Source organism: Micromonospora sp. DT231 (genome assembly GCF_049847025.1).
In the GTDB taxonomy this organism is placed as follows: Bacteria; Actinomycetota; Actinomycetes; order Mycobacteriales; family Micromonosporaceae; genus Micromonospora.
Genome location: NZ_JBNCNO010000001.1, coordinates 161,899 through 217,345 on the forward strand (window position 1 = coordinate 161,899; position 55,447 = coordinate 217,345).

Here is a 55,447-nt window from a genome sequence, read left to right on the forward strand (position 1 = left end):
ATTGTGGGGGGGGGGGGGGGGGGGGGGCTTGCCGGCGGGGGTAGCGGGGGGCCGGGGGGGGGGTGCGCGGCTGCGGCTCGGGGGGCACGACGCCGCGCCGAGCGCGGAACCACCGGTAGCGGGCTTCTGCGCTCTAGTCCAGATCCGTCCTTCGGCAAACTCCACCCGCGGCCGGCTTGACAGCATCCTCCGCGGTCCGAGTCAACTGGCACTCCATCGGCCGACCCACTCGACCTATGGGTTCTGGAGTGCCAACCCCGGCCGGGCACGCTCCGTCAACTGACCCGTCTGCCGCCTCGCCAGCTCGGCGTACCGGCCGCCCAGTGTCATCAGCTCCTCGTGGGTGCCGCGCTCGACGATCTCGCCCTGATGCAGCACGACGATCTGGTCGGCGTCGCTGACCGTGCTGATCCGGTGTGCGATCACGATCCGGGTGCAGCCGAGCGCCGAAAGTTCGGCGGCGATCGCTGCCTCGGTCAGAGTGTCCAGGTGGCTGGTCGCCTCGTCGAGCAGGAGCACGTTCGTCCTGGCCAGTAACGCCCGAGCGATCGCCAGCCGCTGTCGCTGGCCTCCGGAGAGCGCGCTGCCGCCCTCACCGACGCCGGTGCTCAGGCCCATCGGCATACGCTTCAGATCCGGCAGGAACTGCGCCTTGTGCAACGCCTCGTGTAGGTCGTCGTCGCTGACGTCAACCCGGCCGAGCGTCAGGTTGTCGCGGATGGAACCGCCGAATACGTATGGGAACTGGGTGACCACGCCGAAGCGCTGTCGTAGCGGCTCCAGGTCGTAGTCGTCGATGGGGCGACCGTCCACCAAGACCCCTCCCGCGCTCGCCCGCAGCAGTCCGGTGAGCAGCCGTACCAAGGTGGTCTTGCCGGAGCCGGTGGTCCCGACGACCGCCACCTTCGACCCCGCTGCGACCCGCAGGTCGATGTCCTTGAGCACCAGCGGAGCGCCGAGATCGTACCGGAAGTCGACCCCGCGCAGCTCGATGTCGCCGCGCAGCTCGACCGGCTGGTAGGCCTGCGGGTGGGTCGGTTCTGGATCCTCGTTCAGCACGTCGTAGATGCGCTCCAGGTGAGAGCCGATCGTCTGCAGGTACCGCAGCGCACCCATCACCTGCCCGACGGGAGCCAGCAGCAGACCGGCGACCACGTTAAGGCCGAGCATCGTGCCCAGCGACATTCGGCCGTCCACCACCTGGACGATGCCGAACAGGAGGAGCACCAGCGGCGCGGCGACCTGGAACATTCCCATCGCCGACTCGTTGACGAGGTCCAGTCTCCGGCGCTCGAACCCGGCCTGCACCGATACTGTGAACCGGTCGGACCACCGGCGCAGCGCCCAGGTGGACAGCCCGGAACTCTTCAGGAACTCCGCCCCGGCCAGCGCGTCGATAGCGCTGCTCTGCGCCTTGGCGTCGGCGGCCAACTCGCGCTGGGCACGCTCGTGGACCAGCCGGATGGTACTCAGCACGATGCCGAACTGGGCGACCGCCAGGACCGCCACCACCGCGGCGTACGCCGGGCTCAGCGCGACCAGCAGGGCGGTGTAGATGAAGACGAAGACGGTGTCGAGCAACAGCGTGGCCAGCTGCGAGGTCAGCATGTCCCGCACCGCCATGTTGCTGCTCAGCCGGCCCATCAGGTCGCCCGTGCCGCGGGTCTGGAAGTACGCGTACGGCAGCCGCATCAGGTGGCTCATGAAACGCTCACCCAGTGTGCCGTCGAGCCTACGTTGGAGCACCAGCAGCGCCAGCCCTCGAGAGAGGGAGGCGAGGGTGTGCGTCACGACGTAGGCGCCCACGCCGACGGCGAAGAGGGACAGAGTGTCCGCCTGCTGCCCGATCAGGACATCCACACCGTACTTCGTCGCCCACGCCGAGGCGAGCCCGAGCATCTGAACCACAGCCGAGAGCGCCACGGCCAACACCATGAGCAGCGGCGCCAGCCGGATCAGATCGCGCAAGAACCGCAGGGCGAGGTGGTCGCGGATCGGGCGTCGCCGCCGCCGCATCGACTCCTCCGGCATGAACTCCAGCACGGTGCCGGAGAACTCCGCGAAGAACTCCTCGTGCGTCAGCCGGCGTCGGCCGTGTCCGGGATCCACCATCCGGATCCGGCGCGGCCCGACCTTCTCCAGCACCGTGAAGTGGTCCTCGCCCCAGTGCGCGATGGCGGGCAGACGGACGCTTGCCAGCCCGGCCTGGTTCACCCGCAGTCCCCGTGCGTCCAGCCCGTACTCGCGGGCCACCTCAAGGATGCGGCGGGCGCTGGTGCCGTCGCGTCCCACCCCGAATTGGGCGCGCAGCTCCCGAACCTCGGTGGCGCGTCCCAGCCCGCCCAGCACCATTGCCAGGCAGCTCGGCCCGCACTCGGTGCTGCTCATCTGCACGATCACCGGTACGCGGGTCACGCTTCCTCCTCGGCGACGGCACGGGCGGCGGCGATGGCTAAACCGGGTAGGTGGCGGTCGCCGGACGCCGCGCCGACCGGCGGAGCCAGCAGCAGGACGTTCGGCGTGAGGTCGGGCCGAGCGGCCCGCAGCAGCCCGTAGCCGATGCCGGCGGTGCCCATCAGCAGGCCCGGAACGTGCATCCCCTGCGGTACGCCGCAGAGTTCCTCGCCGGCGAGCACCGTCTGGGCGACCGCGTGTGTCGCCCTGCGCGCCGTCGCGACGAGAGTGTCGTCGCCGGTGGCCAGGCCCGCGGTGAGCAGGGCTTCCGCCAGGCCGAGGTCACCGTGGCACAGGCAGTCGTTGCCGGTACCGGTGAGCAGCTCACCCGAGGTCAGGCTGCGCCGTACCGAGGCGACCGCCGCGTCGAGGTCGGCGCGCACCTCGGGGATGCGTACGGTGCCGAGCATGGCCGCGCGGGCCAGCGCGACGCCGGCCGCACCGTGACACCAGGCGTTCATGAACGTGCCCGACGGGGTGACATCGCGGTGATCGGGCCAGTTGCCCGCGGCGACGTCGTACTGGAGGTGCTCGTACCGCACGGCGCACTCGGCCGCGTCGAGGTAGCGCTGCTCGCCCGTCACCCGGGCGATTTCGGCGAGTGCGTAGGCGATCCCGGACACCCCGTGCGAGAAGCCGAGCAGCGGCGCTCGCGCGGGGATCGCCGACGGCCACGCCAACCCGGAGTCGTGGGCCGTGGCGCTGGCGAGCAGGTAGTGCCCCGCCGCCCGCAGCGCCACCAACGTCTGCTCGTCCGGATCGACCGAGTGCAGAGCGCGCAGCGCGAGCGCCGCCCCGGCGGTGCCCGCGACCACGTCGAGGTGACGGTCGCCGTCGAACCGCCGGAGCAGTTCCGGGACGAGCCGACGTGCCTGGTCGAACAGCGATCTCGTTCGCCACAGCGCGCCGAGTTGGGTCAGCGCGTGGACGTAGCCGCCCAATTCGCTGAAACCCCCGATTCCGAGCAGGTTACGGTCGGTCTCCGGCCACTCGAGCAGGGTGTCGACGTGTTCGCTGAGCATCGCGGCGATCGCCTCGGCCGCGGACCGGAACCGCGCCAGGCCGGTCTGCTCGCCGAGTTGGCCGAGGAACACCGCGATCCCGGACAGCCCGCTGTAGCTCTCGAACGCCGTGGGTACGACGCTCCAGTGCCGGTCGGTGACGAGCGTGAGGGTCAGCCACACCGGCCGGGCCGGATCGCCGAGCGCGGTCTCGAGGAGTCGGTCGCCCAGGCGGACAGCGGCACGCTCGGCGAGCGCGTGGTCGATCTCCTCGGCCGGCGTCGCGCGCGTCCGGTGTGCGATGCTCTCCTGACCGTCGCCGAGTTGCAGCGCGGCCAGCGACGCCGACACTGCCCAGCTCTGTTGGCGCAGGTCGGCGGCGGACAGCCCGGCGATCCGGTCCCGGACGAGGTCTAGTCCGCGGTTGGGGAAGAAGTCGCGTACGACGAGGCCGCGGTCGTCGTACAGGTCCCGGGAGTCGGGTCGGGTCCAGAAGAACGGGATATCCCGCCGGGCGAGCTGCCGGATCTCACTGGCGGCGATGGCTCGATCGGCGACCAGCTCGGGGTGGCGGCTGGCGAGGACCTCGAACAGGCACTCCCGGTCCAGGGCGTCGCCCAGCACCACCGGGTGCCAGGATTCGCCGAGGATGCGCCCGTACACCATGGTGGGAAGCGCGATGAACCGGATCTCGTCCGCGGCGAACGCGGCGACCGGCCCGCCGGGTGCGGCCAGCTCGTCACGGTGCGCGAGCAGCAGCTGGTAGCAGGCTTCGAAGCCGGACACCAGGTCGGTCTGGTGCCGGGCGGGGTCCGCCGCGGTACCGGCGACCATGGGAAGGTTGTGCCCGCCGGGCATCTCCACGCGGGCGCGGGTGCGCCGCATCTGGTCGGTGCCGGTGTCCTGCCACCGCGGCACCTTCATCGGGCTCAGTTCCCCTCGCCCGCCGGCCATCCCGGACAGCTCGGTGGTCACCACCGCGTCGCCGTCCTGCTGGATCAGTCGCTGCGGCAGCAGGCCGATCGACAGCACGGACTCCTCGATGCGGTGCATCGCCTCGGCGGGCAGCACCAGCGGCCGGGTGTCGGTGGTCGGCCGAGCCTGTTGAAAGATCGCTTCCAGGTCGACGATCACCGGGTGCTCGCCGGCGGCGATGACGTTCTCCAGGTGGATGTCCGAGGCTCGCAACAGGTACAGCAGGCTCAGGTAGGCGCCCTGGCGCCAGTAGAAGCGGCGCAGCCCCTGCTCGTCGGCGCAGCTCTCGGGGTGGACGAACTCGACCCAGCCGTACCCGGCCCGCTCCACGATGGCCAGCGGGCGCAGTGGGAAGGCCATCCCCTTGGCGTTGAGCCATTCGACCAGCGCGTAGAAGTGCGATTCGACGGCGAGCGGGCGCGGCTTGTAGACCACCTTGCCGCCGTCGGCGAAGGTGAGGATCGCGACGCTCCGCCCGCCGCGGTGCGTGTCGCCGGCACCGGTCTGCACCTCCACCACATCGTCGAGCGAGTTGGCGTTCAGGCCGAACTCCGTGCGCAGCGTCGGCAGATCGGCCAGCAGGTGCCGGGCCAGCTCACTGCGTACCGTCAGCCAGGTCTCCATCTCGTCGACGAGCTCCCGGGTGAGCGTCGGATACTCGGCGAGGATCCGCAGGGCGTACGCGGGCTGGCGAAGCTGTCGGACGAAGTCGCCGAACCGTGCCGCCGGCGTGTCACCGGCGAGTGTCCCCGCGCTTCGTGCACGACGCAGGTGGACCGCGAGCACCGGACTGATCATCGCCAGGTAGACCTCGTGGTTCGGCCGCAGCAACGGATGGTGCGGTGCGACTTCGCCCCGGTGGCCGAGGTCGCGGGCGAGCCGGCGCACCTTGTCGTGCAATCGCTGCTGATACCGATGTGACATCGGGTGTACCAGCGCGAGCAGGTCGGCGGTCGGTCCCAGGTCCGTCGGACCGGCGTCGAACGCGGGCAGGTCGGCGGGGTCGGTGGACCACGCCTGGGCAACGCTCGTCAGCCACGACGGCGGCTGCGGCACCCGCTCGCGCAGGCTGTCGGAGGACTCCCCGAGGAGCAGCCCCAACTCCTCCTCGCTGAGGCCCGCCTCGTGCCACCGGGCGAGGTTCGGCTCCAATCCGCCGGTGGCGGCTCGATCGGTCCGCCAAGCGTCGAGCCGGCGCACGCCCCGACGGCGGGCGGCCTCGGTGTCGGGCACTGGCACACGCCGCCGTTCCTCCAGGGACAAGGCACCCCACCAGGCTGGCCGGTCGAACACGTCGCTGCCGAGTTCGCCACGATCGCTCGTTGCGGTGTTGCGTAAGACCATCACGTCTCTCCGTTGCGGCTCGTCACGATGGATCGGGTTCCAGGTGGGCGGAGACGGCGGGCGTCTCCGCCCACCCGGTGACGCGATCGGGGTGCCGATCGCCGTCGCGGGATCAGCAGCAGCCGACGCTGAAGATGCCGCAGGTGCCACAGATGCTGTGCTTGAAGGTGGAGATCGTGACCGTGATGGTGAAGCACAGCGCGGTGCTACCACCGTTGATCTCCTGGTCGAGGTCGGTCAGGTCCAGCTGACCGATCGGGTCCTCAAGGAGTTCCGGTCGTTCCGTCATTTCTGTCACCTCCCCTCGTCAAATCGCGAACCGTCGCTGTTCTGGCCGAGCGGGATGAGCGTTTCAGGCGCTGGTTGTTTGCCGGTCGACGCTTGGTTCGCTGCCGATTCAGCCGCGGTAGAGAGGGTCGCCATCGGTCTTGACTGGCGAGCCGACGGCGTTCAGTGTGTGTCTGCCGCCATCGGACGGCACCGGTTCCTGGCCGAGCCGAATTCCCGATTTCCGTCGCCTGTTCTGACCGCGGGCTCTTTGCCGCCCGCCGCAATTGCCGCACCCGTCATCCGGGTTGGAGCGGCAGGCGTGGGGACACTTCTTCTAGCGATCGGAGTAATCATGGATACTGCCGCGAGGGCGTGGAAGGACCCGGTTTTCCGGGCCACTCTCGATGACAGCGAACTCGCCACGCTGCCGGCCCACCCGGTCGGCCGGGTCGAGCTGGGTGAGATGGTCATGGACGGGTCCCGGGGCGCTGGCTCCGAGTCCACCGCGACGATGGGCTGCTGCAACGGGGAGCCCTACACCTACCGCACCTGCCTCACCTGCTATCCGCTGTGGACCTGCCGCACCTGCTGGGGATGCTGATGGGCAACACGGTTGTGCGCGCATGGAAGGATCCCGCCTTCCGCACCACTCTCGACGACGCCGACATCGCACTCCTGCCGGAGAGCCCGGTGGGCGCCGTCGGTGGCCTGGACGCGGATCTGGCGGACATTTTCGGCGGCGACCGGGCGTTCACCTTCCACACCTGCTTCACCTGTCAGTGGGGCAGCCTCGGCTGCACCAACACCTGCTGGATCATGACGGCCGGATGCACGCCGGGAAGCTGCTGATAGCGGGCGGTAACCCGTTTTCCGGTACCGACGACTGACCGATTTCCATTCAGGCCGGGGTGGGCGTCTGGTGATGGTGCCCACCCCGGGCCGGAGGGCCGGGCCACGACAGCCGCGGCCGTCCCGGACGTGGATAGATGAGGGCGGAGACATGTTCGACGAGATTCTTCAGACGCCGAACTGGTGGCGTGGCCTGACCCGTTCGGAACGGGCCGGAGGCAGGCCGATAATCACGGAGGAGCAACACGACTACGGTCGCCGTCGGCGGGACGCCTGGCGTGGCGGCCGCATTCTGCGCGGCACCGACATCTCGCTCGACCGGTGGGAACGACTCGGGCTGGCCGAGGACAGGATCGTCGAGTTGCTGGCCGAACCGGGCGAGTCGCTCGCCGCCAGGATCCCCGACCGGCCGGCTTGGCTGGACGTGATCGCCGAGGCGTGGCGGCGGTTCGGGTCGGCGCGTCTCGACGACCTCGCCGGTGGCGCCCCGCCGACCGGATGCGATCACGACGACCACGACCACGGGCACGACCAGGCCGGGAATGTGGTGTTCCTGAATCTGATCGCGCCGTTGCTGGCGTGGAGTCAGGAGGAGCTGGGCAGCCGGGTGGCCCGGCTGATGGCCCGGCACGGCCACGATGACCGCCTACCGGCGGACCACTCGCTGCTGCAACCACCGCTCGATCGACTCCTGCAAATGATCATCTCTGTCATGATCCTTGAGGTGAACGTGGCCCGGGTTGAGGGTCGGCTGGGCGGGGCGACACCGGCAGAGCGGATGTCGTCGTTCATCGCGCAGATCCGTACGCCCGAGACGGCGCTCGGCGTCCTGGCCGAGTACCCGGTGCTCGCCCGGGAACTGGTCATGTGCCTGCGTACCACCGTCGAGGTCCGGGCCGGGTTCGCGGAACGGCTTCTCGCCGACCTGCCCGAGCTGCGGAAGACCTTCGGAGGCGACTGGCAGGGACTCGCCGACCTGGCCCAGGTGAGCTTCGGCGCCGGGGACACCCATCGTGGAGGGCAGACCGTCGCGATCCTCACCTTCACTGACGGCCGCAAGCTGGTGTACAAGCCACGCAGCCTCAGCGTGGAGGTCCACTTCAACCAGGTTCTCGACTGGCTCAACGCCCGCGGGCTCCGCCAACGGCTGCGGCCGCTGCTCGTCCTCGACCGGGACGGGTACGGCTGGGTGGAGCACGTCGACGTCGCGTCGTGCGAGAACGAGGAGCAGGTGGACCGCTTCTTCTGGCGGCAGGGCGCGTTCCTGGCGCTGTTCCACGCCCTCTGCGGCTCGGACCTGCACCTGGAGAACGTCATCGCGGCCGGGGAGGACCCCGTCCCCGTGGACCTGGAGGCGATCTTCCAGGTGCTGCCCCGGGTCACCGGGGCGCAACTGGCGCCGCTCACCTTCGGCGAGGCGCCCCGCGTGGTACGGGACTCGGTGCTCCGGGTCGGCCTCCTGCCCGAGCGGATCATCACCGCCGACGACGAGGGCATCTACGACGCGGAGGTGAGCGGCCTGGCTGGCTCCGGCGGGCAACTCTCACCCGCCCGCCTGCCCACCTTCGTCGCCGGCGGCACCGACGAGATGCGGGTCGTGCGGGACCGCCGGGAGATGCCGGAGACGCAGAACCGCGTACGGCTGGACGGTCGGCCCGTCAACGCCCTGGCCCACACCGACGCCCTCGCCGCCGGCTTCACCGACTGCTACCGGATCATCGCCGCCCACCGCGACGATCTGCTCGCCGACGACGGACCGATCGCCCGGTTCCGCGACGACGAGGTGCGGTTCATCCCCCGTCCCACGATGACGTACGGCCGGGTCCAGTCGGAATCCTGGCACCCGGACCTGCTACGCGACTCGCTCGACCGGGAGATCTTCCACGAGGTCCTCTCCTCCGCGTTCGTCGACCTGCCGGACCGCGACATGCTGTTCGCCAGCGAACATCGACAGCTCGCCGACCAGGACATCCCCGCGTTCCACACCACCCCGGGCTCGACCGACCTCTACGACGTACACGGGGTGGTGGCCCGGGACTTCCTGGAAACCAGCGGATTGGCTGCCGTGCGGGCACGGGTCGGCGCGATGTCCGAGGAGGATCTGTGGCGGCAGCTCTGGTGCATCCGCGCCTCCATGTCCGGGCTGACGGTGGGTACGCCCCAGGTCGAGCGGATCGACTCCAGGCCGCTGCCGGAGACGCCAATCGACGCCGCTCTCGCCGTGCGGGCCGCCCGGTCGATCGCGGACCTGCTGCTCGACGCCGCCTTGGCCGCCGACGGCGAGGCGCCGTCGTGGCTGTCGGTCAACTTCATCGGCGACCGGTACTGGAAGGTCGGCCACGCCGGCATCGACCTGTACAGCGGGGTCGCCGGAGTCGCTCTGTTCCTCGGCCAGCTCGGCGCGATCACCGGCGATGCCCGTTTCCGGCGGCCCGCCGAACAGCTCGCCGAACAGCTTGCCGAGGTGACCCGCCAACTCGTCGCCAGCCCGGACCGGGGAGCCGGGCTGCCGATCGGCGGCTTCAGCGAGCTGGGCGGCCTCGTCTACGTGCTGGGCCAGCTCGCCGAGGTGTTGCGGGCGCCCGCGTTCGTCGACACGGCCCGGCAGGCCGCGGCACTGTGCCAGGAGCGATTCGCCGAGGACAAGGTGCTCGACGTGATCAGCGGCACCGCCGGGGCAGCGCTGGCGATCCTCGCCCTGCACGACGCCCACCCCGACGAGCAGACCCTCGACGTGCTCAAGGCGGCCGGTAGGACGATCGCCGACCGCGCGATCGTCGTGCCCGGCGGGACAGGATGGCAGGTCGAGTACGAGAACGCGCCGGCGCTGCTCGGGTTCTCACACGGCGCCAGCGGCATCGGGTACGCATTGGCCCGGATCGCCCAGCTCACCGGCGACGACCAGCTCGCCGAGGTGTGCGGGGGGGCGTTGCGCTTCGAGCGGCACCACCTGTCGCCGGAACGACGGAACTGGCCCGACCTGCGGGTGATCAGTGGTCCGGGCGCCTTCATGAACGCCTGGTGCCACGGCGCCGCCGGGGTCGGACTGGCACGCGCGGCGATGCTGCGACTGCCCGTGCTGGCTCCCTGGCACGACCTGATCCGCGAGGACCTGCACATCGCGACCGGCAAGGTCCGCGACGACCTAGTCGTCGACGGGCGGTACACGGGCATCGGTAACGACTCAATCTGCCACGGGGACCTCGGGTTGGTCGAGACCCTGCTGGCGGCCAGTTCGGCACTCGACGAGCCCGAAGATGCGGTGCTCGGTCTGCGGTGTGCCCGGGCGATTGCCGAGCAGGTCCTCGCCGGTATGCCCCGGGCCGGGGTCCCGGAGCAGGTCAGCACGCCCGGGCTGCTGATGGGGCTCGCCGGCATCGGCTACGGCCTGCTCCGGGTGGCGATGCCGCACCGGGTGGCGAACGTCCTGCTGCTCGACGCCCCGGGGCATGGCGGCGATCCGAGCCGGCCGGCCGAGCAGGGGCACCACGTGGTGGTGGCCGCCTAAGCGTCGTGCCTCCCGTCTGGACGGGGCGATCCGGGACGCCGGAAGGCGGCACCGGATCGCCCCGTCCTGGCCTGCCGGTCAGCAATCGGTGTCAGCTCCTCGGTCCCGACCTCGGTAGGCGGGGGCGGAGTCGCGCGTATCGTCGTCGCATGACGACGGACGAAGATCGGGACCGTCTCGCTGAGCAGCTCGTCGGGCTACCGGTCTACGAGCTGGTCGACCTCATGCGGCGGGTCCTGCCGCATTACACCGACGAGCGGTACGGCTGCCAGGAAAGACTCATCCTGGCCACGTCGTATCGATGCGAGGAAGCGCCGGACACAGTCCTCAGCCTGGTCGCGTGGCCGGACCGCGATTACTACGACGGCGGACTTGGACCCGACCAGGGTTTGTGGGAGGGCGGCCCGTGCTCGACCTGCGAGATCGACGTGAGCTCGAACGCGAAGCGCGGGTACTGCCCGGCCTGCGACACCAGGTTGGGCATGACCTGACCTCACCCCTGGTCTGCGACACCGTGCGGGCCTGACCACGACAGCCGCCCACTAGGTTGACCATCGTGACAGCTCTCGGCGCTCTGTGGTCCTTTGTCATCGTCGTGGGCCTGCTCACCATGACTCCCGGGATGGACACCGCCCTCATCCTGCGCACCGCAGCCCTCGGAGAAACCCGCCGTGCCTGGGGGGTCGTTCTCGGCATCCAAACCGGCACCCTGGCCTGGGGTGCGCTCACCTCCGCCGGTGTCACCGCGTTGCTGACGGCGTCCCAGTTGGCCTACGACGTGCTGCGATGGGCTGGCGCCTGCTACCTGGTCTGGATGGGACTGAGCCTGCTGTGGGGTACCCGCCACCGTCGACCAGGCACAGCGAAGCCACCGATCGAGGAACCGGCGACGGCCGGCAACGACTTCTACCCGGGGTGGCGTCGCGGCGCACTGACAAATCTGCTGAACCCGAAGATGGGCGTGTTCTACGTCGCGCTCCTGCCACAGTTCATCCCCTCCGGCGCTTCCCCGTTTGCCTTCGGTGTGTTGCTGGCCTGCGTGCATATCCTTCTGGGTACCGCCTGGTCGGCCGTGCTGGTCGTCCTGGCACGTCGGCTGCGTACGGTGTTGCGCCGTCCTGCGGCTCGCCGGCTGTTGGACCGCGTCACCGGGACGGTGATCGCCGGATTCGGGATTCGGCTCGCAACCAGTAGTCACTGACCTCGCCGAACCCCTCCGGCCGCGGCGACGACTACGCTGCGAACGTGATCAAGGGACTGCTGCTGGACTTCTACGGCACGGTGGTCGAGGACGACGACGCGATCATGCGGGCGATCGCTGACCAGGTAGCCGCCGGCGCCTCCACATCAGTCTCCGGGGGCGACGTCCTGGATGCCTGGGCGCTGCGGTACGAGGCGGTCGCCGACGGCCCGCGGTTTCGGACCCTACGACTCTGCGCGATGCGCAGCCTGGCCACGGTCATGGCCGAGGTGGGCTGCGCCGGTGACGCGGCCACGCTGTGCGCGGCGCAGTTCAGGTACTGGCAGTCGCCGCCGTTGCGTCCGGGTACCCGGGAGTTCCTCTCCCGGGTCACGGTGCCCGTCTGCGTGGTGTCCGACGTCGATCGCGCCGACCTGGACGCGGCGATGGCATACCATGGACTGGCCTTCGCCGCTGTCGTGACCAGCGAGGACGTCCGCGCCTACAAACCGGACCGGGCCATGTTCGCCCGAGCGCTCGCCGCCCTGGACCTGGGTGCGCACGAGGTGCTGCACGTGGGCGACTCGACGAGCGCCGATGTGCGCGGGGCGCACGCGGCCGGCATCCGGGCGGCGTGGATCAACCATCGCGGGCATACCCTGCCGGACGATACGTCCGTCGAATACGAGATCACGGACCTGACCGGCCTTACCGACATCATCGGATAGTCACGGTCGGCGTGCCCCGGATCCCTCGCCGCTCACCGAGGCCGAGTAGGGCGAGTGGGTTGACGCGCGAACGGCGAGGGTCATCGCGCATCGTTCGGGATGGACGACAGACGGCGGCGGTCAGTACGCGATGCCGATCGCCTGGTTGATCGTCGCGGGGTCGCCTGTGGCGGCGAGCATGGCGTGGGCCACGTCGGCCCGCGAGATCGTGTAGCCGCGGGCGACGTTGCCACCGATGACGGTGCGATACCGGCCGGTCAGCGTCTTGTCCACGAGCTTCGGCGGCCGCACCACCGTCCAGTGCGCCGGGCTGTTCGCCATCGCGTGCTCCATGGCGCGCAGGTCCGCGTACAGGTCCCTGAGCAGGGCACTGATGACCGGCAGAACGATGCGGCGGTTGAGGAAACTGTCCCCGTCGGGTGTCGGGCCGACCGGGGCGGCGCTGACCGTGACGAGCCGGCGGACACCTTCGGCGTGCATCGCTCCCAGGATCGCGCGCGTGGCGGTGGAGGCGACCGGCCCGTCGTGGCGTCCGCGTGGGCCCACACCGGACAGGACCGCGTCACTGCCGCGCACTGCGGGCCCCAACGCGTCGGCGTCGTCGAGCGTGGACACCGTCGTGACCTCCAGCGCCGGATGACGCACGTCGAGGCGGGCCGGGTCGCGGACGACCGCGGTCACGGTCATCCCGCGGTCGAGTGCCTGGCGTACGACGTGGCTGCCGATGCCGCCGGTAGCACCGAAGACGGTCACCTTCATCAGCATCTCCCAAATGTGGATCGCCAGTGACTGTTACCGTATCGGACAATAACGAGGAAGTACAATGTTCGAATGCTCGACGACTCCCCACCAGGCACGGACCGGCCGTTGGCCGGTCGGGCCACCTTCCTGCTGTCACAACTCGGGTTCCACGTCGCGCAGACGTTCGCCGCACGGCTGGCGCCGCTGGGCATCGCGCCGAACCACTTCGGGCTGCTCATGCACCTGGAGCGAAGTGAGGGCACCACCCAGCAACAGCTCGCCGACGCGCTGGGCATCCACCGCAAGGTCATGGTCGGCCTGCTCGACGACCTCGAACAGCGCGACCTGGTCGAACGTCGGCGGCACCCCCGCGACCGTCGTGCCCACGCCATCCACCTGACCGATACCTCGCGCAAGCTGCTGCCTCGTGCTCGCCGTGTCGCCGACCAGCACGAGGGCGAGATCCTCACCCCGCTCGACGCCGGCGAACGCGCCCGGCTTGTCACTGTCCTGCAACGGCTCGCCGAGCACACGGGGAGCCCGGCCGGCGTCCACCCGGGTCTGCACCAGGCAGCCGCGCGACTTCGCCATCCGGACGACTCGTCGGGCGCCAGGTAGGGCCTCGACCGCGGGCGGACGTGGGCCCATCTGCGGTAGGGGAGCGGACGGACCCTCAGATACGCATCGAATGGTCATGGTCGATGCGCCGGGCGGGCCATTGGCGGCGGCAGCGGAACGTGCTCAACTGTGCTGGCGACCACCGACCCGCGCCGCGCGCGGGGCGGTCCTGAGTGAATCAGCCGTACTACCAGGAGGTCAGGTGTCCCGACCCCCTTACCGTCCTGACGTCGTGCTCGTGCCCGCGTGGGTGGCGGAGCGTCCGGAGACGGTCGAGCGGCTCAACGGGCTGCTGGCCGAGGCTGGTCTCGGCCGGCCGTTGTCCCCGCCGGCCGCCCCCGCGCCGCCCGCCGTCGAGCTGGTCGAACTGCCCGTCCAGGGTGACCCGGTGGCCGTGGCCCGGGCCAGCCGCCAGCTGGCCGGCCGACCGGACACCGACGTGCCGGAGTGCCTGCCCGACTACGAGTGCGTGGCCGCCACCGTGGAGGACGACGCCCGGCCGGAGGCACGTCTCTTCCCGTACTTCCGGGCCAGCGGCCGCAAGAGCGGACACGGCACCGTTTCCTGGCTCCCGGCCCCCGACCACGTGATGCTGCCGAAGCCCCCACGGCGCCCGGCCAGCCAGTTTCCGGCCGGGCGGCCCGTGGTGGCGCTGCTCGACACCGGGGTGCGGGAGCACGACTGGCTGGTGGAGAGCGACGGCGAGCCGTACTGGGAGGAGGCGCGGGGATGGACGCCGCTGCGCGCCATTGCGGAGATCGCCGGCCAGGAGAGCCACGGCCAGGAGAGCGACGAGACGGACTTCGGCAGTCACTGGGGGCACGGCACCTTCCTCGCCGGACTCGTCCGCCGTGCGGCGCCCGACGCGCGGATCCTCTCGGTGCGGGTGATGAGCGACGCGGGCCGGGTCAGTGACCTGAACGCGGCGCACGCGTTGAACTGGCTGGCGGACCGGGTGCGCGACGGCCACCGGGTCGACGTCGTGCTGACCGCGTTCGGCCGCCCGGGTGTCGGCGAGGAAGCTGAGATGAAGCCGGTCCGGGCGGCGCTCAAGCGCCTGGCGGACCAGGGCGTCGCGGTGGTCGCGTCGGCCGGGAACGGCGGTACGGACAGCCCGGTCTATCCGGCTGCCTTCGCCGTTGATCCGGCGCTCACGGTGATCAGCGTCGGGGCCTGCGCCTCGCCGACCACCCGGGCGCCATACAGCAACCACGGGGTGTGGGTGCGCCAGTGGCACGAGGGCACGAACGCGGTGAGCCTCATGCCCCTGACCACGGCACCGATCACCGGGCAGGGCGCGTACGCCTACTGGAGCGGCACGTCGTTCGCGGCCGCCCGGTACGCGGGCCGGCTCGCCCAGGAGTTGGCGCCGACGCCGGCGTCCTCGCGGCTGCCGGACTGACGCGATGTCGAATGTGCCGGTGGACCGCGCGAGCGCATCGCTCGACCGCGCGGCATGCCTCGGCGAGCGCCTCGATCGGGCCAGGGCGGGCGACCGGGACGCCCTCGACGAGGTGGTCCGGGAACTCAACCCGCTGCTGTGGCGCGTCGCCCGGGCGCAGGGCCTCACCGCCGAGGAGGCCGCCGATGTCGTCCAGACGACCTGGCTGGAGCTGGTACGCGGACTGCACACCATCCGGTCCTCGAGCGCCCTCACCGCGTGGCTGGTGACCACCGCCCGCCGGGAATCCTGGCGGGTCCGTGGGCTCGCGCAGCGGCAGACGCCGCACGACGCGGCGACGCTGGAGTCCTCGCCCGACCCGGATCCCGGCCCCGCCGACCTGCTGCTGTCCGAGGAACGTGACCGGGCGCTGTGGCGGCACGTCGCGCGGCTGCCGGAGCGGTGCCGGGCGCTGCTGCGGATCGTCGCGCACGTCGACCGCCCCGACTACACGGCGGTGGCCGAGGCGCTGGACATGCCCCGTGGCAGCATCGGGCCGACCCGTGGCCGGTGTCTGGCGAAGCTGCGGGAGATGCTGGCCGCCGACTCGACGTGGAGCCCGACATGACCGCCCCGCACTCCGCCGACCAGCCGCTCGACGGCCTGGACCAGGCGATCCTGGACCAGTTGGCAGCGGTGCTCACCCAGCTCGACCCGCCACCCCCCGACCTCGACGACCGGGTACGCCTGGTGCTGGCACTCGACGACGTCGACCGGGAGGTCGCCCGGCTGCGCGAAGAGCAACTCGTCGGCGCGGTGCGTGGCACGCAACGGACCCGCACCCTGACCTTCGACGCGGAGAGCCGAACCGTGATGATCACGATCGTGGACCGGCCCGACGGCCTGGTCCGGATCGACGGCTGGCTCGCGCCCGGCGCCGCCGTACGGGTCGAGCTGCGGCACCCCGCGCCCGACCCGTCTCAGACGGTGGAGTCCGACGCGTCCGGCCGGTTCGTGCTGGACGGTGTGCCGCACGGCCTGGCGCAGGTGGTGGTGCACCCGGCACGGGGTGAGCACGCACCGCAGGTGGTCACCCCGGCCCTCGCCCTGTGACATGGACCAGGCCGCACTCGTTCGCCGGGCCACCCGCTGGCACGCGGCGGGCCTGGCGTCCAGCGACGCCGGCCAGCCGGGGCGGGCCGCCCGGGAACTGCGGGCGGGCCTGCGGCTGGCGAAGAGCCACCCCGGCCTGCGCGACATCCACGCCCGCCTGCTGATCAGCCTCGCCTGGGCCGAGTCCGAGCGGGGCCGGGTGGAGCTGGGCTTCCGGCTGCTGGACGAGGCCGAGGCACTCGTGGCTCCACCGCAGCGGCCGATCCTGCTCGGCCAGCGGGCCCTGCTGCTCAAACGCAGCGGCCGCAACGCGGAGGCGCTGCGCCAGTACGACGAGTCCATCGGCCTGTTGGGCGACCTGACACACCCGCCTGATCTGGTCAAGGCGCTCAACAACCGCAGCCTCGTGCACCTGGAGGCGGGCAACGTCCGGCTCGCCCGGGCCGACCTGCGGCGCTGCGCCGAGGTCGCCGCCCGGCACGGGCTCGGCCTGCACGTGGCCATGGCGCGGACGAACCTGGGTTGTCTCGACGTGATCGCCGGTGACCTGCCCGCCGCGCTGCGTGCCTTCGCCCAGTCCGACGCCGACTACCGGATGCTCGCGCCGGGCCGGCTCGCCAACCTGGCCGTGGAACGGGCCCGCGCGCTGGTCGCGGCCGGGCTCTACCGCGAGGCCGAACGGCAACTCGCCAGCGCGGTGGAGCGGGCGACGCGGCAGCAGCTCGGACACACCTACGCGGATGCTCTCCAGGTGCGCGCGGAGGCGGCCCTCCTCGCCGGCGAGCCGGTCGCTGCCGCGCACTGGGCCCGACGCGCCCGCGCCGCGTTCCTCGGCCGTACCAACGTCCGCCGTGCGGCCCTCGCTGCCCTGCTCGAGCTGCGCGCCGACCAGGCGGTCGGCGAGGTCGACCAGGCGACGGTGGCCCGGCGCGCCGGGGTGCTGGCCGGCCGGTTGGCCCGGCTCGGGCTGCCCGAGGACGCCCGAGTCGCCGGTATGGTCAAGGCCCGGGCGCTGGTGGCCGCGGGACGACCCCGCCGGGCGGCGGAGCTGATCGGGCGACAGCCCGGACCACGGCGGAGCGATCGGCTCGACACGCGCCTGCTCTGGCACATGGCCCGCGCGGAGGTGGCGGCCTCGACCGACCGGTCGGCCGAAGCCCGGCGCAGTCTGCTGGCCGGAATGACCGCTCTGCACCGGCACCGCGCCCGGTTCGGCTGCGCCGACCTGCAGACCGGGGCCGCAGTGCACGGCCGCGACCTGGCCCGGGCGGGGCTCGCCGCGGCGTTGGCAGAGGGCTCCGCCAGCGCCGTCTACCGGTGGTCCGAGCGGGCCCGGGCGCAGGCGCTGCTGCTGCCGCCGGTGCGGCCACCCGACGACCCGGTCGCCGCCGAGGCGCTGGAGGAGCTGCGCCAGCTACAGCACCGCGTCCGGCAGGCGGAACTCGCAGGTCACCCGACCCTGGCCTTCCACAGTCGACTGGAGGCGCTCCAGCGGGTGATCCGGGAGCGCGCCTGGGCGACGCCGGGTCCCCGGGACGCGGCACCGCCGACGCCGGCGCCGCTGACCGCCGTGACGGCGCAGCTGGCCGGCGCGGCGCTCGTGGTGTACGTGGCCACCGGGGACGTCCTGCGCGCGCTCGTGGTCACCGACCGGGGGACCTCGGTGGTGGTGCTCGGCGACCGCGGCACGGCCGAGGAGGCGGTACGACGGTTGCGCGCCGACCTGGACGCGCAGGCGGGCCGGGCCATGCCCGCCCGGCTGGCGGCGGTGGTCCACGCCACGACGCGCCAGGACGCCGACCGGGTGGGCTCGATGGTGCTCGATCCGGTCCTTCCGCTGGTCGGCGACCGAGACCTCGTGGTGGTCCCGACCGGGCTGTTGCTGACCACGCCGTGGCACGCCCTGCCAGCGTGCGCGTCCCGGCCGGTCACGGTGGCGCCGTCGGTCGGGGTGTGGCTGGCCGCCCGGCGCCGCCTGGACGCCGGCCGGCCCGTCGCCGGGTCGGCTGCGGTGGCGGTGCTGGCGGGACCGGGAATCCCCCGAGGGGAGGCGGAGGCCCGGGCCGTGGCGTCGCTGCACCGCGGTGCCGTGGTGCTCACCGGGCCGGAGGCGACCCCGGCGGCAGCACTCGCGGCGATGGCCGGCGCCGACCTCGCCCATGTCGCCGCACACGGCCAGCACCAGACCGAGAACCCACTGTTCTCCACGCTGGAGCTGGCCGGCGGCCCGCTGATGGGCTATGACGTGCAGGAGCTGCGGACCGCGCCGCGTACCGTGGTCCTGTCCTGCTGCGATCTGGGCCTGACCGACGTGCGGCACGGCGACGAGGCGCTCGGCATGCCGACCGCTTTGCTCGCCGCCGGCACCGCCACGGTCGTCGCGAGCGTCGGTCGGGTCGCCGACGAGGCGGCCACCGAGATCATGGTGGCCTATCACCGGGCGGTCGTCGCGGGCCGGCCACCGGCGGCGGCACTGGCAGAGGCCGTACGCGACAACCAGCCCCCGAGCTTCGTCTGTTTCGGCGCGGGCTGAACCGACAGCACCAGAGTCGCGCCGACAGCAGGTATCCAGGACGCCGCCCGGCCCCCCATCCAGGCATGACTGACCACAATGTGAGGAAGCTCCCCCGCCGGGCGGGTCTCGCCGCCGGCCTCACCGTGCTCGCCCTGGCGGCCGGTCTCCTGACGGGGTGCCGCCCGAACGGCGGCGCGGCCGGCGGCGGTGCCGAGAACCGCCCCGGCACGGCCAACGGTCTCGCGAAGGTCGCCGGAGGCGGCTGCCCGCCGGCCGGCACCCGCAGCGGCGGACTGCTGCCGAAGTTGGACGAGAAGAACTACACCTCGATCGAGAACCCCTGCCTGCCGCACGTCGACCTGGTGAGCGAGGTGACCCAACGGATCGTGCCCGGGCAGCGGCCCCGGGTCGGCCAGTTCCTCGACAACGTCGGCCGCTTTGCCGACCGGCTCGGGCAGGTCAACGACGCCGTCCAATGCGCCTACGAGACCGACCGGCTGGCGGTACGGATCTACCAGAGCCGACGCGACTCGTGGGCGGTCGGCGTCGTCGCGGTCCTCCGTGGCCGCCTCGGCGCGGTCGCCGACACCACCGCCTGCTTCCTGATCAAGCAGATTCCGCTCTTGGACCTGGCCACCCGGGGCAATGGACCGGAGCAGGACAAGCCGGCGTACTGCTTCGACACCAGCCACCAACGACGCGACGGCGAGGACTACACGATCATGTGGATCGGCTCGTCGGCGAACACCTGCCGGGGCCTCCAGGACGGCCTGGTTCCCGGCGACGGCCGGCTTGTCGCGGTGAAGGCCCACCCCGACGTGTCGATGCGCACCGGCCCCTCCACGAGCGACCGGGTGCTGCGGACGGTGCCCGACGGCACGCTGGGCCGGGTGACCTGCCACCGCACCGGGGAAGCCGTCAAGGGCGACGACGTGTGGGCCCGGACGACAGTCCTGGGCGACACCGGCTGGATCGCGGCGGCCCACCTGGACAGCGCTCTGCCGATCCGCGGCACCCGGTTGTGCCCGGACAACTGAGCCGCACCGTCCCCGCTGGCGGCATTCGGCCGGGGGAAACCCGACGGATCGGTATCTGCCGGCGACCCTCCCGCCACGTATCCAGGAGACCGGCCGGAAGTCGTTCCGGCCGGAGAGGGGAGCAGGACAGATGTGCGGTATTCAGATCGGTGCTGAAGAGCTGGAGAGCATCCTCGTCAACCGGGGGCCGGACGTCTCCGTTGAAGAGGCCCTCGCCTGCGGAGTCCAGATCGGGGCGCCGGAGGTCAGCCGGGTTCTCGCCAACCGCAGCTCCGCGCAGCTCACGGACGCCGCCTGCGGGATCCAGATCGGCGCGCCGGAGAACGCCACGCTGCAGCAGAACGCCGGCCCGGACGCCTAGCCAAGGTGCGTTACCGCGGGGCCCGTCGGCGGCGGTGACCCGCCTACGGGCCCCGCTGACCCGACACGCAGCACCATCGAGGGAAGGAAAAGTCATGATCGGCACCCGTCTGGACGACACCGACGCGCCGCGCCTGATCCGTAGCGAACATGGCTGGTGGTTCATCGGGAACCAGACCTGGACACTGCTGCGCCCCGAGTGTGTGGGCCCCGACGGCACGGTGGACGACGCCACCACTGGCATCCTGCGCCGCACCGGGGCGTTCCAGCCGCGTGTGCCGGCCTCGTTCTCGCTGACCGTGCTCACCACGACCACCTGCAACCTCGGCTGTGGCTACTGCTTCCAGAACACCGGGCTGGACGACACAGGCGGCGCACGCCCACCGCGGATCCGGCGGGCCTGGCTGGACACCGACACCGTCGAGCGCATCATCACCTTTGCCCGCGACCGGATGCGTCGGTGCGAGCTTGATCGCCTCTACCTGCTGCTGTTCGGCGGCGAGCCGCTGCTCAACCCGCGTGGCTGCCTCACCCTGCTGGACCGAGCCCGCGGCATCGGACTCGACCAGTGCGCCATGACCACGAACGGCGTCCTGCTGAGCCCGAGGCTGGCCCGCGAGCTGTACGCGGCGGGTCTCAACGGCGTGCAGGTGACGTTCGACGGCAGCCGGGCGGACCACGACCAGATCCGGGTCAAACGGTCCGGGGCACCCACCTTCGACACCATCCTGCACAACGTGGCCCGCGCGACCGAGGTCACCGGGCTCAACTGGAATCTGCGGGTGAACGTGTCGCACCACAACTTCGACCGGATCGCCGACCTCGTCGGGGAACTGGCCGCCGGCCTGAACCCCGAGCGGTGCACGGTGACGTTCGCCTGGGTCGGCGACGCGGGCTTCGGGTACCGCAACACCATGCGACACATCGACGATGTCAGCGATGCGTTCGCGAGCTGGAGCATCGCGGCACTGGAAGCGGGCTTCCGGATGGTCCGACCCAGCATGAGAACCACCTGCCACATCTGCTCGACGCCCGGAGGTCGGTACGGCGCCGTGGTCAACGCCGACGGTCAGCTCTTCAGCTGCTGGCAGTCGGCCGGAAAGCCCGGCTTCGAGGTGGGCAGCATCGACGAGGGGTACCTGGACGTGGCAAGCGTCCCGGACCGCTGGGTGCGCTGCGGTTACGAGTACGACCAACCGCCAACCGCGCTGGCCGACACCTTCCAGGACCGGGTGGACGGCCGGTTGCTGGACTACCTCTACACCAGCGGCCGCCTGTAACCCTGCGGACAGACAACGCCGTATCTGGCGCTGGCCGGCCACCCCCTTCTCGATATCGTCAACTCCCCTGGAAGGAACGGCATGAAGATCCTCCGCCGGACGTCCATGGTGCTCGCGGTGTGTGTGGGACTCCTCGCCACCAGCCTGGTGGCCGCCTCGCCCGCCAGCGCCGCCACCGAGTACTCCTTCAGATCCGCGAGTTCCGCCACCAGCGAGCACCCCTTCGGCAGCCTGTGCATCGACGTGTCGTACGCCAGCACCGCCAACGGCACGGCCATCAAGCAGTGGCCCTGCGACGGCGGCGCGGCCCAGAGGTGGACCATGGTCTACGAGGGAAGGTGGGGCGGCGTCGTCTACTACCAGCTTGTCAGCTCGCTCTGGTCGCCCGACGGCCCCAAGTGCCTCGACCTGCCCTGGGGCAACCCGGCATCCGGTCAGACCCTCCAACTCTGGGACTGCCTGGGTGCCGCCCGGCAGCTCTGGTCCGTCGCGCAGGTACCCGGCGTGAATGGCTACGCACTGCGCAACCTCCAGACCGGGCAGTGCGTCGATGTCCCCTGGGGCGACCCCATCGCGGGCAACGCCCTGTGGCAGTGGACCTGCAACAACACGCCCGCCCAGCAGTGGCTCCTGCGCGGCTGGTAGACGGGCCGCCGCCTGATCAACCGAGCGGTTGATCAGGCGGTGGGCGGGTGGCCCCGGAGGCTGCCGCGTCGTGGCTGCTGTCGTCGGTGCGAGCCCTGTCACTGACCCCACCGCCTCCGACTCGGATGCGGCCAGGACGGATGCTGTGACTCACCTACGGCAGTTCACCTGGACGGACTACGACGGCGTCGCCGAGGTGTGGAAATCCGCGGGCCGGGACGTGCTACCCCGGGCGGAGCTCGCGGCCACGCTCGTACGCGAACCGCAGTTGTTCCTGGTCGCCGAGCACGCCGGCACCCTGGCGGGGGTGGTGCTTGGCACCTTCGACGGCCTGACCATCCGGTTTCGACGCGGTCCTGCGGCGACCGGGCTGCCGGCCAGAGCGTGTGCGCCCTACCGACGGCGGCGGGCCTCGCTCTCGGCGTCGAGCAGGTCGTTGAGCGTCAACGCTGAGTTGATCAATGAGAGATGGCTGAACGCCTGGGGATAGTTGCCGATCTGCTCCCCGGTCGCGGCGATCTCCTCGGCATAGAGACCCAGGTGATTGCTGAACGTGAACATCTTCTCGAATGTGAGTCGGGCGTCGTCGAGGCGGCCGGAACGGGCCAACGCCTCGACATACCAGAAGGTGCACATGTTGAAGGTCCCCTCGTGACCGGGGAGACCGTCGGGGGAGTGCGCCGGGTCGTAGCGGTGGACCAGGCTGTCGGAGACCAACTCACGTTCGATCGCGCCCAGGGTCGACTGCCACAGCGGGTCACTCGGCGTGACGAACCCGACCGCCGGCATGGCGAGCAACGCCGCGTCCAGCACGTTCTCGTCGTACGCCTGCACGAAGGTCCCGCGGGCCCGGTCGTAACCGCGGGCCATGACCTGGTCGTAGATGCGGTTGCGTTGCTCGGTCCAGCAGGTCAGATCCCCGGGACGGCCGGTGCGGGTGGCCAACCGGATGGCCCGGTCCAGCGCGACCCAGGACATCACCCGGCCGAAGGTGTAGTTACGGGGGTGGTGGCGGCTCTCCCAGATGCCGGCGTCGGGCTGGTCCCAGTTGTGGCAGAGCCAGTCGACGAGCCGGATGGTGCTCTTCCACACCTGGTGCGAGACGCGGATGCCCTGCTCGTCGGCGAGGTGCATGGCGTAGAGCGCCTCGCCGTGGATGTCGAGCTGGATCTGGTCGGCCGCGCCGTTGCCGATCCGCACCGGCCGCGAGCCGCGGTAGCCCTCCAGATGGTCCAGCACCTCCTCGTGCAGGTCGGAGGAGCCGTCCACCCGGTACATGATCTTCAGGGGGTCCTGGTGCTCGCCGGCCTCGCGGATCCGCTCGTCCAGCCAGTTCATGTACCGGCTGACCTCCTCGGTGAACCCGAGGCCCAGCAGCGCGTGCACCGAGAACGACGTGTCGCGTACCCAGGTGTAGCGGTAGTCCCAGTTACGGGTCCCGCCCACCAGCTCGGGCAACGCGGCGGTGGGCGCGGCGATCATCGCGCCGGTCGGCGCGTACGTCATGAGTTTGAGCGTGATGGCGGAGCGCTCGACCATCTCCCGCCAGCGGCCGGTGTAGCGGGAGCGTTCCAGCCAGCGCCGCCAGTAGTCCCGAGTCCACTCGAACATCCCCTGGATCTCCTCCGGCGGGATGATCCGCGGCTCGGTGCCGGCGGTCTCCAGGACCACCCCGCCGGTGTCGCCCTCGTTGAGCGTGCCGTACGCGACCAGGTCGCCGCCCTCCAGATGGACGTCGCCCTGCTCGGAGATCAACCGCCGTACGGGGTCGACCGGGTTGAACGTCAGCGTGGCCGACCGGCTGCGGAAGACGTAGCCGTTGTGGTGGCGCTCCAACTGATGCTCTTCGCGGGCGTAGTCGAAGCGCGGCCGGCACTCCACCTTGAAGCGCATGCTGCCACGGACCATGGTGACGATGCGGACCAGGCGATGGGCGTCGGTGGCCTTCTCGCCGGTGACCGGCATGAAGTCCATCACCTCGGCCACACCGTCGGCGCTGATGAACCGTGTGATCAAGATGGGTGTGCCGGGGAGGTAGAGCTGCTTGGTCACGTACCGCACGTCGTGCGGCGCGATCTGGAAGTAGCCGCCCTTGTCCTTGTCCAGCAGCGCGGCGAAGATGCTAGGCGAGTCGAACCGCGGCGCGCAGAACCAGTCGACCGTCCCGTCACACGTCACCAGCGCGGCGGTCTGCAGGTCGCCGATGAGTCCGTGATCCTCGATCGCCGGATAGCTGTCCACGTCTCTCCCCGGTTCGGCTGCGTCCTGCGCATCGAACTTAGGTGGAGGAACGTCGAGTCAGGTGAGTTTCGCGTTCAGCCACCCTGACGCGTAGCCGATGGGCTCCGACCGGCCGGGAAACTGCTGATATTTCGACGGCCGGGAGCCTCAGCCGGCCGCCCAACGCCAGTGACCCGCCACCGCCGCCACGAGCCACATGAAGGTGGCTCGGAATATCCATTGCCATCCGAGCGGCACAACGCCTACCTTGAATGAGCAAGGCCGATCCGACAAACCCAAGGAGCTCCCCGTGTTGCAGTATGCCTACGCCGAACCTACGCGGTTGACGCCGCGCGGCGGTGTCGTGCTGCCCTCGATCGGGCGAGCCCACGATCTGTGCGCGAGTGAGCAAAACTGGAAGCCGGGGTGGCGGCGCGAATAGCGTCAGCGCAAGCTGCGAAGCCGCCCGCCCCGACAGGGACAGGGCGGCTTTCTCGTTACCGGAACAACCCCGTAGGGGCGTAGCTCAACTGGTAGAGCACCGGTCTCCAAAACCGAAGGTTGCGGGTTCGATTCCTGCTGCCCCTGCATTTCGTCTCGGCTGCGGCCGGCGGCGTGGCAAATTCTCAACTCCACAGTGGATGGCATGAACAAGACCCCGGCCGGCGCCTGCACGGGCCGGCCGGGGGCACAACCTCCGGGACGAGGGAGACGGCTGACCCGCTCGCTTTGGGAGCGAGAGACACGGGGTTCGACACCCCGGTCCCGGACCATGGGGATGTAGCTCAGCGGGGAGAGCACCGGCGCGGCAGACCGGAGGTCGAGGGTTCGAATCCCTTCTTCTCCACCAGGGGCCGTTGGAGCAAGGTGGCAGCTCACCTGGTTCTCAGCCAGGAGGTTACGGGTTCGAGCCCCGTACGGCCTACGTAAACGAAATGCCATGCGGTCGTAGTGAACTCGGCGGACACGTCGGTCTTCCAAACCGAAGAAGCGGGGTCGGTGCCCGCCGACCGCTCGACCGTTCCGGGATGCTCTGCTGGCAAGGGCGACGGGACTTTGGATCCCGGTACAGACGCAGGTTCGATTCCTGCTCCCGGAGCTGACACGCGACCGGCGCAGAGTCGCCAATGCAGCGCCGGTCACCGGCCGGCGAACCCGCCGTTCGTCGACCACCATTCCCGGGTCGTCTATTCGGTAAGACGCCGCACTCTGGATGCGGAGAGCTGGGTTCGAATCCTGGCCCGGGAGCGCAAGCCCTCGTAGTCCAACTGGCAGGAGACGCGGCCATGAGGCGGCCGACAGTGCAGGTTCGAATCCTGTCGAGGGCACCAGTCCGGTGTAGCTCACGGCGGCGCTGCACCACACTTGTCATGTGGCGGACGCGGGTTCGATTCCTGTCTGTCACCGGCGCTGGCTCACTTCTCGCCGACGTAGCTCAACGGCAGAGCGTCCGGCTCATAAACGGAAGGCACCCGGCTCGACACCGGGCGTCGGCACTCAGCAACCCATGCCCGGGTAGCCCAATGGCAGGAGGCACCTGGTTCAGGACCAGGACAGTGCGCGTTCGAGTCGCGCTCCGGGTACGCGAGGTCGGAGGAGTGGTGTGCAACTCCACCGTGCGTTAGCAGGAGGCCCGGCTCGACTCCGGGCGTCCGAACCAAGGGGGACGTGGCCCAGGTGGTAGGGCGTCTGTTTCGCACTCAGAAGGTCAGGGGTTCGACTCCCCTCGTCTCCACTCTTCCGGCCCTCGGGCCGAGACCATGCTGGCGTAGCTCAGTGGCGAGAGCATCCGGTTGTCAGCCGGAAGGCCGCGGGTTCGAGTCCCGTCGTCAGCGCGCACGGAGGGTTTGCCATAGGTAGGGCAGACGGACTGCTAATCCGTTGCGGCTCCGGCCGTTGTGGGTTCGACTCCCGCACCTTCCGCAATGGGTCGACAGCGACTGCCCCTGCCTGCTCCCGCAGGCAGGAACCGCTCCTCGAAGTCGACCTTCGCCGCCCGCGTCTCGGGGGTGTAGTGCCCGGAAGTCACTTCCACCAAGCCGTCGTAGCTCAGCCCGGTAAGAGCACCGACCTGATAAGTCGGGGGCCGCTGGTTCAAATCCAGCCGTCGGCACGCAGCACAATGCCCCCGTAGCTCAGTGGATAGAGCGCGACGCTACGAACGTCGAAGTCGCTGGTTCGATTCCAGTCGGGGGCTCTTTCGGGACGTGGCGCAGTTTGGTAGCGCATCCGGCTGGGGGCCGGAGGGCCGTCGGTTCGAATCCGGCCGTCCCGACTCAACGGGTACTAGCTCAACTTGGTGGAGCGCCGGCTTCGGGAGCCGGAGGATGGGCGTTCGAATCGCTCGTACCCGACAATGAGGGGTAGCGCCCAGTGGTGGGCAACCGGTCTTGAAAACCGGGCCATCGGAAACGATGAGGGTTCGACTCCTTTACCCCTCGCCATGCGCCGGTAGCTCAGCGGCCAGAGCTGCTCACTCTTAATGAGTATGTCGTGGGTTCGAGTCCCACTCGGCGTACCAGATCCCCCGGTAGCTCAGCGGATAGAGCGCTGGTTTCTAAACCGGGTCGTGGCAGGTTCGATTCCTGCTCGGGGGACGTTCACGCCGCTCGCGCCTGATGGCCGGGCTCCGGACTTTTACTCCGGACTGCGGGGTTCGATTCCCTTCGGCGGCACTTGCGGGGTGGAGGAGTTCGGTCGTCCTCGCCGGCCTCATAAGCCGGACATCGCGGGTTCGAATCCCGCCCCCGCTCCCGCCCCGGTAGCTCAGCGGGAGAGCGTCGGCTCGACAAGCCGAAGGTCGCTGGTTCGACACCAGCTCGGGGTACGCAGACGCGCGTTCGGTTATGGGTAGGCCCCTAGTCTTTCAAGCTGGTGAAGCGGGTTCGAGTCCCGCACGCGCGACCATTCCGGCGTCGCCCAATCGGTAGGGCAGCGGATTGTTAATCCGTACAGGTACTGGTTCGAGTCCAGTCGTCGGAGCGATGGAGGGGTCCCGGCGGTCACGGGGACGCCGTTGGAAACGGTGTAGAGGGCGGAAGTCTCCTCGCGGGTTCGAACACCACCCCTTCCGCGCATGCCCGCGTAGCTCAACGGGAGAGCGCCTGGTCCACACCCAGGGGGTCGGAGGTTCGACACCTTCTGCGGACACTGGCCTTCGGGCCGTAGATGTGGCTGTAGCTCAGCGGTAGAGCGCCCGGTTGTGGTCCGGGTTGTCGCGGGTTCGAGTCCGCCAGTCACCCCAAGCGCGTCGTGAGCGGCTGGTCGCTCCCCCGCCTGTAAAGCGGGCGCCTTACGGCACGCCTGGTTCAAGTCCAGGGACGCGCACCGATATCAAGCGGTCCACAGCGCCGGCACGACGAGAGAGCATCCATGGTCTTATGGCATCGAGAAACGGCAGGAGAAGCCCCTTCCGGTAGAGCTGCCACCTGTGGGCGGGCCGATGGTTCTCTCGGCTGCGCTTGACCGCTCCGATGGATCCGCCGCCCGCGAGCTGCGCGAGCCGTTCAAGGACGTCAAGGTCGGTCGACGTCACCTCCAGGTGCGGTGGCCCGATCCATCCCTCGCCCTCAACCACCCCGGCTGCCCATGCTGCGCCTGGCGGGTCGCTCAAGGTGTAAGACCACGAGGGCGTAGCCAGGTCTGGCGGGTTCGTGAAGTTATCAATGAGGAGAGCCGCCGCTTCCCGTCGCCGCTCGGAAAGTAGCGGGTGGATCTTCTGGACCAGCCAAAACAGATCGTCGCGCCGCTGGATGCCAAGAATCCACGATGGCTTGTGATGGTCCACACTTGGGGTGTATGACCACATTCGCGGGGTGAACGGAAGGTGCTCGGCCAGCTTCTCGATCACATCGAGATCGGTCATCTGGATTCGGACAATGCCGCCACCGGAGCGTCGCCGAACGAAGGTGCCCTCACCTTCGATGAGGCCAGCTATCCAGGCCAGCCGCGCCGGGTCGGGCTCGTTGGCGATCGCGGTGCTGTCGTACGTACAGGAGCGGCACTGTTTGGCCTTCAGCGACTTGGGCACCCCGCACGCGCACGGAGCCTTGGCCTGCCGCCTCCGGTACTGACACCCGCCGCACAGTCGGTGTCTCGTGGTAGCGACGAACTGTCGAGAGCAGCCGGCGCAGACTCGCGGTCCGGCAGAGTTGGTCATGGGCCAATGATAGGGGCAGCAGGTCCCCTCCGCCCGCACGCCTCGGTTCGAATCTCTCCACTCCCACGCATGCCCGCGTAGCTCAGGGGACAGAGCACCAGCTTCCGGAGCTGGGTGTCGGGGGTTCGATTCCCTCCGCGGGCGCTTCTGTCTGGTCGTGTGCCCGAGTGGTGAGGGAGCGGTCCGCAAAACCGTCTACGCCGGTTCGATCCCGGTCACGGCCTCAACTGCCATCCACTGTGGAGATGAAGCTCGGTTACGGCAGGAGCCCGATATCTCTCGGCCAATGCAGCCAGGGTGCGACCCTGGGTGCCGCGGTGACAAGGGCGACCGCGAGCACCGTGATGACCGCTTGCCCGATCCGGCCGAGCGTGATCCCAGGAGCGGTGTCCAGTACGTAGTTGGCGTACCCGTTCGCCACCGCGTCGCTGGCGAGCACGACGCGGGTGCACCGGCCCACCGTCGCGACGGTGTCCGTGTCGCCGCCAATGATCCCCCTCGGTCGGGCAGTGGCCGACCGACCGATGCTAACGCGATGCCCCATCGACGTCGGCCTCGCGGGCTCCCGGCGATGATCTGCCGACGGGCGGCAGAGCCACCCGGGAAGGTAGGGCCAATGGGGGACGACGACGGCCCCGACGGATCCGTTCGGTCAGCCGCCCGGGCAGCGGTTGTCACCGCCGCTGTGCACCACGCAGTGTCCCGGCGGGCCGGGCGTGGTCGCTGCCGGCGCCGGATCGAGGCTCCCGCCGGCAGCGACGGCGAGCGGCATGGCGGGTATCGCGATGACGACGGTCAGCACCAGGAAGACGACCGCGGTGCGCACCAGCCGCAGGTGGTACGCGACGAGCGCGATGAGGGCTGGCCCGGCGGTCGCCGCGATCGCGGCGACCAGCAGGGCCTGGCTTGCCCGACGTTGGATGTCGTCGAACTCGTCGGGTTGGTCGTCGTAGGTGGCGCTCCACTGCTCCAGGGCGATGCCCATCCACCACAGGGCCACGGCGATCAGTCCGCAGACCCAGACCAGTGTCAGGAATCCCACGATCGGACCACCTCGTCGGCCTGTCGCTACCTCTTCAGACGTCACGCGGTCCAGGGTGCGGGGCCTGACCCGGCCGGGCATGAGGTCGTGTACTCAGGTTTGCCCGGCGGCGGAACGTGTTGGCTAACGCCCTTCGGTCGCTTGAGGTGCGCCGGCCCCGAGGGCGTCGAGCGCTGCGGTGTGCAGGGGGCTGCTGCGGGCGAAGAGGGCTGGCCCGGGGGTGGGGTGTGTCTGTCCGGCGAGCCCGCTGTAGCGCCCGCCCGCCTCTTGGACGATGAGCGAGGTGGCGGCAAAGTCCCACACCTGTCCCCGAGTCTGGATGGCGAGGTCCAACTGTCCGCTGGCCACGAGCAGCGCGGCGTGGGTGCTCCAGGGCACTGTCGATGTCATGGCGTTCAGCGGCGCTATCATTTCGCGTTCAGCCGGGAGGAGTTCGTCGTCGGTGGGGATCACGCCGAGCCGACTTCCGCGGAGCGTCTCCCGTCCGTCGACATCGACGGTGATCCGTCGCTCGTCGGTCGTCGTCAGCCCGGAGAAGTCCGCTCGGAATGCTCCGCTGTCCCGCTGCGCCCACCAGATGTTCCCCTGGGCTGGTACCGCTGCCACTCCGACGACGATCTCGCCGGCCTCTTCCAGGGCGACGAGCACCAGCCATCTGTCGTCGCCGGCGATGAACAGAGCAGTCCCGTCGATCGGGTCGACGATCCAACGGCGCCTGCCCCGACCGCTCTGCCCTTCCTCCTCGCCGAGGATCGCGTCGCCGGGCCGCGCGTCGGCTAGCACCTCTCGGATGGCCGCTTCGACAGCGCGATCAGCTTCGGTCACCACGCTGCCGTCCGACTTCAGCTCCCGGGGTAGCTGCGCGAGGGTCGCAAAGTATCGCAGACCCACTGCGGCGCCGGTCAGAGCGGCTCGGCGGGCAAGCGAAAGATCATCTTCCATGACCGCCATTATCCCCAGGTCGGCCACCTGGTGCCGGCGCCATCGGAAACCGTGGAGCGAGTCGCGGTACCGATGAGATAGCTGGTCTACTCGGCGGTCTGCCACTGCTCCAGGTACTCCTCGGCGGTGATGCCGAGCAGGACGATGTCGTGTTGGCGACCCCGCCCGAAGTGGCTGCGGCGTCGGCGTCCCTCCTCGATGAACCCCAGGCGTTCGCAGAGCCGCAGGGACGGCTGGTTGAACGGCAGCACCTCGACGTTGCATTTCTGGTAACGCCGCTCGCTGAACATGTAGCGCAGCAGGAGGACGGCCGCCTCGGTGGCGTGCCCCCGGCCGCGCCGCTCCGCGTCCAGCGCGATGCTCGCGCCGAAGGTGCCGTTCCAGGGTTGCGCCAGCCGGGTCGACACGGTGCCGAGGATCTCGTCGTCGTGGGTGGCGACGATGGCGAGGGTGAACTCGTCGTCCTCGCGGGCGGTGAACTCGGGGGAGGTGCGCCGCTGGAACACCGTGGCCGGCCGGGGTGGTACGACGCCGCCCTGTTCGGCGTACTCGGCGTCCTCGGCGATGCGGCGCAGGACCGGCCAGTCGCTCGGCTCCAGGGCGCGTAGCCGGACGCTCGTGCCGGTCCATGGATGCATCGTCGTCACCTCTCGGTCGAGCTATCTTTGAGGAAAGCTCAATATAGGACACTTTGGGTGACGGAAAATACCACCAAATAGAGTGTTGGTGCTTAGATCGTCAGGAAGTCACTGATAGTGCCACCTGTGGTACTCCCAGGTCGTGACATAATCATCCCGATGGATGAGCATGGCCGTGAGGCCCAGTCGGTGGCCCGGTTCAACGAGTGGGCGCCGCGCTACGACGACGATGGCGTGCAAAGGATCTTCGCACCCCTGCATCGGACCACTCTCGACTGGGTGGCCGCGCTGACCACCGAACCGGCGTCGTTGCTCGACGTCGGCTGCGGCACCGGGGCCCTGTTGGAGGCGGCGGCGTCCCGCCTCCCCGGCGCGCGCCTGGTCGGCGCCGATCCGGCCGAGCAGATGGCGCGCCTCGCCCGCCGACGACTGCCAGCCGGCGCGCAGGTGGTCTGCTCCGGCGCCGATCCGCTGCCCTTCGCCGACGGCGCCTTCGCCGTGGTGGTCAGCACCATGGCGTTCAACTTCTGGCCGCGTCCCGTCGAAGGGCTGCGCGAGGCGGCCCGGGTGCTCGCCCCGGGTGGGCTGCTGGTGATCGCCGACCTGTTCGCGGTGGGCTGGCTGCGTACCGTCGCGCCGATGGTGGGGGCCGGCAACCGGCCGCGCAGCCGGCCCGCGATGGGCCGGCTGCTGGCCGATGCCGGCCTGCGGGTCGTCGGGTGGCGCGCGGTGAGCCGGCGCGGGCCGGTGCCGATCCTGCACGCCGTGGCGGCGACCCGCCGCTGACGCTCAGCTCGCGCTGATCGTGCTGCGCCAGCCGCCCCGGCGGAACTCGATGTCGCCGGCGTAGGTGGGTGGAAGGCCGAACTCGGCCAGCCGGGTGCCGGCGTCGATCGTCACGTCGACCGTCGCCACGCTGGGGGGGCGCAGGGCGTTCTGGTACGCCATCGTCACCTCGCCACGGCGTCCGGCGGCGTAGATCGGGGCGCTCGGCGCCTCGTTGACCGGCGTGGCCGCCGGTTCGGTCACCAGGGCGCTACGCCTGTGGTCCAGTCCGGCGCCCTGGAAGGCCATGGTGACCCGGTTGCGGCCATCGGCGTCGGCCACGACGGACTGGGTCGCGGCCACCGGCCGGACCTTCAGGCCGAGCAGTTGGGCCTGCGCCACCAGGGACAGGTTCGTCGTGCCGTACCAGAGCTGGAAGAACGCCTCCTGGGGTACGCCGTCGCGCGACTGCAACAGCGTCAGGCCCATTGTGGTGACGTGCCGTCCCGGCCACCGGTGACCGTTGACCTCCACCCGCCCGCAGTGGTGGTCGGAGACCAGGAGGTAGCCCAGGTCCGGGCTCGGCGGGAACGGCGCGATCTCGTAGCGTGCGGGTATCGCCGCGCGCAGCTCGGTCATCGGCGCGAGCAGCATCTCGTTGAACTCGTAGCAGTCCTGCTCCACCGTGGACACCGACCGGGCGCTGGTGGCCGCGGACGCCGACGGCGCCTGGAGGGCCACGGCGAGCGCGACGACCAGCGGGCACAGCGCGATGGCGACGGCGCGCAGCGCCGCCCGTGGGTATCTGGTCATGGCTCCCGCCCTTCGGTTCCGACCCGGGTCGGGTCCGTCAGCCCGAATTCTTTCCCGACGCCGGCCGTGGGCGGCAGACCAACCGACCTGACCGATGGGCCAGCGCCGGTCGGGGTCGCCGAACGGGCAGGGGCCGTGCGGGCACCCGATGTGCGACGGTGTGGTGCGAGGAAGGGAGGGCGGCGTGGTCGAGGAGAGCGAGCTGGCGGCGACCATCCGGGAGACCACACTGCCCGGCGGGCTGCGCGTGATCACCGAGACGGTGCCCTCGATGTCGTCGGTGGCTCTGGGCGCTTTCGTCGACGCCGGCTCCTGCGACGAACCGGCAGCTCTCGGCGGCCTCTCGCACTTCCTCGAACACCTGCTCTTCAAGGGCACCCAGCGACGCGGCGCCCTCGAGGTGGCCCGCACCATCGACGCGGTGGGCGGCGACTCCAACGCGCAGGCGTCCAAGGAGCTGACCTTCTTCCACGTGCGGGTGCGCGACACCGAGCTGCCCCTCGCCGTCGACCTGCTGCTCGACCTGCTCACCTGCCCGCGGCTGGACGCCGACGACGTCGAAGCCGAGCGGCGGGTCATCCTCGGTGAGCTGGCGATGCAGGAGGACGACCCGGGCAACGTGGTGCGGACGCTGCTGGGCCGGACGCTCTTCGGCGACGGCTCGCTGGCCCGCCCCGCGGTCGGCACCCGTGAGTCGGTCCTGGCGATCGACGCCGACGACGTGCGCGACTTCTACCACCGGCACTACCGGCCGGACCGGGTGCTGATCGCCGCCGCCGGCAACGTGCGCCACGACGAACTGGTCGAGCTGGTCGCCGCCGCGGTGGCCCGCGCCGGATGGCAGGGCACGGCCGGCGGCGCGGACGCCGCCGCCGTCGACGCCCGGATGCGCGACGGCGGGCCGCGGGTGCGGGTGCTGCAACGGCCCTGGGAGCAGGCGCACGTCACGCTCGGCGTACGCGGTCTGGGCCACACCGACCCCCGGCGGTACGCCATGACGGTGCTGGGCACCGCCTTCGGCGGCGGCCTGTCCTCGCGCCTCTTCCAGGAGGTACGCGAGAAGCGCGGTCTGGCCTACGCGGTCGGCTCCTACGCGATGAGCTACCGGGAGACCGGCACCTTCGTGCTGTTCGCGGGGTGTGCGCCCGCGAAGGTCGACGACCTGCTCGCCTGTCTCGGCGAACAAGTCGTCGACCTGCGGGCGCGCGGCCTGACCGACGACGAGCTCGACCGTGGAAAACGGCAACTGGCCGGCAAGTTCGTGCTCGGCCAGGAGGACACCTACTCCCGCATGACCCGGATCGCGAGCAGCCGGCTCTTCACGGGCGTCGCGGAGTCGGTGTCCGATGTTCTCGACGGTATCGCCGCCGTCCGCGCGGAGGACGTCGACGCGGTGGCGGCCGAGCTCTGGGACGTCGGTCGGTCGCGCTTCGCCGTCGCCGGGCCGATGGACCCGGACCACGACTTCGCGGCGGTACTTCCGTGACGAGCCGGCGCGGCGCAGCGCCGGGTCATCCCACCAGCCGTGGGTCGTGGGGTCCGGTCCGGGTGGCGGCCCGTTGGTCGCCACCCTTGCGGCCGGAGACGACGTACGCGAAACTGGAAGCCTTCGCCGGTGCCGGAGATGCGGTCGGTGCGGCGGGGGCGGTCGCTGTCGGCGCGGTGGAGCGCGCCGAATCGAGCTGCCACAGTTGGCCACTGTCAACACGGGCCTCTACATCCGCGGCGACGGTCTCGATGCGGTTCATCGTGATTCTCCGTGACGCGGACGGGCACGGCCTGGCAGTGGACGGTGTGGCGGGGTTCCCGTCGGCCGGGTGGAGCCGGCCGACGGGAACCCAGGAATGCCTTACCGGGGTCAGGAAAGCCCGCCGATGGCGGCCTGACGGGTCGCGACGAGCTCGTTGACCGGCATGTCGACGAAGTTGCCACGCACGCCGGTGAACGCGCCGTAGCCGGCCTCCGGGCCGTTGAACACGGCCTGCATGAACTGGTAGCCGGCGCCGACGCCGAGGATGAAGCCGGCGACGGTCGGGCAGGTCATCGTCGGAACGGTGGCCTGCACGGACTCCAGCGGCCGCAGGTAGTCGCTGTCGACCTCGGGCAGCAGGTTCTGGGCGACGGTCTCGATGCGGTTCATCGTTCTTCCTCCCTTGGTAGGTGTACCGGTGTTCCGGTGACTTCTACGTTAGGAAGACGAGCAGAGAGAATCATCCCTCATATTGTTGGTTTGGATCGGGGCCGCCGGGGGCATGATGGTCGATCGCCCCCGACGGCCCCGGATGTGTTCAGCCGCGCGCCACCCGAGCGGCGCTGACCAGACACACGGCGGCCGGCAGCAGCCCGACGACCCAGGCCCAGTCCTGGTCTCGCAGCAGGTAGTAGCCCACCAGGGCGGCCACCAGCGCGATCCCGTAGGCGTTCAGCGTCGCCGCCGCGGCGCGGGCCGGCTCGGCGCCGGCGCCCGAGCGCCGGCGCAGCGACGAGTTGAGCCACGCCAGCGCGCCGACGAAGAAGATGACACTGAAACCGAGGACGGCCTGCACACCTGACGGCAGGCGGCCCGCGCCGAAGAAGATGACGACTGTCAGCGCGGCCAGGGCCAGCACCCCCGCCACGTAGCGGGTCCGGGTCGAGTCGCGAGACCCACCGTGGGCATTGGGTCGTGCGGTCATACGCGTTCTCCTTCCGCTGCCGCGGCCGCCGGGGTGGCGTCGGGAATGTCGAAGTAGGTGGACATCGCGGCCGTGCCGGAGATGACGGCGATGAACGCCTCCCGGGCCGACCCCAGTTGCTCGTTGAAGGCCATCATCGCCTCCGCCTGCTGGAAATAGTCCTCCACGTCACGGTTCGGATTGTAGAAGAACCGGACATACTCCAAGAAACCGGAAACCATCTCGTGGTAGCCGGCGTGGTACCCCTCCAGCGCCCGCTCGGCCAGGTCGGGGCGGCGCACCGCGACGTCCGCGGCCCGCGCGGCCGGGTGGGAGGCCAGGATGGACAGGCAGACCCCGCCGGAGAACAGCGGGTCGATGAACGCGCCGGCGTCGCCGACCGCGAGCCAGCCGGGCCCGGAGAACCGATCGGTGAGGTACGACCAGTCGCGCGTGGTGCGGAACTGGTCGACCTGCTCGGCGCCGGCCAGCAGGTGCTTGAGCTGACGGCTCTCCGCGACGCCGCGGGCGTACAGCTCGGCGATGTTGACGTCGGCGGCCTTGACCGTCTCGGTGGGCGTCACGTAGCCGACGCTCAGCGTCGGCGGCGTGGTGCCCACCGGGATCGCCCAGAACCAGCCGTCGGTGACCTTCTCGACGAGGATGTTGCCCTCCTGCCCGGCCGGCAGGTCGCCGGTGGGGGAGAAGTACGTCCAGTAGGCGAGGCTGCGCAGGTCCTCCTGCCAGCTGATGGTGGCCAGGTGCCGGGTCAGTGCCCGGGCCTGCCCGGAGGCGTCGACGACAAGCGCCGCGCGCACCACGCGGGGCGCCTCGTCGCCGATCGTGTACGAGACGCCGACCACCCGGCCGTCCTCGATGACCGGCAACCCGACGGTGGCCTGGAACCGCACCTCCGCGCCCAGCTCGGCAGCGCGGTCCAGCAGCAGCTTGTCGAAATCGGCGCGGCGCACGTGGTACGAGTACGGGTAGGGTCCGCCCAGCTCGGCGAAGTTGACGTTCCACAGCTCGCGCTTGGCGCCCCAGACCAGGCTCAGCCCGTTCTTCTTGGGAAAGCCGTACGCCTCCAGGCGTTCCAGCAGCCCCAGATCCTCCATCACGCTGAGCATGCCGGTGATCAGCGACTCGCCGATGTGGTAGCGGGGGAAGGTCTCGCGCTCCAGCACCAGCACGCGGTGCCCGCGCTGGGCGAGCTGGCCGGCGGTGCACGAGCCGGCGGGGCCACCGCCGACGATCACGACGTCGAAGAACTCGTCTCCGGCGGTTCCCGATCCGGTCGGATCTGCCATGGGAAGTCTCCTTCGTTATCGGTTCTCAGGCATTGGGGGTGGGCGGACGGGGGATCGCGCACGCCGCGGTGCCGCCCGGCAGCCGCATCCGGTTGTCGGCCACCAGGCGGTAGACGCCGGCGGCGAGCCAGCGCGCCGGCGGTAGCGCCAGCAGCACGCCCACCGGTCGCCAGGCGGGCCGGCCGGTCCGCAGCAACCGCGCGAACGCCTGCGCGCCGCCGCGCACCCGGCCCGTGGCGTCGATGTAGAGCACCTCGTGGTCGGCGCGCGCGGCGGTCACGCCCAGCGGGGCAAGGTCGACGCTCTGGTACGCGGCGATCGGCACGTCCGGCCGTACCCAGTCGCTGATCCGGTTGATCGACTGGGTGCAGAAGCCGCAGTCGCCGTCGTACAGCAGGATCGGGCCGGCCGGGGCGGCCGGGATCCGGCGGGGGTACGCGTGGTCAGCCAACGGGACCTCCGGTGGGTTGTGGCGCCAGCGCGCCGAGCGCGGCGTGTCCCTGGCACAGCAGGCCCTGCTGCTGGGCGAAGACCACGGCCTGGGTGCGGTTGTTGACGCCGAGCTTGCGCAGGATGCTCAGCACGTGGCTGTGCACTGTCGCCGCGGAGATGAACAGGTTCTGCGCGATCTGCTTGTTGGGATGGCCCTCGGCGAGCAGGCCCAGCACGTCCAGCTCACGGTCGGTCAGGGCGTAGTTGACAGTCGACTTCGAGTGGGCGCAGGCCAGCCGGCACAGGGCGGTGGCCAGGGTGGCCAGGATCGACGGCGGCACGAAGGGGTGACCGGCGGCGACGGCGCGCACGCCGATCATCACCTCCTCGGGCGGGCTGTCGAGCAGCAGCACACCACGGGCGCCCGCCGAGATGGCTCGTGCCATCTCACCTGCCGACTCGAAGGCGGTCACCACGATCACGCCGCCGTGCCGGCCACGGTTGCCGGGGGCGGTCGCCAACCGCGAGAGGTCGGCGGGGGACACCTCGATCGGCACCAGGCCGACCGCGCCGAGCGCGCCGCGAAGCCGTACGCACATGACGTCGACCGAGTTCACGACGACGACGTCGTGGGCCAGCCGCGGCGCGCGCAGCACGTCGATGATCCGGTCGAACGTCGTTGGGTATCCGTCCAGGACGATGACGGTGGTCACCGCGGCCTCCCCGCTGTGGGTCCAGGTCAGGCAATTGGGTGTCGATTGGACAGGAAGAGCATCACCGGCTCCTCGTCGACGTCCCGGCCGGACGATCGGGCGACGAGGAACTGGGTCCGCCGCGCCCCGGTGTCGTGGCGCTGGCTGTGCGTGATGTAGTTCAGCAGCGTCAGGTAGGCCACCGAGACCTGGATGTCCTCCTTCTCCAGTGTGGGCTCCTGAGTGATCTTGATGATCTCGTTCATGGTGTCGAAGACGATCTTTTCGCCGCGCCGGTTGGGGTGCCAGAACGCGTGCCGCAACGTGCGCTCGCTGGCGACCAGCACCTCCTTCCACTCCGTGACGCTGTCGTCGGCCAGCTCGTCGCGGAAGAGCAGGTGGTTGTCGTAGGTGCCCGGCTGCGGCGCGAAGAAGCGCCAGTCGGGCAGGAACACACCGTGCGGGTCGAACCGCTCGGACAGCTTCGACTTGCGCGTCGGGTCCTGCTTGATGGCACTGGCCACGAACCAGGTCCCCAACACCCCGTAGAGCGCCATCCTGCGGATCGCGCCCCTGTTGATCCGACTCATCTCGATCACCGCTCCTTTCCGGACTTGTGGTCCGCCGGGTGCAGCGCCCGCTGCTCCCGGACGGCCCGGACGACGTTCTGCACCGCGGCGACCACCCGTGCCGCCGGCTGCTCGTGGGTGATCAGCTCGATGTGCTCGACCTCGTCGACGATCTCGTGCACCGCGTCGTCGGAGAGCCGGGCCAGCTCCTCCTGCAACTGCAGGTGCACCGGGTCGCCGGTGACGGTGGCGCCGGCCGTCAGCACGTACAGCCGGCACTGCGGCGGCAGCTTCGCGTCGCGTACCTCGGCGTTGACGTCGCTCTGCCACGCCTCGAACTCGGCGTACGAGCCGTGCCACATCTGCCGGGTGCAGAATGCCGCCTTCGCCGACAGGCGCGCCTCCTCGGGCAGGCCGTCGATGCGGAAACGCCTGTCGCTGTGCGGGTTGAGCCGGATCATCCCGATGGTGCTCTGCCACATCGAGTCGCGCAGGTACTGCTCCACGAACGGCAGGCCGACACGCTGACGTTGCGAGCGCACCAGCTCCTCCGGATGCGCGACGTCGGCGAGGACCAGGCCGGCCACCTGCTCCGGGTGCCGCTCGGCGAAGTGCCGCACCAGCAGGCCGCCGTACGAGTGGGCGACGAGCACGTACGGCGGCTGGGCGCCCACCGCCTCGAGCAGGGCCTCCAGATCGTCGGTCGTGCACTCGGCGGTACGAGGCAGCGGACCCGGCGCGCTGCGGCCGATCCCGGCGCGGTCGTAGGCGACGGTGGGCGCGAACCCGGCCACCCCCTCCTGGATCCACGCCCACAGCTCCAGTGGGGTGGCCATTCCGCTCTCGAACACGACGGTGGGCCCGGGCTGCTCGCCCAGGCCGGTGGTGTGCACCCGCAGGGTGCGGCCACCGATGTCGACGTCGCTGCCGGGGCCGGGGATCAGGCGGCGGTCACGGCGGGTCGCGGCGGCCTGGTAGGTCGCCCCGGCCGCCAGGGCCACGGCGCTGACGCCGAGCCCCGCGGCCAGGATTCGCGGCATCATGGTGGGCATGGCGGTCCTCCGGTCTCAGGAGGCGGTGGACGCCGACAGCGCCGGCACCGCGGTGAACTGCGTACGCACCAGCCGCTCGTAGAGCGCGTCGGTGGCGAGCAGGTGGGCGTGGGTGCCCTGGGCGCGTACGGCGCCGTTCTCCAGCACGACGATGTGGTCCGCCCGCACCACGGTGGACAGACGGTGGGCCACCGCCACCACCGCCCGTCGCTCGGCGATCTCCGCGACCGAGGTCCGCAGCGCGAACTCGGCCTCGGCGTCGAGTTGGGAGGTCACCTCGTCGAGCAGCAGCACGTCGGGGTCGGGCACCAGCATCCGGGCGATGGCGATCCGCTGCCGTTGGCCGCCGGAGAGCGTGCGGCCCTCCTCACCCACGGGGGTGCCGAGCCCGTCCGGAAGCGTGTCGATCCAGTCGGTCAGGCTGGCCTGCCCGACGGCCTCGGCGACCCGGGCCGCCGGGGCGTCCGGCTCGGCGTAGCGGATGTTCTCCTCGATGCTGCCGTCCATCACCCGCGACTCCTGCTCGACGAACCCGATGCGGCTGCGCAGCGTGTCCAGCGGGATCTCCCGCACGTCGGCGCCGTCGAGCAGCACGCTGCCGGCGGGTGGTTCCCAGAGCCGGGTCAGCAGGCCGAACAGCGTCGACTTGCCGGAGCCGGACGGCCCGACGATCGCCACCAGGCCCTGCCGGGGCACGTCGAAGGACACCCCGCGCAGCACCGGGCGATCCGGCAGGTAGGCGAAGTGCAGGTCGCGTACCCGCAGCAGCGGCGCGCTCGGCGTGGCGCGGGCGGCGGGCGCGACCGGGGCGGCCGGCGACACCGGGGCCGGCGGCACCGTGGAGTCGTCCTCCTGCGGGAAGCGCAGCAGCATGTCGATCCGGCTCACCGAGGCGAGCCCCTGCTGGAGCTGACCCATCGCCGCGAAGAAGCTGACCAGCGGCGCGATCAGGTAGAACAGGTAGAGCAGGAAGGTCGCGAACTCGCCGATGGTCAGCGCGCCGGACCCCATCCGCACCGCGCCGACCGCGAACACCACCGCGAACGAGCCCTGCACGCCGGCGTCGGCCGTCGGCGCGAGCAGGGCGTTGAGTCGTACCGTGCGCATGCCGGCGTCGTGCGCGGCGACGGCCTTCTCGTTGACCCGGTCGGCCTCGCGCTGCTCGGCGCGGCTGAGCTTGATCGTCGTCACCGCGGCGAGCGCCCGTTGCAGGTCGCTGCCCAGCTCGCCCACCCGCGACTGGGTGGCCTCGGTGGCGATCCGGATCCGGCGGGCCAGCATCACGCTGCCGCTGGCGGCGACCAGCACACACAGCAGCGCGGTGAGGCTCAGCACCGGGTCGATGACGGCCATCAGCACCACCGTGGCGGCCACCGTGATGCCGGTCAGGAAGAGCACGGCCAGGCTCTGGGTGAGCGCGGTCCGCAGCAGCGACGTGTCGGCGACCAGCCGGGTGAACAGGTCGCCGCGTCGGTGCTGCCAGTGCGCCGGCAGGGTGGCGCGCACCAGCCGGGTCACGATGGTCCGCCGTACGGCGAGCACCACGTGGGTCCCGGAGCGCCCGATGATGTAGGACTGGAAACCGGCGAGGGCGGCCTCGGTGACGAACAGCGTGATCAGCACGAGCAGCGTGCCCACCGCGAAGCGCTGCGCCGTGAGCTGCCCGACCAGCTTGCCGATGACGATCGGCTGCACCAGGGCGGCGGCGGAGCCCAGCAGGCCGAGCAGCACCGCCAGGGCCAACCCGAGGCGGTGCGGCCGCAGCAGGCGCATGGTCACCCGCAGCGGGCCGACGGCGGGCGGCGCGGCCGGCTCCGCCTTCCGGTCCGGCCGGCCCCGCTCAGCCACGGCGCAGCTTGCGGAAGAAGTCGGCGAGCAGGTTCACGTCGCTCGCCGACATGTGCTTGGCGACGTGGACGATGGCCGGGTAGGTGCCGACGAACGAGTACACGAACCGGTTGAGGCCCATGAAGACGGCGTTGCCGACGTGGAAGCCCCCGCCCATGCCGAGCATGGCCCACGCGGGCAGCTTGGGCGCGGCCATCATCAGCGGCATCGCCAGCTCGCTGGCCACCACACCCCAGCCGGCGGCCTTGGCGAGCCGTGGTCGCGACTTGAGCAGCTCGTAGACGCGCTTGTCGCCGTACACGGTGGTGCGGAAGATGCCCGGCATGGCCATGCCGTTGCGCCACGGCGAACCGACCAGCTTGGACAGCCCGGCGGCGAAGTACGACAGGTTGGTCTGGCCGGCCAGGAACCAGGCGCAGGCCTCCTTCGCCTTCTCGTCGTCGGAGAAGATCCGGCTCGCGGTGAGGGTGGCGTAGGTCAGCAGCGACATGTGCTCGGTGCCGTCGGTGCCGTAGCGGATCCGGAAGTGCAGCAGGTAGTTCGTCGCGGCGATGTAGGCGACCGAGACGTCGCGTACCTTCTTGCTGCTGTACGGGTTGATCAGCGCGACCGCCGCGGCGAGGCGGAGCTGGTAGATGAGGTAGATGCCCGGCGGCTTGAACAGGTAGTCCAGCAGGTCGCCGAGCTTGCCGGCGGTCAGCTTGTGCCGGGACCGCTCGACCTGCCAGCTCAGCAGGCCGGTGTCGGTGAAGACCTGCGGCTGCGTGAGGAACTCCAGCGACGCCAGTGCCAGACCGAGCGATGAGATCTGCTCGACCTGCTTGAGCGCCTTGTCGACGGGGACAACTTCGTTACCGGCCATCGGCTTCTCCTGCAACGTCGATCGGGTGGTGGATGGGGTGCCGAGGCCGCTTCCGACGCCGACGCGCCGGGGAGTCTGCGCCGACTCCCCGGACACGTGGCGAGGTCCTTGCTTAGCGCGTGACCGCCTGGCGGCGGCTCTGCACGAGCTCGGAGACGGTCATCTGGTCGGCGGTCTCGCTGTCGAGGCGGTAGCCGGTCGGGGTCTCCTCGGCACCGCCCCACTTGTGGTACGCGTAGAGGCCGGCGCCGACGGCGACACCGACGGCGAACGGGGTGAGGACCGGCGCGGCAACGCCGACCAGCTCCAGCGGCTCGAGAACGCCCTCGCCAACGGCGGGGATGTGACGCTCGGCCGCAGCCTCCATACGGTTCATTCAGTCCTCCTGTGGATAGAACCGGCTGTTGTCGAAAACTCTATTCTTCGATCGGTTCCTTCGACTCCACCAAAGTGCTGAACAATGAACTCAGTATGGTTCGGGGCGGTAATCACGGTAAATACCCGAGTGGGCTGACGGCCTGGTCACACCCGGATATAGCCAGGTGGCTAGGTCCCCCCTAGCCACCTTTCCCGCCCGACCGGTGCGGTCATTGGAATAGGTCCAGAAAATGGTCGTGGCCCTATTATTTGGTGCCCGTTCGGGCCGGTTGTAAAACTGCCTAAAAGGAGGCGACCGTGCCGAGTTCCGTCGCGTTGACAACCCATCTGTTGGTGCAGTTGGCAGTGGTGCTCGGCGCCTGCCGGCTGGCCGGCGCCCTGCTCGGCCGGCTCGGTCAGCCGCAGGTGGTGGCCGACATGATCGCCGGGTTCGCGCTCGGCCCGCTGGCGCTCGGGCTGCTGGCCCCCTCGGTGCAGCTTGCGCTCTTCCCCCGCGAGCTGGAGCTCGCCGGCGCCACCGTCGCCCACCCGTCGGCCCAGATCCTGCACGTGCTCGGCCAGCTCGGCGCGACCCTGTTCATGTTCCTGGTCGGCCTCTCCTTCGACGGCGCGGGCGCCATCCGCCACCTGCGTACCGCCACCACCACGGCGGTCGCCAGCCTGGCCGCGCCGCTGGTGGTGGGCGGCCTGCTCGGCCTGGCGCTGGCCGGCGGCGCCCTTGGCATCGCCGCGTCCGACGACGGCTGGTTCGGCGCACACATCCCCGGTTGGCAGGCGGCGTGGTTCCTCGGTCTCGCCGTCGCCGTCTCCGCGTTCCCCGTGCTGGCCCGCATCCTGGAGGAGACCGGCGCCACCCGCACCACGGTGGGCACGGTGTCGCTGGCCTGCGCGGCCACCGACGACGCGGTGGCCTGGATGATGCTGGCCGGCCTGATGGCGACCGCCGGCGCCGCCGCCCACCTCGGCGTCCTCGCCGTCGCGGGCGGCCTCGTCTACGTCGCGGTGCTTGTCGCCCTGCGGCCGCTGTTGCGGCGCTACGCCAGGTGGGCGACCGAGGGCGGCGACGCGCTGCGCCCCGCCGCCGTCGGGGCGGCACTCGTGCTGCTGACCGCCTGCGCCGCCACCACCGAGATGATCGGCCTGCATGCCGTCTTCGGCGCGTTCGTCTGCGGGATGGTCATGCCCCGCGAGCTGACCGCCCACCTCACCGGGCGCATCGCGCCGCTGACCACCACCCTGCTGTTGCCGCTCTTCTTCGCCTCCGCCGGCCTGCGCATCGTCACCGACACCCTGCTGGACCCGAGCGGTTGGTTGGTGCTGGGCGCGGTGGTGCTGGTCGCCGTGGTGAGCAAGGGCGGGGTGAGCGCGCTGGTGGCCCGCTGGTCCGGGCTGAGCTGGTCGCAGTCCGCGTCCGTCGGCGCGCTGCTCAACGCCCGCGGCATGATGGAGCTGGTGCTGATCGACGTGGCGCTGCGCGCCGGGCTGATCGGGCCGAAGCTCTACACCGTGCTGGCGCTGATGACCATGGTGACCACCTTCGCGGCGGCGCCGGTCTTCGCGTTGACCCGCCGCCGCTGGCCCGCGTCGGCCGCGCCGGTGGACGTCGAGCGGATGCCGGCGGTCCCGGCGGGCACCACCTGACGGCGGGAAGGCCGCGAGGCGGCGACGGGGTGCGGACGGTGCCGCGACGCCGAAACCGACGAGCGGTACGACTCCACGTCAGGTGTGACTCGGAGTCGTACCGCTCGTCGGCGTCCTGCCCCGCCGCGCTCCCCGCCCAGGTGTCCCGACCACACCGGCGAGCACGCCCGGCGGGGGTGTCACCTGCCGACAAGCGCCGCCAGGTCGACCTTGTCGTGGGCGGTGCGCGGCAGCGCCGCCATCCGGCGGATCCGACTCGGCACCAGGTGGGCGGGCAGACACCCCGCCACGTGGTCCCGCACCTGCTCGGGCGCGAGGTCGGTGCCGGCGCGCGGCACGTAGTAGGCGACCAGCTGAAGCTCGCCGAGCTGGTTGGCCTCGGCGAGCACCGCGCACTGGGCCACCGCCGGATGGGCCGCGATGGCCGCCTCCGGCTCGCCCAGCTCCACCCGGAACCCGCGCAACTGCACCTGGCGGTCGCGGCGACCCAGGTAGTGCAGCCGCCCCTCGGCGTCCTGCCGCGCCCAGTCGCCGCTGCGGTAGTACCGCTGCCCGTCCACGGTGACGAAACGCTGCGCGGTCAGCTCCGCGCGCCCCAGATACCCGTGCGACACCGACGCGCCGGCCACCAGCATCTCGCCCGCCTCGCCGACCGGCACCGGGCGCAGGTGCTCGTCGACCAGGCGGACCCGCAGGTGCGGCAGCGGCCGACCGATCGGCGTGGCGCCGGGCAGGTCGCCCGCCTCCTCGTCCAGCGCGACGAACGTGACGTGCACTGTGGTCTCGGTGATGCCGTACATGTTGACGAGCGTTGCCGCCGGGGCGACACCCAGCTCCCGCCAGGCCCGCACGGCGCCGGTGTGCAGGGCCTCGCCGCCGAACACGACGTAGCGCAACTCGGGAAGCGGCACCGGCTGGACCTCCAGCTCGGCGACGAGGTGCCCGAACGCGGTGGGCACCTGGCTGAGCACGGTGACCCCCTCGTCGGCGAGCAGCTCGCCGAACGCGCGCGGATCGGCCGCCACCCACGGCGGTACGACCACCACCCGGCCGCCGTGCAGCAGCGCGCCCCACAGCTCCCAGACACTGAAGTCGAAGCTGTGCGAGTGGAACATCGTCCACACGTCGGCGGCGGACAGCGTGAACCGCTCGGCGCAGGCGTCCATCAGCGCGCACACGTGCGCGTCGCCGACCACCACACCCTTGGGCGTACCGGTGGAGCCGGAGGTGTAGATCACGTACGCCGTGCCGGCCGGCACCGCCCGCGGCGGGCCGCCGCCGGTGCGGACCACCACCGGCCGCCCGGTGCCCGGCTCCACCTGCACCAGCGTGTCGATCCCGGCGTCGCCGACGATGTGCTCCTGCCGGGACGCGGGATACGCCGGGTCGATCGGCACGTACCCGCAACCGTGCTCCAGGATGCCGAGGATCGCCACGACCACCTCGGCGCAGCGGGGCATCCGCAGTCCCACAAGTGTGCCCTCGGGCACCCCGGCCTCGGCGAGTTGGTGGCGCAGCTCCCGCGCGGCGGCGGCCAGCTCCCCGTAGCGCAGCTCCCGGTCCCCGTCGACGACCGCTACCGCGTCCGGGTCGCGGGCGACCTGCTCGGCGAAGCGCCGCGCCAGCGTCAGCACGGCACGGCCCGGCGTCGCATCGGTGCCACCACGACCGTGGACACAGGCCCTAGCGGTGCGGGGGACCTGGTGAACAGCAGGTCCACGCTGCCGTCGGTGGTGTCGTCGGCCCAGCCGATGGTCACCTCGTAGCCGGCGTCCTCGCCGAGCGCGGCCAGGTCCTCCGGGTCGACGGCGCCATGGTCGCTGCCCAGCCGGCGCCGACAGGCCGCGACGGGCATGCCGGTGGCGAGGGCGTTCGCCGCGGACACCTCTCCGGCGAGGCGGGCGTTGGCCAGACCGGTCACCCGGACGGCCGGCACACCGGCGGCGAGCGCCGCCGGCAACCCGGCCAGGTCACAGGACGCCGGGGGAGTGCCGGAACGGGCCGGCGCGGCGGTGTGCAGCACCACGTCGTACCGGTGTCGGGTCAGCTCGTTGTGGCACCGACCCCGCTTGACCCGGACGTCGACGCACGCCACCCCGTCCAGGCGCGCCGGGGCCTCGGCGAAGAAGTCCGGATCCACAAGCAGCTCCTTGTCCAGCGCCACCGCGCGGGTGACGTCGGCGCGGATCTGCGCCGGGTCGTCGCCGGGGGTGGCGCGCAGCAGCCGTACCGCGGCCTGCATGGTGAAGGCCAGGCGGGCGTTGCGGACGTCGCCGACGAACACCGCGCCACCGGGGCGCAGCAGCCCCACGACGCGGGCCAGGACGGCGTCGAGGTAGTCGAGGGTCGGGAAGTACTGCACCACCGAGTTGAGCACCACCAGGTCGAAGGACGCGGCGGGCAACCCGGTGACGTCGTGCGCGGCCTGGTGGCGCAGCACCACCCGTCCGGTGAGATCCGGGCGGGCGGCGGTCTGCTCGGCCAGGCGGCGCACCACCGCGCCGGACAGGTCGGTGGCCCAGTACGCCTCGCACTCCGGCGCCAGCCGGCCCAGCAGCAACCCGCTGCCGGCGCCGATCTCCAGCACCCGCTCGGGGCGCAGGGCGCGGATCCGGTCCACCGTGGCCTGCTGCCACTCGCGCATCTCGGCGAGCGGGATGGGCTGGCCGGTGTAACTGCTGTTCCAGCCGGAGAAGTCGGCGCCGAGCCCGGCACCGTCTCCCGCGTAGAGCTGGTCGTAGATCGACTCCCAGTCCCGGACCACGGCGGCGTCGCCGGTGTGCACCGGTGGGGCGCACCGGGCGGCCGCGCGGCCCACCAGGTCGACGCAGCCCTCCGGGCGACGGCGGCCCAGGTCCCCGGTGCGCCGCAGCCGGGTGCCGAACGGGTCCACCACCACGTCGTCCGGTTGGTCGCCGCCGGGCCGGGCGGCCGGAACGGACTCGCCGCCGACGTAGAGTTCGCCGACGTCCCCGGCGGGTGTGGGGTGCAGGTCGGGGTCGAGCAGGCGCAGGGAGGTGCCGGGCAGTGGCAGCCCCACCGGCAGCCGGTCCGGCAGCGGGGCGCCGGCCGGCAGGCGCAGCGCCGCGCAGCCGAGGCCGCCTTCGGCGGGCGCGTACTCCCAGGTCAGTGCCGCGCCCGGGTGCCGCTGGCGCCACCGGGCGACCTCGTCGCGCGGCAGCCGTCCCCCGGTGAGTACCAGCTCCCCGGTGGGCGACGCCTCGTCCGGCAGCGCGGTGAGCGTCGCCAGGTCGGCCGGGGTGAGCTTGGCGAAGGTGGGCCGCCAACCGGACCAGGCGGCGTCCTCCAACTCGCCCACCTGCACGCAGCCGCCGGCCACCAGCGGCACCAGCAGCGCGGCCAGTTCGCCGGCGGTGCCCGGCAGCGTCGGGAGCACGGCCACGCCGCCCGCGGCGGCGTAGGCGGGCAGCGCCCACCGCAGGTACGCGCTCAACGCCCGCCCGCTCAGCGCGCCGTCGTCGCCGACCAGCACGTCGTCGTCGACGGCGCCGCCGAGCACGACGCGCAGCCCGTCGACCGTGGGCGGATCGGTCGGGGCGGCGCCGAACGGCAGGACCACGGCGGTGCCCGCCGGGTGGGCGTCCGGGTCGGCGGTGAGCACGACGGCCGGCACGGCGCTGGCGCCCAGGCGGGTGTAGGCGGCGCCGACGCGCAGTGTGGCCAGCAGCGCGGCCACCGCCCCCGGGACGTCGTCGTCGTCGGCGGCGATGCCGACCAGGGTGCCGGGGCCGACGCCCCGGGCGCGCAGCGTTTCGGTGAGCTGTCGCGTCCAGCCCTCGAGCCGGCCGTGGGTCACGGTCTCGGCGTCGGTGACGAGGGCGGGACGCTCCGGACAGGCGTGGGCGACGGTGAGGCAGCCGGAGTCGGTCATCGTGCTCACCCCCGCACCGGCTCGGCGTCCGCGGTCGCGGAGGGGGCGGGTACGTGGCCGATGGCGGCGAAGTAGTCCAGGCACTGCCCGATGAACTCCCGCCCGACCTCGGGGGCGGGCACGTCGTCGCCGAGGACGGCGTGCGCCCGACTGGTGTCGTACAGCGGTTCGCGCCACCCGTCGGCGTTGGCCCGCACCCACGGGCCGAGCACCGACAGCACCAGGTCCCACCTGCCGTCCGGGTCGCGGCGGGACAGCCGGACCAGTTCGGCGTACCACTGCTCCAGCGGCACCCCGACGGCCTGGTAGCCCCGGTCGGACAGCGCGCCGGCCAGCTCGGCGAAGGTGAACGGCGCCGCCGCGGTCAGGTGGAACGCCTGACCGAGGGCGTCCCGGCGGCGGGCCAGCGCCGCCATGCCGGCCGCCACGTGCTCGACGGTGGACACCGGAAGCGCGATGTCGCTGTCCGGGACGAGGCCCAGGGCGACGCAGCCGCGCACGATGTCGCTGACCACGTCGCCGACCTTCCACCGCCCGGTCACCGGGCTGCCGATCAGCCGGGCCGCCCGGGTGAGCACCACGGGTACGCCACGTGCCGCCGCCTCCCCGACGATCCGGTCGGCCACCCACTGCGACTGGATGTAGCCGTTGTAGAGGTGTGGCGGCGGAGTGTCCACGAAGACCTCCCGGCCGGCCCGCTCGACGTCGGCGAGGTCGGTGACCTCCGCCGGCGACACGTAGTGCACGGGGACGGTTCCGGCGCTGCCCGACGTGGCCAGCCGCAGCACCTCGCGGGTGCCGCCGACGTTCGTCGGCCGGACCCGCCGGTAGGGCGGGAGGATGTTGACCACCGCGCCCAGGTGGTAGATCTCGTCGAGGTCGTCGGCCAGCGCCCCGAACGTGTCCGGGGCGAGGCCCAGGCGCGGCTGCGACAGGTTTCCGGGCAGCACCTCGATCCGGGCGTCGAACGCGTCGTCCCAGCGGCCGGCGGCGGCCAGCGCCTCCCGTACCCGGCGGCGGCCGTCGGCCGGGTCCAGCGAGCGGACCAGGCACACCACCGTGGTGGGCGTGTCGCGCAGCAGCCGTTCCAGCAGGGCGCTGCCCAGGTAGCCGGTGGCGCCGGTGAGCAGCACCCGCCGCGGCTCGGCCGCCCACCGCACCGGCTCCCGGCCGGTGATGTCGTCGTCGAGCACCGCCTCCCGGAGCACGTCGACGTGGCCACGGGGGTCGCGGGCACGGTCGTCGGCGACGCCGCCGGCCTCGATCAGGGCCGCCAGGCGGGCCACGGTCGGCCCGGCGAACAACGCCTGCAACGGCAGCAGGGTCCGCCACTCGTCGTGGATCCGGTTGGCCGCGCGGGTGCCGAGCAGCGAGTGCAGGCCCAGTTCGACGAGGTTGTCGTCGCGGCCGACGTGCTCCAGCTGGAGCAGGTCGGCGAAGAGGGCGCTCAGCGCCGCCTCGGTCTCCGTCCCGGCGGCCGGCGCGGGGGTGACCGGCGCGGGGGCCGGGTCCGCCGCCCGGTCGGTGGACGGCCGCGCCGGGGCGGCGGCCTCCGGGATGTCGCCCAGGCGCGCCGGTTCGTCCCGCACGATCGCCGCGAGCACGTCGTGCACGCCCGCGACGAGTGCCCGTGCCCGGGCACCGTCGACGCGTCGACGGTCGTAGATGAGGTGCAGTGGCAGGTCGTCGCCCGGAAGCACCATCAGCACCAGCGGCGTGTGCGGGCGGGTGTGCAGCTGGAAGCCCTCCAGGCCCAACCCCTCCTCGCCGAGCGTGAACGGCGGCAGCGGCATGTTCTGGAAGCCGACGATGCTGTCGAACAGCTCGGTGCCGGCCGGTGCGCTGCTCCACCGCTGGATGTCGGCCAACCCGGTGGCCGCGTTGTCCCGGACCGCGATGATGTCGTCCTGGATGGCCCGCAACCAGGGCACCACCTGGCGTTCCGGGCCCAGCGTGCTGCGTACCGGCACGGTGCCGACCAGGCAGCCGACCACCGACTCCGCGCCGGGCAGGTCAGCGGGACGGTGGGCGAAGGTGGTGCCGACGGCCACGTCGGTGCTGCCGGTGGCCCGCCCCAGCACCAGCGTCCACGCCCCCTGCACGAGCGTGTGCAGGGAGAGCCGGTGCCGCTGCGAGTATCCGCGCAGCTCGTCGGCGAGGTCACCGAGGGACCTGTCGATCCAGTCGAAGGCGGGGCCGTCGGCCGGGGCCGCGCCTCCGTCGAGGCGCAGCGGCTCGGGCTGGTAGCCGGCCAGGTAGCGGCGCCAGAACGGCCCCACCGCCTCCGGGTCCTGCCGCTTCCACCAGGCCACGTAGTCGCGGAAACGGCCCGGCGCCAGCAGCACCGGCTCCCGGCCGCGGACGTACGCCTTGTAGGCCGCGGTGAAGTCGGACATCATCAGGCCGATCGACCAGCCGTCCACCACCAGGTGCGACAGGCGCAGCGCGATCTGGAAGCGGTCGTCGGCCAGCAGGCACAGCCCGACCCGCATGATCGGTGGGGTCTCCAGGTCGAAACCGCGCCGGCGCTCGTCGCGCAGCAGCTCCTCGAGGAGACGACGCTGCTCGGCGGCCGGCAGGGTCCGCCAGTCGTGGGTTTCCCGGGGCAACGCCGCTCGGGCGTGCACGGCCTGCACCGGCTTGGCGATGCCGTCCCAGCGGAACGCGGTCCGCAGCGCCGGGTGGCGGTCCACCACCAGCTGCCAGGCCCGCCAGAACGCCTCCTGGTCCGGGCTGCCGGTGAGGGAGAGCACGGTCTGCTCGACGTAGAAGCCCTCGTTCGGCGCGTACAGGTGGTGGTAGAGCATGCCCTGCTGCATCGGGGTCAGCTCGTAGACGTCGTCCAGGTTGGTACGGCTCATGCCCGCCTCCGTAGCGGTGTCGGGCCGGCGATCGGGGCTAGCGTGCCGGCCAGGCGCGACAACAGCTCGTCCCGCGCGGTACGCAGGAAGAAGTGGTCGCCGGGGAACATCTCAAGGGCGAACGGGCCGGTGGTGCAGCCCGTCCAGGCGGTGAGCGCGTCGGGGTCGACCCCGACGTCGCCGAACCCGCCGAACGCCGTGACCGGGCAGCTCACCGGCAGTCCGTGGTACGAGTAGTCGTCCACCACCGTGAAGTCGGCCCGCAGCACCGGCAGCAGGATCTCCATCAGCGCGTCGTGTTCGAGCACCTCCGGCGGCGTACCGCCGAGGGAACGGATGTGTTCGCGGAACAGGTCGTCGGGCAGCGTCGACACGGGCGGTTCGACCCGGGGTACGCCGGGAGCCCGCATCGCCGCCACGAACAGGTGCTCGGCGACCAGCCCGTAGTAGTGCTCCAGCCGCCGGCACAGCTCGAAGGCGAGCAGCGATCCGTAGCTGTAGCCGAGCACCGCGAAGCGCTGCCCGGGCCGGGACAGCACCGCGCCCAGCAGTTCGGCGACCAGGGGCTCCAGCCGGTCCACCGGATCCTCGTGGAAACGCAGGCCGCGTCCGGGCAGTTCGAGCGCGTCGAGCGTGACGCCGGGCGGCAGGCTGTCGGCCCAGTCGGCGAACACCCGCGCCGAACCCCCGGCGTACGGGAGGCAGTAGAGCGTCAGCGCGTTCACCACGGCCGCTCACCGCCCGCACCGACCAGGATCGCGCCGATGGTCCGGAACTGGATGTTCGACGTGCCCTCGTAGATCTTGCCGACCTTGGCGTCCCGGTACAGCTTCTCCACCGGGTGGGCGGTGGTGAACCCGTTGCCGCCCAACGTCTCCACCGCCTGCGAGGCGGCGCGCTCGGCCACCTCCGACGCCAGGTACTTGGCCATCGCGCTGACCCGCAACCGGTCGGTGGGCGTGCCGTGGTGCAGCACCCGCACCGCGTCGTAGAGCAGGACCCGGGCCGCCTCCAGCTCCGCGGCGAGCCGGGCGAGGGGGAACAGCACCCCCTGGTACGCCACGATCGCCTCGCCGAACTGCTCGCGCCGCTGCGCGTAGGCGAGCGCCTCGTGCAGGGCCCCCCGGGCCAGACCGACGAGCTGCGCCGCGATGCCCAGCTTGCCGACGTTCAGCGTCTCCATCGCCAGCAGGTCGGCGGCGCCCACCCGGCCCAGCACGTTCTCCCGGCCCACCGGCACCCCGTCGAGTCGCACGTCGCAGGTGGAGCTGGCCCGGATGCCGAGCTTGGCCTTGGGCGGGCCGACGCTCAGCCCCGGCGAGTCGCGGTCCACCAGGAACGCGGTGAGCCCGCCGGACGCGCCGTCGACACGTGCGAACACCAGGAACAGGCCGGCCTCGGCGGCGCTTGTCGTCCAGCACTTGCGCCCGTGCAGGAGGTACCCCTGGCCGTTGGCCTCGGCGCGGGTGGTGAGCGCGAAGGCGTCGCTGCCGGCCTGCTCCTCGGAGATCGCGTACGCGCCGGCCAGGCCGGTCGCCAGCCGGGGCAGGTACCGGCGCTTCTGGTCACCGGTGCCGTGGCGCAGCACCGCGCTGGCCACCAGCGCGTTCTGCACGTCGACGAAGACGGCGACGGCCGGGTCGACGGCGGCCAGTTCCTCGATCGCGATGAGCACCGCGAGCAGGTCCTGACCGGCGCCGCCGTACGCACGGGGGATCTCGATGCCCATCAGGCCGGCGGGCACCAGTTTCTTCAGCAGCGTCGGGTCGAGGGCCGACGCGGCGTCCATCTCACCGACCAGGGGTCGCACCTCGGTCTCGGCGAAGTCGCGTACCGCGTCCCGCCAGGCGGTGTGCCGCTCGGACAACGCGGTGACCGGGCGGGCGATCGTCTCGGTGGTCGTCACAGCTCCTCCTCCATGTCGTTGAGCACCGCGGCCAGGTCGTCGGTGCCGAGGTCGGCCAGCGGGAAGTCGCCCGCCGACACCTGGCCCGACCCGAGGTCGCGGCTGTGCGCGGCGATGTCGCGCAGGGCGGTCTCGAAGGCGTCCGCGAGGCTCGGCAGCTCGACCGCCGGGTCGGTGCTGCTCCAGTGGATGTGCAGAGCGCCCGCGTAGTCGACGACGGTGAGCCGCACGGCCGCGCCGAGGCTGTCCCGCTCCCAGCGGGGCCAGGGCGCCGGGTTGCCCGGTGGCAGCAGTCGGGCCAACCGGGACCGCTCGCCGAAACGTTCCAGCACGTGCAGGGCGATCCGGGCCGGCCCGTACGCGCCGTCGGCGGCGGAGCGATTCCACTCCTTGACCGCCGGCAGCAGCGCGGCCAGGTCGTCGGTGCCCAGCGCGCCGGGGACCTCGGCGACGGACAGGATCGCGCCCACCGTGCGGGAGGCGTCCACCGTGCCGTCGTCGCGCCGGTCGCCGACCACCAGCAGCGGGCCGTCCAGGCCGGTACGCCTGGTGGCCAGGGTGAGTGCCGCCAGGGCGGTCTCGGTCAGGCTCAGCCGGTAGCCGCGCCGGGTCGCGTCGGTGAGCCGCTCGGTCTCGTCGGCGGTGAGCTGGCTGACGGCCTGGTGTGGGGTCCCCTCCGGCACCGCGGCCGGTGCCACGACCGCGGCGCCGGCCGCCTGCGGGGACTGCTCGGCCCACCTGGTGAACGGGTCGGTGGGCGGTGCCAGCACGACGCTGTCGCCGTTGCGCAGCTGCTGGGTGATGCTCAGGAACTCGGAGACCACGACCTCCCACGAGCCCGCGTCGACGACCAGCTCCGAGGCGAGCAGGGTGAGCACCCGGCCGTCGGCGCCGAGGTCGAACAGCGCGGCGGTGAAGACCGTGCCGCGCTCGACGTCGAGCTCCTCGCGCATCTCGTCGACCATCTGGGCGACCGCCTCGGCCCGTACCTCGGCCGGCAACGTGCCCAGCTCGATGACCGGCAGGTGGGCGGAGACCTCGTCGGCCGGCACGGCCGCCTGGCACCAGCCGTCGTCGCCGCTCGCCGCGAAGCGGGTCCGCAGTGCCGGGTGCCGGCCGATGATCTGGCGGACCGCCTCCCGGGCGGCGTCGAGGCACAGCTCCGCCTCGACGTGGAGGTCGACCCGGTGGGCGCCCGCCGGCAGGCCGGGCGCGGCCACCGCGAGCAGGCGCCGCTGGAACGGCGTCACGCGGGTCGCCGCGACGTCCCCGCCCGGAGCCGCCGCCACGGCGCCGCGCGCCTCCAGCCGCTCGGCGAGGTCCACGATGGACTGTGCCTCGAAGAGGTCCTGGAGCCGCAGGTCGATTCCCTGGTCGTTGACCTGCGTGATGATCCGGACGCCGATGATCGAGTCGCCGCCGAGCTGGAAGAAGTTCGCCCACGGGTCGACCTCGTCGACGCCGATGGCGTGCGCCGCGATCTGGCACAGCCGTACCGCCAGCGGGGTCAGCTCGCCCCGTTCCCGCTCGACCGCGACCACCCCGGGTTCGGGCAGGTTGTTGCGGTCGACCTTGCCGTTCGCGCTGAGCGGCAGGGCGTCCAGGACGGTGATGGTGCTGGGAATCATGTACGGCGGCAGCAGGGTCGCGGCGTGCGCGCGCACCGCGTCGACGAGGTCCGGATCGCCGACGTGTTCCGGGCCGGTGACGATGTACGCGGCGAGCCGGCGGTGGTGGCGGTCGCCGGTGGCGATCGCCACGGCGGCATCCACGTCGGGGTGACCCACCAGGGCGTGTTCGATGTCGCCGAGTTCGATGCGGTAGCCGCCGATTTTGACTTGGTGGTCGTTGCGGCCGGCGAATTCGATGGTGCCGTTGGGGAGGCGGCGGCCGAGGTCGCCGGTGCGGTAGAGGCGTTGGCCGGTGGTGGGGTGGGTGATGAAGGCGGTGTGGGTTTTGTCGGGGTCGTTGTGGTAGCCGTTGGCGAGGCCGGTGCCGCCGATGTGGAGGTCGCCGGTGACCCAGGTGGGGCATTCTTGGTGGCGGTCGTTGAGGACGTGGAAGGTTTGGTTGGTCATGGGTCGGCCGTAGGGGATGGATTCCCAGGTGGGGTCGACGTGGTCGATGTCGTGCAGGATGGACCAGATGGCGGCTTCGGTGGCGCCGCCGAGGCTGGTGATTTTGGTGTGGGGTGCGGTGGTGGTGATGCGGTTGGGGAGGTCGGTGGGGATCCAGTCGCCGGAGAGGAGGACTTGGCGCAGGGTTGGTGTGGTGGTGTTGGTGGCTTCGAGGTGTTCGACGAGCATGGCCATGAGTGCGGGTACGGAGTTCCAGATGGTGATGTGGTGTTCTTGGATGAGGTGGTGCCAGCGGGCGGGGTCGCGGTTGGCGTGGGGTTCGGGCAGGACGAGGGTGGCGCCGGTGGCGAGGCTGCCGAAGATGTCCCAGACGGAGAGGTCGAAGCTGAGGGCGGAGAGGCCGAGGATGGCGTCGGTGGGGGTGAGGTGGTAGCGGGTGTTGATGTCGACGCAGGTGTTGACGGCGGCGCGGTGGCAGATGGCGACGCCTTTGGGTCGGCCGGTGGAGCCGGAGGTGTAGATGATGTAGGCGAGTTCGTCGGGTTGCACCTCGGTGGCGACGGCGGGCGGGTTGTGTGCCACCGCGGCGTCGTCGTCGGCATCGACCACCACGACCGGTAGACCCGAGCCGGGGTGGCCGGTTGTGCCGGCGCGGACCAGGACGGCGGCGCACTCGGCGTGCGAGAGCACGAACTCC

46 protein-coding genes and 31 tRNA genes (1 of these 77 cut by a window edge) are annotated in these 55,447 nt (G+C 71.3%); 49 read left to right on the forward strand and 28 right to left on the reverse strand.

What is annotated here, in order from left to right; genetic code table 11:
- Window positions 1-234: 234 nt before the first annotated feature.
- The 3 genes from ACPXBU_RS00655 to ACPXBU_RS00665 all read right to left on the reverse strand — a co-directional run bounded on the left by ACPXBU_RS00655 (window position 235) and on the right by ACPXBU_RS00665 (window position 6,063).
- On the reverse strand, window positions 235-2,415 hold the full coding sequence (locus tag ACPXBU_RS00655) for a peptidase domain-containing ABC transporter (protein ID WP_425755614.1): 2,181 nt from the start codon (window positions 2,413-2,415) through the stop codon (window positions 235-237).
- On the reverse strand, window positions 2,412-5,663 hold the full coding sequence (locus ACPXBU_RS00660; protein WP_425755616.1) for a type 2 lanthipeptide synthetase LanM family protein: 3,252 nt from the start codon (window positions 5,661-5,663) through the stop codon (window positions 2,412-2,414). The genes ACPXBU_RS00655 and ACPXBU_RS00660 overlap by 4 nt, the downstream gene beginning before the upstream one ends.
- Window positions 5,664-5,886: 223 nt before the next feature.
- Complete coding sequence (locus tag ACPXBU_RS00665) at window positions 5,887-6,063, reverse strand: hypothetical protein (RefSeq protein WP_425755618.1); 177 nt, start codon at window positions 6,061-6,063, stop codon at window positions 5,887-5,889.
- Between the two features lie 333 nt (window positions 6,064-6,396).
- Here ACPXBU_RS00665 and ACPXBU_RS00670 point away from each other — a divergent pair, with 333 nt between their 5' ends.
- The 6 genes from ACPXBU_RS00670 to ACPXBU_RS00695 all read left to right on the forward strand — a co-directional run bounded on the left by ACPXBU_RS00670 (window position 6,397) and on the right by ACPXBU_RS00695 (window position 12,309).
- Window positions 6,397-6,645, forward strand: coding sequence for a mersacidin/lichenicidin family type 2 lantibiotic (locus ACPXBU_RS00670; RefSeq protein ID WP_425755620.1), 249 nt, complete (start codon window positions 6,397-6,399; stop codon window positions 6,643-6,645).
- Complete coding sequence (locus tag ACPXBU_RS00675) at window positions 6,615-6,893, forward strand: mersacidin/lichenicidin family type 2 lantibiotic (RefSeq protein ID WP_425755622.1); 279 nt, start codon at window positions 6,615-6,617, stop codon at window positions 6,891-6,893. The genes ACPXBU_RS00670 and ACPXBU_RS00675 overlap by 31 nt, the downstream gene beginning before the upstream one ends.
- Before the next feature lie 151 nt (window positions 6,894-7,044).
- Window positions 7,045-10,401, forward strand: a complete 3,357-nt coding sequence (locus tag ACPXBU_RS00680) for a type 2 lanthipeptide synthetase LanM family protein (protein ID WP_425755624.1) — start codon at window positions 7,045-7,047, stop codon at window positions 10,399-10,401.
- Between the two features lie 149 nt (window positions 10,402-10,550).
- Window positions 10,551-10,892, forward strand: coding sequence for a hypothetical protein (locus tag ACPXBU_RS00685; RefSeq protein WP_425755626.1), 342 nt, complete (start codon window positions 10,551-10,553; stop codon window positions 10,890-10,892).
- A 119-nt stretch (window positions 10,893-11,011) separates the two neighbouring features.
- On the forward strand, window positions 11,012-11,602 hold the full coding sequence (locus ACPXBU_RS00690) for a LysE family translocator (protein WP_425756670.1): 591 nt from the start codon (window positions 11,012-11,014) through the stop codon (window positions 11,600-11,602).
- Between the two features lie 44 nt (window positions 11,603-11,646).
- Window positions 11,647-12,309, forward strand: a complete 663-nt coding sequence (locus ACPXBU_RS00695) for an HAD family hydrolase (protein ID WP_425755627.1) — start codon at window positions 11,647-11,649, stop codon at window positions 12,307-12,309.
- 120 nt (window positions 12,310-12,429) lie between these two features.
- Here ACPXBU_RS00695 and ACPXBU_RS00700 read toward each other — a convergent pair whose 3' ends face one another.
- Window positions 12,430-13,074, reverse strand: coding sequence for an NAD(P)-dependent oxidoreductase (locus tag ACPXBU_RS00700; RefSeq protein ID WP_425755629.1), 645 nt, complete (start codon window positions 13,072-13,074; stop codon window positions 12,430-12,432).
- Between the two features lie 66 nt (window positions 13,075-13,140).
- On the opposite strand from ACPXBU_RS00700, the gene ACPXBU_RS00705 reads away from it, so the two are divergent.
- The 9 genes from ACPXBU_RS00705 (at window position 13,141) to ACPXBU_RS00745 (ending at window position 21,999) form a co-directional block, all read left to right on the forward strand.
- Window positions 13,141-13,668, forward strand: a complete 528-nt coding sequence (locus ACPXBU_RS00705; protein ID WP_425755631.1) for a MarR family winged helix-turn-helix transcriptional regulator — start codon at window positions 13,141-13,143, stop codon at window positions 13,666-13,668.
- A gap of 202 nt (window positions 13,669-13,870) precedes the next feature.
- Window positions 13,871-15,070 carry a S8 family peptidase gene (locus ACPXBU_RS00710; protein ID WP_393368204.1) on the forward strand — a complete coding sequence of 400 codons (1,200 nt, stop codon included), beginning with the start codon at window positions 13,871-13,873 and terminating at the stop codon, window positions 15,068-15,070.
- A gap of 19 nt (window positions 15,071-15,089) precedes the next feature.
- Complete coding sequence (locus ACPXBU_RS00715; protein WP_425755633.1) at window positions 15,090-15,677, forward strand: RNA polymerase sigma factor; 588 nt, start codon at window positions 15,090-15,092, stop codon at window positions 15,675-15,677.
- A complete protein-coding gene (locus tag ACPXBU_RS00720) occupies window positions 15,674-16,162 on the forward strand; it encodes a hypothetical protein (protein ID WP_425755635.1) in 489 nt (162 codons plus the stop codon). Before ACPXBU_RS00715 ends, ACPXBU_RS00720 begins: the two co-directional genes overlap by 4 nt.
- A 1-nt stretch (window position 16,163) precedes the next feature.
- Complete coding sequence (locus ACPXBU_RS00725) at window positions 16,164-18,695, forward strand: CHAT domain-containing protein (protein WP_425755637.1); 2,532 nt, start codon at window positions 16,164-16,166, stop codon at window positions 18,693-18,695.
- Between the two features lie 65 nt (window positions 18,696-18,760).
- Entirely contained in the window at window positions 18,761-19,714 is a 954-nt protein-coding gene (locus ACPXBU_RS00730; protein WP_425755639.1) for a hypothetical protein, read from the forward strand.
- Window positions 19,715-19,844: 130 nt separating this feature from the next.
- Window positions 19,845-20,075, forward strand: a complete 231-nt coding sequence (locus ACPXBU_RS00735; protein WP_393368212.1) for a hypothetical protein — start codon at window positions 19,845-19,847, stop codon at window positions 20,073-20,075.
- Window positions 20,076-20,169: 94 nt separating this feature from the next.
- Window positions 20,170-21,354 (forward strand): radical SAM protein, encoded by a 1,185-nt coding sequence (locus ACPXBU_RS00740; RefSeq protein WP_425755641.1) that lies wholly within the window; start codon window positions 20,170-20,172, stop codon window positions 21,352-21,354.
- A gap of 81 nt (window positions 21,355-21,435) precedes the next feature.
- The gene (locus tag ACPXBU_RS00745; RefSeq protein WP_425755643.1) at window positions 21,436-21,999 is read left to right on the forward strand and encodes an RICIN domain-containing protein; all 564 of its coding nucleotides are present in this window, start codon (window positions 21,436-21,438) and stop codon (window positions 21,997-21,999) included.
- 393 nt (window positions 22,000-22,392) lie between these two features.
- Here ACPXBU_RS00745 and ACPXBU_RS00750 read toward each other — a convergent pair whose 3' ends face one another.
- Window positions 22,393-24,240, reverse strand: a complete 1,848-nt coding sequence (locus ACPXBU_RS00750) for a glycoside hydrolase family 15 protein (RefSeq protein ID WP_393368220.1) — start codon at window positions 24,238-24,240, stop codon at window positions 22,393-22,395.
- Window positions 24,241-24,734: 494 nt separating this feature from the next.
- Here ACPXBU_RS00750 and ACPXBU_RS00755 point away from each other — a divergent pair.
- The 29 genes from ACPXBU_RS00755 to ACPXBU_RS00895 all read left to right on the forward strand — a co-directional run bounded on the left by ACPXBU_RS00755 (window position 24,735) and on the right by ACPXBU_RS00895 (window position 27,546).
- Window positions 24,735-24,807, forward strand: a tRNA-Trp gene (locus ACPXBU_RS00755).
- A 109-nt stretch (window positions 24,808-24,916) separates the two neighbouring features.
- A tRNA-Pro gene (locus tag ACPXBU_RS00760) sits at window positions 24,917-24,992 on the forward strand.
- Window position 24,993: 1 nt separating this feature from the next.
- Window positions 24,994-25,069: transfer RNA gene (locus ACPXBU_RS00765), tRNA-Cys, on the forward strand.
- Between the two features lies 1 nt (window position 25,070).
- Window positions 25,071-25,144 (forward strand) — tRNA-Glu (locus tag ACPXBU_RS00770).
- Window positions 25,145-25,161: 17 nt separating this feature from the next.
- Window positions 25,162-25,234: transfer RNA gene (locus tag ACPXBU_RS00775), tRNA-Gly, on the forward strand.
- Window positions 25,235-25,241: 7 nt separating this feature from the next.
- A tRNA-Gln gene (locus tag ACPXBU_RS00780) sits at window positions 25,242-25,318 on the forward strand.
- Between the two features lie 77 nt (window positions 25,319-25,395).
- Window positions 25,396-25,467 (forward strand) — tRNA-Gln (locus tag ACPXBU_RS00785).
- Window positions 25,468-25,472: 5 nt separating this feature from the next.
- Window positions 25,473-25,550 (forward strand) — tRNA-Leu (locus tag ACPXBU_RS00790).
- Window positions 25,551-25,552: 2 nt separating this feature from the next.
- A tRNA-Thr gene (locus ACPXBU_RS00795) sits at window positions 25,553-25,629 on the forward strand.
- 14 nt (window positions 25,630-25,643) lie between these two features.
- Window positions 25,644-25,715, forward strand: a tRNA-Met gene (locus tag ACPXBU_RS00800).
- 13 nt (window positions 25,716-25,728) lie between these two features.
- A tRNA-Leu gene (locus tag ACPXBU_RS00805) sits at window positions 25,729-25,802 on the forward strand.
- Between the two features lie 79 nt (window positions 25,803-25,881).
- A tRNA-Ala gene (locus tag ACPXBU_RS00810) sits at window positions 25,882-25,954 on the forward strand.
- 27 nt (window positions 25,955-25,981) lie between these two features.
- A tRNA-Asp gene (locus tag ACPXBU_RS00815) sits at window positions 25,982-26,054 on the forward strand.
- Between the two features lie 5 nt (window positions 26,055-26,059).
- Window positions 26,060-26,142 (forward strand) — tRNA-Ser (locus ACPXBU_RS00820).
- 115 nt (window positions 26,143-26,257) lie between these two features.
- A tRNA-Ile gene (locus ACPXBU_RS00825) sits at window positions 26,258-26,332 on the forward strand.
- An 11-nt stretch (window positions 26,333-26,343) separates the two neighbouring features.
- Window positions 26,344-26,416 (forward strand) — tRNA-Arg (locus tag ACPXBU_RS00830).
- Between the two features lie 4 nt (window positions 26,417-26,420).
- A tRNA-Pro gene (locus ACPXBU_RS00835) sits at window positions 26,421-26,494 on the forward strand.
- A gap of 5 nt (window positions 26,495-26,499) precedes the next feature.
- Window positions 26,500-26,573: transfer RNA gene (locus tag ACPXBU_RS00840), tRNA-Pro, on the forward strand.
- 4 nt (window positions 26,574-26,577) lie between these two features.
- Window positions 26,578-26,663 (forward strand) — tRNA-Ser (locus ACPXBU_RS00845).
- A gap of 1 nt (window position 26,664) precedes the next feature.
- Window positions 26,665-26,740 (forward strand) — tRNA-Lys (locus tag ACPXBU_RS00850).
- 3 nt (window positions 26,741-26,743) lie between these two features.
- A tRNA-OTHER gene (locus tag ACPXBU_RS00855) sits at window positions 26,744-26,816 on the forward strand.
- Between the two features lie 7 nt (window positions 26,817-26,823).
- A tRNA-Lys gene (locus ACPXBU_RS00860) sits at window positions 26,824-26,894 on the forward strand.
- Between the two features lie 2 nt (window positions 26,895-26,896).
- A tRNA-Met gene (locus ACPXBU_RS00865) sits at window positions 26,897-26,972 on the forward strand.
- 2 nt (window positions 26,973-26,974) lie between these two features.
- Window positions 26,975-27,046, forward strand: a tRNA-Val gene (locus ACPXBU_RS00870).
- 6 nt (window positions 27,047-27,052) lie between these two features.
- Window positions 27,053-27,126, forward strand: a tRNA-Glu gene (locus ACPXBU_RS00875).
- A 1-nt stretch (window position 27,127) separates the two neighbouring features.
- Window positions 27,128-27,201: transfer RNA gene (locus tag ACPXBU_RS00880), tRNA-Asn, on the forward strand.
- A gap of 96 nt (window positions 27,202-27,297) precedes the next feature.
- Window positions 27,298-27,369, forward strand: a tRNA-Val gene (locus ACPXBU_RS00885).
- Window positions 27,370-27,389: 20 nt separating this feature from the next.
- Window positions 27,390-27,463: transfer RNA gene (locus ACPXBU_RS00890), tRNA-His, on the forward strand.
- Window position 27,464: 1 nt separating this feature from the next.
- Window positions 27,465-27,546 (forward strand) — tRNA-Tyr (locus tag ACPXBU_RS00895).
- Here ACPXBU_RS00895 and ACPXBU_RS00900 read toward each other — a convergent pair.
- A complete protein-coding gene (locus tag ACPXBU_RS00900) occupies window positions 27,512-28,249 on the reverse strand; it encodes an LAGLIDADG family homing endonuclease (RefSeq protein ID WP_425755646.1) in 738 nt (245 codons plus the stop codon). The genes ACPXBU_RS00895 and ACPXBU_RS00900 overlap by 35 nt on opposite strands.
- A 200-nt stretch (window positions 28,250-28,449) precedes the next feature.
- On the opposite strand from ACPXBU_RS00900, the gene ACPXBU_RS00905 reads away from it, so the two are divergent.
- Window positions 28,450-28,522, forward strand: a tRNA-Arg gene (locus ACPXBU_RS00905).
- A 9-nt stretch (window positions 28,523-28,531) separates the two neighbouring features.
- Window positions 28,532-28,602 (forward strand) — tRNA-Cys (locus tag ACPXBU_RS00910).
- Between the two features lie 32 nt (window positions 28,603-28,634).
- On the opposite strand, the gene ACPXBU_RS00915 is transcribed toward ACPXBU_RS00910, so the two are convergent.
- From ACPXBU_RS00915 to ACPXBU_RS00930, 4 genes are all read right to left on the reverse strand, one after another.
- Window positions 28,635-28,838 (reverse strand): hypothetical protein, encoded by a 204-nt coding sequence (locus ACPXBU_RS00915; protein ID WP_425755648.1) that lies wholly within the window; start codon window positions 28,836-28,838, stop codon window positions 28,635-28,637.
- 192 nt (window positions 28,839-29,030) lie between these two features.
- Window positions 29,031-29,420, reverse strand: coding sequence for a hypothetical protein (locus ACPXBU_RS00920; RefSeq protein WP_425755650.1), 390 nt, complete (start codon window positions 29,418-29,420; stop codon window positions 29,031-29,033).
- A 123-nt stretch (window positions 29,421-29,543) separates the two neighbouring features.
- Window positions 29,544-30,362, reverse strand: coding sequence for an inositol monophosphatase family protein (locus tag ACPXBU_RS00925; RefSeq protein ID WP_425755652.1), 819 nt, complete (start codon window positions 30,360-30,362; stop codon window positions 29,544-29,546).
- Between the two features lie 86 nt (window positions 30,363-30,448).
- Entirely contained in the window at window positions 30,449-31,000 is a 552-nt protein-coding gene (locus tag ACPXBU_RS00930; RefSeq protein WP_393368229.1) for a GNAT family N-acetyltransferase, read from the reverse strand.
- Between the two features lie 159 nt (window positions 31,001-31,159).
- On the opposite strand from ACPXBU_RS00930, the gene ACPXBU_RS00935 reads away from it, so the two are divergent.
- Window positions 31,160-31,786: a class I SAM-dependent methyltransferase gene (locus ACPXBU_RS00935; RefSeq protein ID WP_393368230.1), complete on the forward strand. Its 627-nt coding sequence runs from the start codon at window positions 31,160-31,162 to the stop codon at window positions 31,784-31,786.
- Between the two features lie 3 nt (window positions 31,787-31,789).
- Here ACPXBU_RS00935 and ACPXBU_RS00940 read toward each other — a convergent pair whose 3' ends face one another.
- On the reverse strand, window positions 31,790-32,578 hold the full coding sequence (locus ACPXBU_RS00940; RefSeq protein ID WP_425755655.1) for a hypothetical protein: 789 nt from the start codon (window positions 32,576-32,578) through the stop codon (window positions 31,790-31,792).
- 184 nt (window positions 32,579-32,762) lie between these two features.
- Here ACPXBU_RS00940 and ACPXBU_RS00945 point away from each other — a divergent pair, with 184 nt between their 5' ends.
- On the forward strand, window positions 32,763-34,064 hold the full coding sequence (locus ACPXBU_RS00945; protein WP_425755657.1) for a M16 family metallopeptidase: 1,302 nt from the start codon (window positions 32,763-32,765) through the stop codon (window positions 34,062-34,064).
- Between the two features lie 25 nt (window positions 34,065-34,089).
- Here ACPXBU_RS00945 and ACPXBU_RS00950 read toward each other — a convergent pair whose 3' ends face one another.
- The 11 genes from ACPXBU_RS00950 to ACPXBU_RS01000 all read right to left on the reverse strand — a co-directional run bounded on the left by ACPXBU_RS00950 (window position 34,090) and on the right by ACPXBU_RS01000 (window position 42,370).
- Complete coding sequence (locus tag ACPXBU_RS00950) at window positions 34,090-34,326, reverse strand: hypothetical protein (protein WP_393368236.1); 237 nt, start codon at window positions 34,324-34,326, stop codon at window positions 34,090-34,092.
- A gap of 110 nt (window positions 34,327-34,436) precedes the next feature.
- Window positions 34,437-34,718 carry a hypothetical protein gene (locus ACPXBU_RS00955; protein WP_393368238.1) on the reverse strand — a complete coding sequence of 94 codons (282 nt, stop codon included), beginning with the start codon at window positions 34,716-34,718 and terminating at the stop codon, window positions 34,437-34,439.
- Window positions 34,719-34,866: 148 nt separating this feature from the next.
- Window positions 34,867-35,253 carry a hypothetical protein gene (locus ACPXBU_RS00960; protein ID WP_425755659.1) on the reverse strand — a complete coding sequence of 129 codons (387 nt, stop codon included), beginning with the start codon at window positions 35,251-35,253 and terminating at the stop codon, window positions 34,867-34,869.
- Window positions 35,250-36,539 (reverse strand): NAD(P)/FAD-dependent oxidoreductase, encoded by a 1,290-nt coding sequence (locus ACPXBU_RS00965; protein WP_425755661.1) that lies wholly within the window; start codon window positions 36,537-36,539, stop codon window positions 35,250-35,252. The genes ACPXBU_RS00960 and ACPXBU_RS00965 overlap by 4 nt, the downstream gene beginning before the upstream one ends.
- Window positions 36,540-36,564: 25 nt before the next feature.
- Entirely contained in the window at window positions 36,565-36,990 is a 426-nt protein-coding gene (locus ACPXBU_RS00970; RefSeq protein WP_393368243.1) for a thiol-disulfide oxidoreductase DCC family protein, read from the reverse strand.
- Complete coding sequence (locus tag ACPXBU_RS00975; RefSeq protein WP_393368245.1) at window positions 36,983-37,684, reverse strand: LuxR C-terminal-related transcriptional regulator; 702 nt, start codon at window positions 37,682-37,684, stop codon at window positions 36,983-36,985. Before ACPXBU_RS00975 ends, ACPXBU_RS00970 begins: the two co-directional genes overlap by 8 nt.
- A gap of 26 nt (window positions 37,685-37,710) precedes the next feature.
- A complete protein-coding gene (locus tag ACPXBU_RS00980) occupies window positions 37,711-38,253 on the reverse strand; it encodes a hypothetical protein (RefSeq protein WP_393368246.1) in 543 nt (180 codons plus the stop codon).
- A 5-nt stretch (window positions 38,254-38,258) separates the two neighbouring features.
- Window positions 38,259-39,284 (reverse strand): alpha/beta hydrolase, encoded by a 1,026-nt coding sequence (locus ACPXBU_RS00985; protein WP_425755664.1) that lies wholly within the window; start codon window positions 39,282-39,284, stop codon window positions 38,259-38,261.
- A 15-nt stretch (window positions 39,285-39,299) separates the two neighbouring features.
- Window positions 39,300-41,132 carry an ABC transporter ATP-binding protein gene (locus ACPXBU_RS00990; RefSeq protein ID WP_393368250.1) on the reverse strand — a complete coding sequence of 611 codons (1,833 nt, stop codon included), beginning with the start codon at window positions 41,130-41,132 and terminating at the stop codon, window positions 39,300-39,302.
- On the reverse strand, window positions 41,125-41,994 hold the full coding sequence (locus tag ACPXBU_RS00995) for a hypothetical protein (protein WP_393368252.1): 870 nt from the start codon (window positions 41,992-41,994) through the stop codon (window positions 41,125-41,127). The genes ACPXBU_RS00990 and ACPXBU_RS00995 overlap by 8 nt, the downstream gene beginning before the upstream one ends.
- Window positions 41,995-42,106: 112 nt before the next feature.
- Window positions 42,107-42,370, reverse strand: coding sequence for a hypothetical protein (locus tag ACPXBU_RS01000; protein WP_393368254.1), 264 nt, complete (start codon window positions 42,368-42,370; stop codon window positions 42,107-42,109).
- Between the two features lie 299 nt (window positions 42,371-42,669).
- Here ACPXBU_RS01000 and ACPXBU_RS01005 point away from each other — a divergent pair, with 299 nt between their 5' ends.
- Window positions 42,670-44,013: a cation:proton antiporter gene (locus ACPXBU_RS01005; RefSeq protein WP_425755667.1), complete on the forward strand. Its 1,344-nt coding sequence runs from the start codon at window positions 42,670-42,672 to the stop codon at window positions 44,011-44,013.
- A 179-nt stretch (window positions 44,014-44,192) separates the two neighbouring features.
- Here ACPXBU_RS01005 and ACPXBU_RS01010 read toward each other — a convergent pair whose 3' ends face one another.
- The 6 genes in view from ACPXBU_RS01010 to ACPXBU_RS01035 are tightly spaced (at most 5 nt apart) and all read right to left on the reverse strand, a layout consistent with a single transcriptional unit that may run on beyond the window.
- Window positions 44,193-45,647 carry an amino acid adenylation domain-containing protein gene (locus tag ACPXBU_RS01010; protein ID WP_425755669.1) on the reverse strand — a complete coding sequence of 485 codons (1,455 nt, stop codon included), beginning with the start codon at window positions 45,645-45,647 and terminating at the stop codon, window positions 44,193-44,195.
- Entirely contained in the window at window positions 45,641-47,905 is a 2,265-nt protein-coding gene (locus ACPXBU_RS01015) for an AMP-binding protein (RefSeq protein ID WP_425755671.1), read from the reverse strand. Before ACPXBU_RS01015 ends, ACPXBU_RS01010 begins: the two co-directional genes overlap by 7 nt.
- A gap of 5 nt (window positions 47,906-47,910) precedes the next feature.
- Window positions 47,911-50,766: a thioester reductase domain-containing protein gene (locus tag ACPXBU_RS01020; RefSeq protein ID WP_425755673.1), complete on the reverse strand. Its 2,856-nt coding sequence runs from the start codon at window positions 50,764-50,766 to the stop codon at window positions 47,911-47,913.
- Window positions 50,763-51,494, reverse strand: a complete 732-nt coding sequence (locus ACPXBU_RS01025; protein WP_393368261.1) for a thioesterase II family protein — start codon at window positions 51,492-51,494, stop codon at window positions 50,763-50,765. Before ACPXBU_RS01025 ends, ACPXBU_RS01020 begins: the two co-directional genes overlap by 4 nt.
- A complete protein-coding gene (locus tag ACPXBU_RS01030; RefSeq protein WP_393368263.1) occupies window positions 51,488-52,672 on the reverse strand; it encodes an acyl-CoA dehydrogenase family protein in 1,185 nt (394 codons plus the stop codon). The genes ACPXBU_RS01025 and ACPXBU_RS01030 overlap by 7 nt, the downstream gene beginning before the upstream one ends.
- Window positions 52,669-55,447, reverse strand: partial view of an amino acid adenylation domain-containing protein gene (locus ACPXBU_RS01035; protein WP_425756671.1) — the 3' portion only. It continues 1,676 nt past the right edge of the window; the window shows 2,779 of its 4,455 coding nt (coding positions 1,677-4,455); its start codon lies beyond the right edge, outside the window; its stop codon occupies window positions 52,669-52,671. Before ACPXBU_RS01035 ends, ACPXBU_RS01030 begins: the two co-directional genes overlap by 4 nt.

What these genes read in the sequence shown, in the direction of transcription:
- ACPXBU_RS00950 (WP_393368236.1), bottom strand. Translation starts at nt 34,326, where the DNA reads ATGAACCGCATCGAGACCGTCGCCGCGGATGTAGAGGCCCGTGTTGAC.
- ACPXBU_RS00955 (WP_393368238.1), bottom strand. Translation starts at nt 34,718, where the DNA reads ATGAACCGCATCGAGACCGTCGCCCAGAACCTGCTGCCCGAGGTCGAC.
- ACPXBU_RS00935 (WP_393368230.1), top strand. Translation starts at nt 31,160, where the DNA reads ATGGATGAGCATGGCCGTGAGGCCCAGTCGGTGGCCCGGTTCAACGAG.
- ACPXBU_RS00980 (WP_393368246.1), bottom strand. Translation starts at nt 38,253, where the DNA reads ATGAGTCGGATCAACAGGGGCGCGATCCGCAGGATGGCGCTCTACGGG.
- ACPXBU_RS00720 (WP_425755635.1), top strand. Translation starts at nt 15,674, where the DNA reads ATGACCGCCCCGCACTCCGCCGACCAGCCGCTCGACGGCCTGGACCAG.
- ACPXBU_RS00685 (WP_425755626.1), top strand. Translation starts at nt 10,551, where the DNA reads ATGACGACGGACGAAGATCGGGACCGTCTCGCTGAGCAGCTCGTCGGG.
- ACPXBU_RS01020 (WP_425755673.1), bottom strand. Translation starts at nt 50,766, where the DNA reads ATGAGCCGTACCAACCTGGACGACGTCTACGAGCTGACCCCGATGCAG.
- ACPXBU_RS00700 (WP_425755629.1), bottom strand. Translation starts at nt 13,074, where the DNA reads ATGCTGATGAAGGTGACCGTCTTCGGTGCTACCGGCGGCATCGGCAGC.
- ACPXBU_RS00735 (WP_393368212.1), top strand. Translation starts at nt 19,845, where the DNA reads ATGTGCGGTATTCAGATCGGTGCTGAAGAGCTGGAGAGCATCCTCGTC.
- ACPXBU_RS00725 (WP_425755637.1), top strand. Translation starts at nt 16,164, where the DNA reads ATGGACCAGGCCGCACTCGTTCGCCGGGCCACCCGCTGGCACGCGGCG.
- ACPXBU_RS00665 (WP_425755618.1), bottom strand. Translation starts at nt 6,063, where the DNA reads ATGACGGAACGACCGGAACTCCTTGAGGACCCGATCGGTCAGCTGGAC.
- ACPXBU_RS01000 (WP_393368254.1), bottom strand. Translation starts at nt 42,370, where the DNA reads ATGAACCGTATGGAGGCTGCGGCCGAGCGTCACATCCCCGCCGTTGGC.
- ACPXBU_RS00940 (WP_425755655.1), bottom strand. Translation starts at nt 32,578, where the DNA reads ATGACCAGATACCCACGGGCGGCGCTGCGCGCCGTCGCCATCGCGCTG.
- ACPXBU_RS00745 (WP_425755643.1), top strand. Translation starts at nt 21,436, where the DNA reads ATGAAGATCCTCCGCCGGACGTCCATGGTGCTCGCGGTGTGTGTGGGA.
- ACPXBU_RS00925 (WP_425755652.1), bottom strand. Translation starts at nt 30,362, where the DNA reads ATGGAAGATGATCTTTCGCTTGCCCGCCGAGCCGCTCTGACCGGCGCC.
- ACPXBU_RS00690 (WP_425756670.1), top strand. Translation starts at nt 11,012, where the DNA reads ATGACTCCCGGGATGGACACCGCCCTCATCCTGCGCACCGCAGCCCTC.
- ACPXBU_RS00670 (WP_425755620.1), top strand. Translation starts at nt 6,397, where the DNA reads ATGGATACTGCCGCGAGGGCGTGGAAGGACCCGGTTTTCCGGGCCACT.
- ACPXBU_RS00965 (WP_425755661.1), bottom strand. Translation starts at nt 36,539, where the DNA reads ATGGCAGATCCGACCGGATCGGGAACCGCCGGAGACGAGTTCTTCGAC.
- ACPXBU_RS00740 (WP_425755641.1), top strand. Translation starts at nt 20,170, where the DNA reads ATGATCGGCACCCGTCTGGACGACACCGACGCGCCGCGCCTGATCCGT.
- ACPXBU_RS00985 (WP_425755664.1), bottom strand. Translation starts at nt 39,284, where the DNA reads ATGCCCACCATGATGCCGCGAATCCTGGCCGCGGGGCTCGGCGTCAGC.
- ACPXBU_RS00680 (WP_425755624.1), top strand. Translation starts at nt 7,045, where the DNA reads ATGTTCGACGAGATTCTTCAGACGCCGAACTGGTGGCGTGGCCTGACC.
- ACPXBU_RS00705 (WP_425755631.1), top strand. Translation starts at nt 13,141, where the DNA reads ATGCTCGACGACTCCCCACCAGGCACGGACCGGCCGTTGGCCGGTCGG.
- ACPXBU_RS00930 (WP_393368229.1), bottom strand. Translation starts at nt 31,000, where the DNA reads ATGCATCCATGGACCGGCACGAGCGTCCGGCTACGCGCCCTGGAGCCG.
- ACPXBU_RS01015 (WP_425755671.1), bottom strand. Translation starts at nt 47,905, where the DNA reads ATGACCGACTCCGGCTGCCTCACCGTCGCCCACGCCTGTCCGGAGCGT.
- ACPXBU_RS00730 (WP_425755639.1), top strand. Translation starts at nt 18,761, where the DNA reads ATGACTGACCACAATGTGAGGAAGCTCCCCCGCCGGGCGGGTCTCGCC.
- ACPXBU_RS00960 (WP_425755659.1), bottom strand. Translation starts at nt 35,253, where the DNA reads ATGACCGCACGACCCAATGCCCACGGTGGGTCTCGCGACTCGACCCGG.
- ACPXBU_RS00995 (WP_393368252.1), bottom strand. Translation starts at nt 41,994, where the DNA reads ATGGCCGGTAACGAAGTTGTCCCCGTCGACAAGGCGCTCAAGCAGGTC.